This is a genomic window from Hyalangium ruber (assembly GCF_034259325.1).
Lineage (GTDB): Bacteria > Myxococcota > Myxococcia > Myxococcales > Myxococcaceae > Hyalangium_A > Hyalangium_A rubrum.
Window position 1 is genome coordinate 575,455 of the sequence record NZ_JAXIVS010000003.1, and the last position, 57,671, is coordinate 633,125.

General features: G+C 69.1%; 42 protein-coding genes and 1 pseudogene (1 of these 43 running past the window's edge). 27 read left to right on the forward strand and 16 right to left on the reverse strand.

Annotated features, from left to right (window positions below; translation table 11 throughout):
• The 3 genes from SYV04_RS11325 to SYV04_RS11335 form a co-directional block, all read left to right on the forward strand.
• Window positions 1-1,304 carry the 3' portion of a HEPN domain-containing protein gene (locus SYV04_RS11325; RefSeq protein WP_321545706.1) on the forward strand. It extends 88 nt beyond the left edge of the window, so 1,304 of the gene's 1,392 nt are visible here — the last part of the coding sequence; its start codon lies beyond the left edge, outside the window; it ends in the stop codon at window positions 1,302-1,304.
• A 774-nt stretch (window positions 1,305-2,078) separates the two neighbouring features.
• The gene (gene sitA5, locus SYV04_RS11330) at window positions 2,079-3,518 is read left to right on the forward strand and encodes a SitA5 family polymorphic toxin (protein WP_479691438.1); all 1,440 of its coding nucleotides are present in this window, start codon (window positions 2,079-2,081) and stop codon (window positions 3,516-3,518) included.
• Window positions 3,519-3,532: 14 nt separating this feature from the next.
• Entirely contained in the window at window positions 3,533-4,252 is a 720-nt protein-coding gene (locus tag SYV04_RS11335; protein WP_321545708.1) for an immunity 52 family protein, read from the forward strand.
• 418 nt (window positions 4,253-4,670) lie between these two features.
• Here the strand turns inward: SYV04_RS11335 and SYV04_RS11340 are convergent, their stop codons facing one another.
• Both SYV04_RS11340 and SYV04_RS11345 read right to left on the reverse strand, forming a co-directional pair.
• A complete protein-coding gene (locus SYV04_RS11340) occupies window positions 4,671-5,723 on the reverse strand; it encodes a nucleotidyltransferase family protein (RefSeq protein ID WP_321545709.1) in 1,053 nt (350 codons plus the stop codon).
• A complete protein-coding gene (locus SYV04_RS11345; RefSeq protein WP_321545710.1) occupies window positions 5,720-7,204 on the reverse strand; it encodes an MraY family glycosyltransferase in 1,485 nt (494 codons plus the stop codon). Before SYV04_RS11345 ends, SYV04_RS11340 begins: the two co-directional genes overlap by 4 nt.
• A gap of 285 nt (window positions 7,205-7,489) precedes the next feature.
• Here SYV04_RS11345 and SYV04_RS11350 point away from each other — a divergent pair, with 285 nt between their 5' ends.
• Both SYV04_RS11350 and SYV04_RS11355 read left to right on the forward strand, forming a co-directional pair.
• Window positions 7,490-8,374 (forward strand): oxidoreductase, encoded by an 885-nt coding sequence (locus SYV04_RS11350; RefSeq protein ID WP_321545711.1) that lies wholly within the window; start codon window positions 7,490-7,492, stop codon window positions 8,372-8,374.
• A 1-nt stretch (window position 8,375) separates the two neighbouring features.
• Complete coding sequence (locus SYV04_RS11355; RefSeq protein WP_321545712.1) at window positions 8,376-9,383, forward strand: AraC family transcriptional regulator; 1,008 nt, start codon at window positions 8,376-8,378, stop codon at window positions 9,381-9,383.
• Here the strand turns inward: SYV04_RS11355 and SYV04_RS11360 are convergent.
• A complete protein-coding gene (locus SYV04_RS11360) occupies window positions 9,356-10,498 on the reverse strand; it encodes a glycosyltransferase family 4 protein (RefSeq protein ID WP_321545713.1) in 1,143 nt (380 codons plus the stop codon). The genes SYV04_RS11355 and SYV04_RS11360 overlap by 28 nt on opposite strands.
• Before the next feature lie 150 nt (window positions 10,499-10,648).
• Here SYV04_RS11360 and SYV04_RS11365 point away from each other — a divergent pair, with 150 nt between their 5' ends.
• Window positions 10,649-11,242 carry a class I SAM-dependent methyltransferase gene (locus tag SYV04_RS11365; protein WP_321545714.1) on the forward strand — a complete coding sequence of 198 codons (594 nt, stop codon included), beginning with the start codon at window positions 10,649-10,651 and terminating at the stop codon, window positions 11,240-11,242.
• A 4-nt stretch (window positions 11,243-11,246) separates the two neighbouring features.
• On the opposite strand, the gene SYV04_RS11370 is transcribed toward SYV04_RS11365, so the two are convergent.
• From SYV04_RS11370 to SYV04_RS11380, 3 genes are read right to left on the reverse strand one after another with little or no spacing between them, the layout of a single operon-like run.
• The gene (locus SYV04_RS11370) at window positions 11,247-12,158 is read right to left on the reverse strand and encodes a glycosyltransferase family 2 protein (protein WP_321545715.1); all 912 of its coding nucleotides are present in this window, start codon (window positions 12,156-12,158) and stop codon (window positions 11,247-11,249) included.
• Between the two features lie 12 nt (window positions 12,159-12,170).
• The gene (locus SYV04_RS11375; RefSeq protein ID WP_321545716.1) at window positions 12,171-13,124 is read right to left on the reverse strand and encodes a glycosyltransferase family 2 protein; all 954 of its coding nucleotides are present in this window, start codon (window positions 13,122-13,124) and stop codon (window positions 12,171-12,173) included.
• Window positions 13,121-14,638 carry an oligosaccharide flippase family protein gene (locus tag SYV04_RS11380; RefSeq protein ID WP_321545717.1) on the reverse strand — a complete coding sequence of 506 codons (1,518 nt, stop codon included), beginning with the start codon at window positions 14,636-14,638 and terminating at the stop codon, window positions 13,121-13,123. The genes SYV04_RS11375 and SYV04_RS11380 overlap by 4 nt, the downstream gene beginning before the upstream one ends.
• A gap of 292 nt (window positions 14,639-14,930) precedes the next feature.
• Between SYV04_RS11380 and SYV04_RS11385 the strand changes: the two genes are divergently transcribed.
• The 9 genes and pseudogenes from SYV04_RS11385 to SYV04_RS11420 all read left to right on the forward strand — a co-directional run bounded on the left by SYV04_RS11385 (window position 14,931) and on the right by SYV04_RS11420 (window position 23,810).
• Window positions 14,931-16,034 (forward strand): acyltransferase family protein, encoded by a 1,104-nt coding sequence (locus tag SYV04_RS11385; protein WP_321545718.1) that lies wholly within the window; start codon window positions 14,931-14,933, stop codon window positions 16,032-16,034.
• 119 nt (window positions 16,035-16,153) lie between these two features.
• A complete protein-coding gene (locus tag SYV04_RS11390; protein ID WP_321545719.1) occupies window positions 16,154-17,230 on the forward strand; it encodes a glycosyltransferase family protein in 1,077 nt (358 codons plus the stop codon).
• Window positions 17,227-18,360, forward strand: coding sequence for a glycosyltransferase family 4 protein (locus SYV04_RS11395; protein WP_321545720.1), 1,134 nt, complete (start codon window positions 17,227-17,229; stop codon window positions 18,358-18,360). The genes SYV04_RS11390 and SYV04_RS11395 overlap by 4 nt, the downstream gene beginning before the upstream one ends.
• 12 nt (window positions 18,361-18,372) lie before the next feature.
• On the forward strand, window positions 18,373-19,569 hold the full coding sequence (locus tag SYV04_RS11400) for an acyltransferase family protein (protein WP_321545721.1): 1,197 nt from the start codon (window positions 18,373-18,375) through the stop codon (window positions 19,567-19,569).
• Window positions 19,570-19,977: 408 nt separating this feature from the next.
• Window positions 19,978-20,068, forward strand: a pseudogene (locus tag SYV04_RS43705) (pilin); the annotation flags it as partial.
• Window positions 20,069-20,076: 8 nt separating this feature from the next.
• On the forward strand, window positions 20,077-20,613 hold the full coding sequence (locus SYV04_RS11405) for a pilin (RefSeq protein ID WP_422723929.1): 537 nt from the start codon (window positions 20,077-20,079) through the stop codon (window positions 20,611-20,613).
• A gap of 140 nt (window positions 20,614-20,753) precedes the next feature.
• A complete protein-coding gene (locus tag SYV04_RS11410) occupies window positions 20,754-21,989 on the forward strand; it encodes a glycosyltransferase family 4 protein (protein ID WP_321545892.1) in 1,236 nt (411 codons plus the stop codon).
• Window positions 21,986-23,128, forward strand: coding sequence for a glycosyltransferase family 4 protein (locus SYV04_RS11415; protein ID WP_321545723.1), 1,143 nt, complete (start codon window positions 21,986-21,988; stop codon window positions 23,126-23,128). The genes SYV04_RS11410 and SYV04_RS11415 overlap by 4 nt, the downstream gene beginning before the upstream one ends.
• A 10-nt stretch (window positions 23,129-23,138) precedes the next feature.
• On the forward strand, window positions 23,139-23,810 hold the full coding sequence (locus SYV04_RS11420; protein ID WP_321545724.1) for a class I SAM-dependent methyltransferase: 672 nt from the start codon (window positions 23,139-23,141) through the stop codon (window positions 23,808-23,810).
• 15 nt (window positions 23,811-23,825) lie between these two features.
• Here SYV04_RS11420 and SYV04_RS11425 read toward each other — a convergent pair whose 3' ends face one another.
• From SYV04_RS11425 to SYV04_RS11445, 5 genes are all read right to left on the reverse strand, one after another.
• Window positions 23,826-24,971 (reverse strand): glycosyltransferase family 4 protein, encoded by a 1,146-nt coding sequence (locus tag SYV04_RS11425; protein WP_321545725.1) that lies wholly within the window; start codon window positions 24,969-24,971, stop codon window positions 23,826-23,828.
• Window positions 24,943-26,460, reverse strand: coding sequence for a hypothetical protein (locus SYV04_RS11430; protein ID WP_321545726.1), 1,518 nt, complete (start codon window positions 26,458-26,460; stop codon window positions 24,943-24,945). Before SYV04_RS11430 ends, SYV04_RS11425 begins: the two co-directional genes overlap by 29 nt.
• Window positions 26,457-27,581: a glycosyltransferase gene (locus tag SYV04_RS11435; RefSeq protein ID WP_321545727.1), complete on the reverse strand. Its 1,125-nt coding sequence runs from the start codon at window positions 27,579-27,581 to the stop codon at window positions 26,457-26,459. Before SYV04_RS11435 ends, SYV04_RS11430 begins: the two co-directional genes overlap by 4 nt.
• Window positions 27,559-28,734 carry a glycosyltransferase gene (locus SYV04_RS11440; RefSeq protein WP_321545893.1) on the reverse strand — a complete coding sequence of 392 codons (1,176 nt, stop codon included), beginning with the start codon at window positions 28,732-28,734 and terminating at the stop codon, window positions 27,559-27,561. The genes SYV04_RS11435 and SYV04_RS11440 overlap by 23 nt, the downstream gene beginning before the upstream one ends.
• 65 nt (window positions 28,735-28,799) lie before the next feature.
• A complete protein-coding gene (locus SYV04_RS11445; RefSeq protein ID WP_422723926.1) occupies window positions 28,800-30,989 on the reverse strand; it encodes a GumC family protein in 2,190 nt (729 codons plus the stop codon).
• A gap of 210 nt (window positions 30,990-31,199) precedes the next feature.
• Here SYV04_RS11445 and SYV04_RS11450 point away from each other — a divergent pair, with 210 nt between their 5' ends.
• The 5 genes from SYV04_RS11450 (at window position 31,200) to SYV04_RS11470 (ending at window position 41,314) form a co-directional block, all read left to right on the forward strand.
• Window positions 31,200-32,543 carry a bifunctional glycosyltransferase/class I SAM-dependent methyltransferase gene (locus SYV04_RS11450; protein WP_321545728.1) on the forward strand — a complete coding sequence of 448 codons (1,344 nt, stop codon included), beginning with the start codon at window positions 31,200-31,202 and terminating at the stop codon, window positions 32,541-32,543.
• On the forward strand, window positions 32,540-34,168 hold the full coding sequence (locus tag SYV04_RS11455) for a hypothetical protein (RefSeq protein WP_321545729.1): 1,629 nt from the start codon (window positions 32,540-32,542) through the stop codon (window positions 34,166-34,168). The genes SYV04_RS11450 and SYV04_RS11455 overlap by 4 nt, the downstream gene beginning before the upstream one ends.
• Window positions 34,169-34,289: 121 nt before the next feature.
• Window positions 34,290-35,627, forward strand: coding sequence for an omega-aminotransferase AptA (gene aptA / locus SYV04_RS11460; protein ID WP_321545730.1), 1,338 nt, complete (start codon window positions 34,290-34,292; stop codon window positions 35,625-35,627).
• A 93-nt stretch (window positions 35,628-35,720) separates the two neighbouring features.
• Entirely contained in the window at window positions 35,721-36,980 is a 1,260-nt protein-coding gene (locus tag SYV04_RS11465; RefSeq protein WP_321545731.1) for a hypothetical protein, read from the forward strand.
• A 167-nt stretch (window positions 36,981-37,147) separates the two neighbouring features.
• Window positions 37,148-41,314 (forward strand): MG2 domain-containing protein, encoded by a 4,167-nt coding sequence (locus tag SYV04_RS11470; RefSeq protein ID WP_321545732.1) that lies wholly within the window; start codon window positions 37,148-37,150, stop codon window positions 41,312-41,314.
• 3 nt (window positions 41,315-41,317) lie between these two features.
• On the opposite strand, the gene SYV04_RS11475 is transcribed toward SYV04_RS11470, so the two are convergent.
• Window positions 41,318-42,307 carry a cysteine synthase A gene (locus SYV04_RS11475; RefSeq protein ID WP_321545733.1) on the reverse strand — a complete coding sequence of 330 codons (990 nt, stop codon included), beginning with the start codon at window positions 42,305-42,307 and terminating at the stop codon, window positions 41,318-41,320.
• Between the two features lie 173 nt (window positions 42,308-42,480).
• On the opposite strand from SYV04_RS11475, the gene SYV04_RS11480 reads away from it, so the two are divergent.
• The 4 genes from SYV04_RS11480 to SYV04_RS11495 all read left to right on the forward strand — a co-directional run bounded on the left by SYV04_RS11480 (window position 42,481) and on the right by SYV04_RS11495 (window position 46,506).
• Window positions 42,481-44,094: a sensor histidine kinase gene (locus SYV04_RS11480; RefSeq protein WP_321545734.1), complete on the forward strand. Its 1,614-nt coding sequence runs from the start codon at window positions 42,481-42,483 to the stop codon at window positions 44,092-44,094.
• A gap of 3 nt (window positions 44,095-44,097) precedes the next feature.
• Window positions 44,098-44,562 carry a response regulator gene (locus SYV04_RS11485; RefSeq protein WP_321545735.1) on the forward strand — a complete coding sequence of 155 codons (465 nt, stop codon included), beginning with the start codon at window positions 44,098-44,100 and terminating at the stop codon, window positions 44,560-44,562.
• Window positions 44,559-46,130: a response regulator gene (locus SYV04_RS11490; protein ID WP_321545736.1), complete on the forward strand. Its 1,572-nt coding sequence runs from the start codon at window positions 44,559-44,561 to the stop codon at window positions 46,128-46,130. Before SYV04_RS11485 ends, SYV04_RS11490 begins: the two co-directional genes overlap by 4 nt.
• Window positions 46,131-46,302: 172 nt before the next feature.
• Complete coding sequence (locus SYV04_RS11495) at window positions 46,303-46,506, forward strand: cold-shock protein (protein ID WP_321545737.1); 204 nt, start codon at window positions 46,303-46,305, stop codon at window positions 46,504-46,506.
• A 50-nt stretch (window positions 46,507-46,556) separates the two neighbouring features.
• Here the strand turns inward: SYV04_RS11495 and SYV04_RS11500 are convergent, their stop codons facing one another.
• On the reverse strand, window positions 46,557-47,240 hold the full coding sequence (locus tag SYV04_RS11500) for a lysophospholipid acyltransferase family protein (protein WP_321545738.1): 684 nt from the start codon (window positions 47,238-47,240) through the stop codon (window positions 46,557-46,559).
• 93 nt (window positions 47,241-47,333) lie between these two features.
• The gene (locus SYV04_RS11505; protein WP_321545739.1) at window positions 47,334-48,134 is read right to left on the reverse strand and encodes a class I SAM-dependent methyltransferase; all 801 of its coding nucleotides are present in this window, start codon (window positions 48,132-48,134) and stop codon (window positions 47,334-47,336) included.
• Between the two features lie 255 nt (window positions 48,135-48,389).
• Between SYV04_RS11505 and SYV04_RS11510 the strand changes: the two genes are divergently transcribed.
• Complete coding sequence (locus tag SYV04_RS11510) at window positions 48,390-50,243, forward strand: TonB family protein (RefSeq protein ID WP_321545740.1); 1,854 nt, start codon at window positions 48,390-48,392, stop codon at window positions 50,241-50,243.
• Window positions 50,244-50,254: 11 nt separating this feature from the next.
• Window positions 50,255-51,370, forward strand: a complete 1,116-nt coding sequence (locus SYV04_RS11515; protein ID WP_321545741.1) for a GTP pyrophosphokinase — start codon at window positions 50,255-50,257, stop codon at window positions 51,368-51,370.
• Window positions 51,371-51,405: 35 nt separating this feature from the next.
• On the opposite strand, the gene cglD is transcribed toward SYV04_RS11515, so the two are convergent.
• Entirely contained in the window at window positions 51,406-54,150 is a 2,745-nt protein-coding gene (cglD, locus tag SYV04_RS11520; RefSeq protein ID WP_321545742.1) for an adventurous gliding motility lipoprotein CglD, read from the reverse strand.
• Window positions 54,151-54,480: 330 nt separating this feature from the next.
• On the opposite strand from cglD, the gene SYV04_RS11525 reads away from it, so the two are divergent.
• Window positions 54,481-55,536, forward strand: coding sequence for an alpha/beta fold hydrolase (locus tag SYV04_RS11525; RefSeq protein WP_321545743.1), 1,056 nt, complete (start codon window positions 54,481-54,483; stop codon window positions 55,534-55,536).
• On the opposite strand, the gene SYV04_RS11530 is transcribed toward SYV04_RS11525, so the two are convergent.
• Complete coding sequence (locus SYV04_RS11530; protein ID WP_321545744.1) at window positions 55,487-57,592, reverse strand: sensor histidine kinase; 2,106 nt, start codon at window positions 57,590-57,592, stop codon at window positions 55,487-55,489. The genes SYV04_RS11525 and SYV04_RS11530 overlap by 50 nt on opposite strands.
• Window positions 57,593-57,671: the final 79 nt, after the last annotated feature.

Consider the following 57,671-nt stretch of genomic DNA (forward strand, 5'->3'; position numbering starts at 1 on the left):
CAGCGTACTTCACCGAGCCCGGGAATGGATTTTCCATATCGGCTCGTCATAAACAGATAGCGTTTGACGCGACGGCTGAGTCGGATCTGGAATCTGTCGTATCCGCCTTACTGCAACGCAAACCGATTTCGTCGCGCATGGACGACGATGTGGTCCGACAGGTCGTGTTTCGTAGTGCCGCCGAAGCCGCCGACGATAGATTGGCCAACCGTGAAAGCCGTGCGGAAGAAACTCTCAAGCGTATCGAGAGAACTCTCGCGGAGACACGTCCAACGCTCATTGTCTTCCCTGTGAAGGGACTCGCTTGGAAGAAGCGGGTTCTCAGGCTTGGTCCAGTAGTCATTGGGCGTGTGGGACAAAGGATGGAAGAAGAAATCGATAGTCTGCTAAGAGAGAAACATGAACGCGGGTTCTCCTTCTCCGACGAGGTTCCATGGGCTGAAGAATACGTCTCCCAAGAAACCAATAAGGAGGGTTATCAGGGGGCCCTTTGTGTAGCGGTTCTCAGTGAATTCCGTGGCTCGTTGGGTGTGGCAGACTGTTTCGCCAAACTTGATGTGTTCTTTGCGGTGCTCGTGTACCTCGCGGAGCTTTCTCGGCTAGACCACTTTCAGATGCCCGAGATTGGCCGTGAAAAGAAAGGCGCGATTCGTATCGCCGGGCGCGACGATCTTGATTTCAACGAGGAGGATCTGTTCCATGTGAGTTCTGAAAGTGGTGTCGACACAATAACGACGGCCACTCCGACGCTTGTCCTGGACGCCGACAGTTTACTGCGTAAGAAATCCGCAAGGGACCTTTGTGCGCGATTAGTGCCTGTCGTATCGGAGGCGCGCCCAAGCGAAAGTGACGCGCGGATGGTGCGCTTCATGCAATGGTTTCTGCGCGCTCGCCAGTCATTTGATGGTATAACATCCGTTGCGTATTATGTCTTTGCTCTAGAGGCGATCCTGGGGAGCAGCGACCAGCACGAGAGGATTGCAGCATTGCTGGCCGAGCGAGTCGCGTTCTTGATGCCGAACGGCAGCGGTGTAGCCCGAGCGAACCTCGCCAAAAAAGTAAAGCAACTTTATGCAACCCGAAGCAAGCTGGCTCATGGTGCAGTGATTCTTGGGGCGCGAGTGATTGGCGGCTTCGCAGTCAGTGACGAGGCCCGGAGCCTTTGTGTCTCAGTTGCGCAACAGTTTCAACGGGTTGCAGCGCGACAACGCTGGTCTTCTGAGCAGGATATGGCGCAATGGTTTGAACGAATGAAATATTCTGGTGGAACTCGCCAGGCTGCCCATACGCGAAAGCATGACTAAGAGCTCCTAACAAAAATAAGGTTTGAGGGGTCTCTCCCCTCGGGGCCGTGGCTCCAGCCCTGATTTTTGTTAGGAGCTCTAAGACGTCTGCACCGGGTCGAATAGGCGGCGTCCGATGCGGATGCTCCATCGACCCGAGAGAGCGGGCCTTGGCGATGTTTGCTGCCCGGGCGCACTCCAACGGGCCGAGAGGGAGGTGTCCGTGCTGTTAGTAGGACAAGGAGGGAATCACATGTGCCCCCAGTGTGCCCCTCCAGCGGGGATAAGAACGGGACGAGACGGGACGAGACGGGATGGAGCGGGGAACGATCCGGTGTGAGTTCAAGGCGTTAGCCGGTAACAGCGCGACCTGCTTGGGGTTTTGCTTCCGCCTTGATGCGGGTTCGATTCCCGCCGCCTCCACTGTTTTACTCCGCAACTACGGATGGTTAGACGCTGGCTCCATCCTTGTTGCACCTATGTCGCACGCTGGCGCAGAGGGCTCTGGCGGACGTGAGCTGCCCGTGCTGCCGGTGTGGCAGGAGGCCCCCTCCCCTGGGGGAGGAGGGAGCGCGTCTCGTCATGGTGGAGGCCGAGACGTTGCCCGGCGAGGCGGAGGGACATTCACGCTCAAACTCTGGGACAGAGGCGGCATGCGCACTGTGACCCTCGGCAGGATGACGTTCCCTCCGCTCCAGGTATCCGCGGCCTCCGTGATTGACGGGCATCTCATGGCTCCCCTGTAATCTCGGGTGGTGCTCCCGGCGCGCGGGGGCCATGGCCAGGAGGCTCCCTATGCCGCGCTCGGCGGTCCTGCTGCTGTTCGTGTGCCTCTCCGGGTGCAGCGTCTCAACGAGGGGCGTCGTCCGCTTGGACACAGGCCAGGGCGAGCCCATCGTCCACACTCCGCGCCGCGACGTGGAGCCTGTGCAACTGAGCCAAAAGGAGTTCAAGAAGGCCGTTGCGCAACATGCCCCCGCTGTGCCTCTCGTGGAGCGGCCTCTGGAGCACGCCCGGAAGCTGTTCGGAGTACCGGAGCGAAGCGGCTGGTACCGGTACGAGGGCCGCAGCCAGCGCCTCCTGGCCTCGGAGCCGGGGAGCACCCGGAACCTGCGCCTGTTGCCCGAGGACGAGGAGCTCAAGCGCTGCTACCTGTTGTGGTGCGAGCGGACCTGGGGTCCCGGGGATTGCTTGCGCCTGCTGGTGGACAAGCCCTTCCTGGATGGGGATGCCAAGTATGCGCTGGCCATGGCGATTGCCCAGAGCAAGGTGCTGGGGGCCATGAAGGAGGAACTCGCCCGGATGGTGAGCCCCCAGGCGGTCGTGGCCACAGTCGTGGGCGGCCTGACCATGTACGCGATCTTGCTCGCACTGCCCGAGCCGGTGAGTAAGGGCATCGCCGCGCTGATGACGCTGGGGGCCATGGCCTACCTGGGCTGGGACACGGTATGGCGGCTCATTGATGGGTGGCTGGTGCTGATGAAGGAAGTGGATCAGGCCAGCACATTCGACGGCATCTACGCCTCCGGAGAGAAGTTTGGGGACACGATGGGGGAGAAGGCGGCCCGAGCCTTCGTCATGCTGGGCACCGTAGCCCTGGGGAACACGGCTTCGGGCATGGCGGCGACGCTGCCGAAGTTGCCGGGAGCCGGGCAGGCCGCAGTGGTGGCTGAGACGCAGCTGAACATCCGCTTCACGGCCCCATCACTGGCTCAGGTTGAGTCGGTCGCCATCACTGCCGAGGGCATCACCCTCGCGTTGGCCCCCAACGCAGTCGCCATGGCGGCGCGCGATAGCTCAGGCGGCAAGGCTGGCGCGAAGGCTGCGCCGCCCAGCTCTGGTGGGCCGGGTGAATGGGTACAGGCGGATGAGTACATGTCCGAGAGCGCCCGGATCTATCAGGCAGAGAGGACGGGGGCACCCAAGGGTTACGCCTACCGCGTGAAACGGGGCAACGATGAGGTGGACTTCGATGGCTTCGACCAGGGGGTGCTGCTCGAGGTCAAGGCCACCGGATACGCGCAGTGGATCACCAAGAAGCTGGACTTCCTGCCGAACTTCAAGGGTGCCCGCAAGCTGCTTGATCAGGCGAGGCGCCAGGACAAGGTCGCCAACGGAACGCCCATCCGGTGGATAGTCGCCGAAGAGACACTCGCGGGTGCACTCAGGAAACTGTTCGCGTTCAACAAACTCAGGATCGACGTCATACATGCTCCCCCGACCCCGACCCCGTGAGGACTAGCCGTCCGATGATAGAAACCTATTACGCTGGCTCCTACTGGCTCGCCCGGCCTGAATCCGCCCAGGCTTGCGCACGACGCGCGGAGCGTTTCTTCCACCTCCTGGGGCACTGCGACCCGGCGTGGACCCGCTGGTATCAGACGGCGGACTCCTTCGAGGAGGCGCGCAAACTCCAGTTCGCGACAGACGCGGCGAGTTTCCAGAAGCTGTTTAGCGAGAAGGAAAACCGGATCGGTGACGGCTTCACTTTCTGGCTGTGGACGGGCGACAACCTTCAGGAGACGTCCAGCGTTAACGGGGCGTGCGGTTCAGCTGACCCCCGACCTCCTTCTACCTGCGTGCTCAAGCCTTACGATGAGGGGCTCATCGGACAGCGGGTACTGACCGCTCCCGTCATGACCGAGGTGTTGCGTGCCATGGCCCTGGCGTGGGACCCGGAGTGGGGAGTGGCCACCTCCTATGAGCATCAGGAAATGATAACGAAGGGGGACTCCCCGGATACCTTCGTAGGTTGGGTGATGTACTTCTCACGGCTGCGAGGCAAGGTGCCCCCACTGCCTGCCCCCGTGCGCATCGAGCCGGTGGAGGACAAGGGAACCCTCGTCACCCTCACCCCCGAGCGGTTCACCGCTTCCAACCCGGAGCACGTCGCGCTGGCCGCACGTGTCCACGAACTGCTGGACCGAGCTGGGCTGCTGCGGCCGTTGCAGCCCTGGCCGGCAGGTTGAGCATGGCCGTAGGTTGCTCCCTCGCACGACGCGGGCTCGGGCGGGCTGGCGCAAAGGCCCGCGCAAGGATCCGAGGTACGCGCCTTCAGGTCGTTGCCAAAAGCCGCAGGACGGAGGGCAGCATGTGCAGCGTGGGCGTGAGGGTTCGGCCTCCGCCATGTTGCACGTATGTCGCAGGAGCCTGCGGAACGGGATGGGACAGGACGGGACGAGACGGGACGCGGCGGGATATCGACTCCGAAGCATTCCGGGCGGTTACGAGGTAAGGGCGCGATTCTGCTAGAGGTTTCGCACCGCCCGGCGCGGCTTCGATTCCCGCCGCCTCCGCGTGGTAGCGACGATGGCGCTCGATGTGCTGGTCAGGGTGGGCAGCTTGCTCAAGCGAGCAATGGAGACATCCCTCTCGGTGAGGGCGCTCTCACGGCACGTCTCTTCGCCCCGCTCCTGACAGCCGGGCCCGCGCGGCCTCTCGCAGCCGCCACAGCCCGTAGCGCGCCATCGGACCCGCGCGCGGCGCGAGCAGCACCTTGGCGGCAGCCCACTCGGCGCGGTGCTTGACGAGGCGGGTCTCCAGCAGCCGCTCCTCGGAGAAGAACCTCGAGGCGAGCAGGCGCTGCCAGCGCGGTGGCGCCAGCTCCGCGAGCACCTCCGGCGGTACGGGCGCTCCCAGCAGCCGGTGCGCTGCCTCCAGCGCGTACCACGCCAGGTGCGGGAAGGCCGTGTCGCGCGCCACCTCCACTACCCGAGACCCGCTCAGCTGGGGACGCGCGAGCACCAGCAGCTTCAAGTCGAACAGCCACGAGAGGCGTTGCAGCAGGTGGTTGCTCGCATGGAGCGACAGGTACACCAGCTCGTCCTCCGCGCGCAGATAGCGCACTCGCCGGCCCTCCAGCTCGGCCTCCTCCGCGTGGGCCAACAGCGCATCGGCCTCCAGCGCCTGCCCGTAGCCTGCCAGGGCACGGAAGTGCAGCTCCACCAGCCCCGCGGCGCCCTGGAACTCGAGGTGGTGCGAGTGCTCTCCGCCGTGTCCGGGCCGCTCCGGCGCCCGCGCCAACCCCAGCCCCTCCAGCGCGCGCGCGGATGCCTCCACCTGCTCGTGGGCGACGAGCAGATCCACGTCCGTGGTGGCCCGGTGGAAGGGCTCCGGGTAGAAGCGCCGGGCCAGCGCGGTGCCCTTGAGCACCACCGGCACCACCCCCACCGCGGCGAGCGCGTCCAGGGAGCGCATCAGCAGCGCGTTGACGCGGATGGCTCGCGCCGCGCTGCTCAGGGACTCGCGGCGCAGGACCTCTCGTGCGCCCTCGGGCAACGTCCACCCTGCCCGCTCCAGCGCGTGCGCGGCAAACCCCGCGAGCCCGTGCCGGGAGGCGGCACGCACAAGAGCCTCTGCCTGCGCGGGGGGAGCACCCCCGGGCGACTCCGGCCAGGAGCGGAGCAGCGCCAGGAACGCCCGCGCCCCCACGCGCGTCACCGCCTCAGCGAAACGACTCGGCCAGGCTCGGCCTCGGCGCGGGCCATGAAGCTGGCGGCACGCTCGGCCACGGTGTCGGCGACGAGCTCCAGCGCCAGCTCCTCGTCCCGGTTGATCTCCGCGCGCCCGTCACGCCAGGACAGCTGCAGCCAGCCCAGCGGCACCTCGTCGTCCTTCACCTCGATGCGCACCTCCAGCGGCAGCGCCGAGCCGGCGGGGCGCTGCGTCTCGAAGACGACGCCGTCGGTGAGCCCTTCATGCTGGTGCTGAAGGCGCAGCTCCAACCGCGCCACATCGAGCGTCTCGGCCAGGGGACGAACGGCCGCCCACAGCTCCTGGAGCGAGCCCGTCTGGCGAACGGCGCGGTTGAGGTCCTTCACCACCGAGCGCAGACGGATGTTCTTGCGCCGCACCTCACCCACCGCTCCCGCGCGGCGCAGATCCAGATAGCCCAGCTTGCGCATGAGCACGCCGATGACGACCGCCATGCCGATGAGCAGCATGGCGCTCTGGACGCTGTTGGCGAAGTTGAGGCCTAGGGCGGTCAGGGTGAACAGGCCGCACAGCCCGTAGAGCACCAGCACGGCGGAGCGGTGGCTGAGCACCAGCCGGCTCATGAGCCGGTGGTGGATGTGCTCCTTGTCGGCGCTGAACATGGGCCGGCCCAATATCGACCGGCGGATCATCGCCAGCAGGGTGTCCATGATGGGCAGGCCCAGCGCCATCACCGGCACGAGCATCGCCACGGCGGTGCCGCTCTTGGTGGACGTCTTGAGCGAGACGGCGGCCAGCACGAAGCCCAGGAACATGCTGCCGGTGTCCCCCATGAAGATGGAGGCCGGGTTGAAGTTGAAGATCAGGAAGCCGAGGATGGCTCCAGCCAGCGCGGCCATGAGCAGGCACATGACGACATCCCCCCGCGCCAGCGAGAGGATGAAGTTGGTGCCCACGCCGAAGAAGGCGACTCCGCCGGCCAGGCCATCCAGCCCATCGATGAGGTTGAGCGCGTTGACGACGCCCACCATCCACAAGAGCGTGAAGGGCAGGCTCAGGACGCCCAGGGGAATCGCGGGGCCGAAGGGGTTGGCGATCAACTCGACGCGGAAGCCGAACAGATAGAGGGCGATGGCGACGGCGATCTGGACGGAGAACTTGAGCCGAGCGCCCGTGCCGTGCAGGTCGTCATAGAGCCCGAGCACGGCGATGGTGGCGCCGCCGCCGAACAGCCCCCAGACGAGCTGGTCATGGGAACGAAATAGCGAGCCCACGCCCGAGTCGACGAGGAACAGGGCGCACAGGGGCGCGAAGAAGCCCGCGACGATCGCCACGCCCCCCAGACGCGGGATGGGGCGGACATGCACCTTGCGGCTGGAGTTCGCCTGGTCCACCCAGCCCCAGGCCAGGGCGCGGTTGCGCACCACGAGCGTGAGCCCGAGGGAAACCATGAGTGAAACGAGGAAGGTGACGAGGAAGGTAATCATCCGAAATCGGACGCATGGTGGCCGTTCATGGTGTGGTGCGTCAATCTTGCGATCTGAGTGAGCCCTCCCTCGCCCGCCTGGCTGCCTCTGTGCCGCCAGGAGGGGCAATGCGCACTTCCCAGGCAATATCCCACACGCGCATAAGCTCTCGGAACTACTCGGATTTCCCCTCTGATTCACGCTGGCGCGATCCGATGATTCTTTGGCGCGATCCGATTCGAGGGACTCGAGGCGTTGGCGCATCTTGCGTGGGCCGAATCCCCGGCTCCACGAAGGATGGTTCCGATGTCCAAGGTGTGGCTCATCACTGGAAGCTCGCGCGGCCTCGGCCGCTCTCTGGCCAAGGCCGTCCTGGAGGCCGGCCATCGCCTGGTGGCTACCGCGCGCAAGCCCGAGGAGCTTCGTGACCTCGTGGCCCCCTATGGCGAGCGGGCGCGCGCGGTCGCACTCGATGTGACCGATCCCGCAGCGGCGCGTTCGGCCGTGGCCGAGGCCATGGCCGCGTTCGGCCGGCTCGACGTCGTCGTCAACAACGCCGGCTATGCCAATGTCGGTTCGATCGAACACGTCGCGGAGGACGACTTCCGCGCGCAGGTCGAGACGAACTTCTTCGGGGTCGTCAACGTGACGCGCGCCGCGCTCCCGGTGCTTCGCGCGCAATGTGACGGACACATCATCCAGATCTCGTCCATCGGCGGGCGGGGCGCGTCTCCCGGACTCGCGGCCTACCAGGCCTCCAAGTGGGCTGTCGGTGGCTTCTCCGAGGTCCTCGCGAAGGAGGTAGGCCCGCTGGGCATTCGCGTGACCGTGGTGGAACCCGGGGGCATGCGCACCGACTGGGCGGGCGCATCAATGCGGATCGACCCGGTCCCGAGCGAGTACGCGCAGACGGTGGGCGCGTTCAACCAACACGTCCGCGGCAGCGCCGATGTCATGCGGGGCGACCCGGCGAAGGTCGCGCAGGCCATCTTGCGGCTCACGTCGCAGCCGCAGCCGCCGCTGCGGCTCCTGATGGGCACCGACGCGGTGTTCCTGGCGGGGGTAATCGCGGAGACGCGGGCCCTCGAGGACGCGCAGTGGCGAGCGGTGAGCGCCTCGACGGACTTCGACGGGTTGGTAGACTTCGCCGAAACGCCCGTCGCCCAGATGCTCAGACCGAAGCGGAGCTGACTTGCCTACCGAGCTCGTCCCCGTCCCCAGCGTCCTCCTCGACCGCCTGCTCACGCTGGGCGTCGACGCGGCGCAGGTGCTGCGCCATGCGGGCATCGTCCCCTCTCGGTTCCAGCCGCCGAGGGCACGGCTCACGGTGGCCGAGTTCTTCGCGTTCTGGCGCGCCCTCGAGCAGGTCGGGGCACGGCGAGACCTCGGCGTGCGGCTCGGAGGCGAGGCCCCCCCGCATCAATTCGATGTCGCGTCGCTCGCCGCGCTGCACGCACCGACCCTCGGGGAGGCCTTCCAGAAGTTCGCGCGCTACAAGCGGGTCGTCTGCGGGGAGCAAGTGACGATCGACCGCGGCGACGGGGAGGCCCGCGTGGGCTTCCACTGGCTGCACATCGAGGAGGCGCTCCCGCTGCTGCTCGTCGATGCGACGTTCTCCTCGCTCGTCGCCCTCGGGCGTCGTGGCACCGGGCAGCCCCTGACGCCCCTGCGGATCGAGTTGGCACGGAGCCGCTCGGACGAGGCGATGTTTCGCCAGCATTTCGGGTGTGAGATCCGCTTCGACGCGCCGCTCGACTTCCTCGTGTTCGAGGAGAGCGCGCTCGCTCGGCCCTTCATCACGCACAACGCCGATCTCCTGGCGTTGATGGTGCCGGGACTGGAAGCGGCGCTGACCGAGAGCCTGAGCTCGGCATCCGTAGCGGATGACGTGCGGTCGATTCTCGGCCGTCGCATGTGCGGCGAACGGCCCAGTGTCGACAAGGTCGCCCGGGAGATGCGGATGAGCTCACGCACCCTTCAGCGCCGCCTCGAGCAGCTGGGCACCTCCTACCAGGGGCTGCTGGACCAGGTGCGCCGCGACACCTCGCGCCGCTTGCTGGAGAACACGCACCTCGAGCTCGGCGAGGTCGCGTTCCTGCTGGGCTTCGAGGAGCTGAACTCCTTCAGCCGCGCGTTCCACACGTGGGAGGGGGTCACGCCCAACTCGTGGCGTCAGCGCGTTCGGAGCACGTCCTCGTAGAGCCGAAGCGTGCGCAGAGCCACCTCCCGCCAGGTCAACCCCTGGACGGCCTTCTGTGCCGCGCGCCGCACCTCGAGGAGGCGCTCCCGGTCCTCGGCGAAGCCGCGCACGGCGGCGGTGAGGCCGGGCACGTCCCCGATGGGCCGCAGCCGCCCGGTCTCTCCCTCGCGCACCACCTCGGGGGCCACTCCGACGGGAGTCGTCACGGGCGCGAGCCCGCAGGCCATGGCCTCCACGAGCGCCATGCCATAGCCCTCGGCGTGGCTGGGGAAGAGCAACACCTCGTGGCCCGCCAGCAGACCGGGCAGCTCCTCATGGCGGTAGCGCGGCACCACGCGCACGCGCTCTCGCACGGCCGGGGGAAAATCGCCGAGCACCTCGGCCTCGCCGATGCCCGTGCCCAGCAGGGAGAGCGAGAAGGCCCCCCCCTGCTCGAGCAGCGCGCGCGCCACGGCGACGATGTCCTCCCGCCCCTTGCGCTGGATCCACGTCCCCACGAAGGCAAGGCGCAGGGGCCCCTCGGCGAGGCGCTCGGGAGGGGGCAGTCCTTGGAAGGGCTCGGGCAGTCCGTGGGGGATGAGGGAGATGCGGTCCGCGGGGATGCCCAGGCGGTCCCTCGCGTAGTCGCGGTCCATCGGGTTGAGGAGCACCACGTGGTCGGAGACCCGAAGGGACTCGCGCACCTCCCAGAGCCGGAAGCCTCCATGGTAGAGCGGGTACTTCCAGCTCAGGTGCGCCACCCCGGCGCGGACGTCGGCGCGGAGCTGCTCGGAGACGACGTGCTCCAGGCCATGGCTGCGGGTGAGCAGGGCCTGACGGCGCGGGGCTCCCGGGCGACCGAGCCGGGCCCAGGGCCAGCAGTCTCCGGTGGTGATGTCGAGCACATCGAAGCGCCCGGCGTTGCGGGCCAGCCACGCGGACAGGGCCCAGGGAAAGCGCACCGAGTGCCAGGCGGAGTACTCGGTGGTCCCCGGGAAGGCCTCGCCGAACCCGTAATAGGAGACCTCGCAGCCCAGCGCGACGAGGGCGCGGCCCAGGGTGAGGGTGACCCCAGGCGCGCCGAGGTTCGGGTCGAGCGGGTGGTGGATGCCGAGGAGGACTCGTGGGGCGGGCACCTGGCCTCCAGGGAGCGGAAAGAGGGAGCGCTGGATAACACGGAGCGTGGGAGACAGGGAGAAGGGCCCACCGCGAGGATCCGTGTTAGGGATACCGGTGCTTGCACCCCAGCCGTGACAGTCGTGTCACGACTCCGAGGAGTCCTCTTCATGCGCGTCATCACCCACTTCGGCCTCTGGTTCGTCGGACTGGAGCAGGCCCAGACCCAGACGAGCCCCGGGGAGCGCGCCTGTCTGGCCAAGCACGCCGCGGGTAAGCGGCGGCTGGTGGAGATCGGCGTGTGGCACGGGGTGACGACGCGGGTGCTGCGCAGCGTGATGGACCCGAGCGCGACGCTGTACGCGGTGGACCCGTTCCCTCCGGGGCGGCTGGGCTTCAGCTTCCAGTACCGCATCGCCCACCGGGAGGTGGGAGCGGTGCGCAACGGCAAGGTGGTCTGGGTGCGGTCCACGGGCGAGGAGGCCGCGCGCAAGCACCGGCTGCAGGGCCTGCCGCCGCTGGACTTCATCTTCATCGACGGCGACCACACCTACGAGGGGCTGAAGGCGGACTGGACGGGGTGGAGCCCGCTGCTGGCGCCCGGGGGCGTGGTGGCGCTGCACGACAGCCGCGACACGAAGGAGAGCCCTCGACCGGGCGCGGGCAGCGTGCAGTACACGAGCGAGATCATCGTGAAGCACCCGGCCTTCGAGGTCATCGACGAGTTCGAGTCGCTGACCGTGCTGCGCCGTCGCGCCTCGTGAGCCCTCACCGCGCCAACTGGCGCAGCGTGGCGGCGACCATCCACGGTGGGAAGCCCAACACGTAGCGCCAGCGCGGCACCACGAGGTGTCCCATCAGGCCGCGCCGGTACAGGTCCAACGCCAGGTCCGGGCGCTTGTGCTCCACCAGCCAGCGCGTCACGTGCCGCACGCCGTGCAGGATCAGCGTGAGCCGGTCGCGCTTCCGGGCCTCGCCTCCGGGGTAACGGCCGAGCCGCTCCTGCTCCAACTGGTAGCACAGCCCCTGGTAGCCCCGCTCCAGCTCCCGAGACGAGGAGCCCCCATGCTGGCGGTAGCCCGCCACGAGCGGCGCCTCCACCCAGACGAAGCCGCGCTCGGTGCCCAGGCGGTAGAGCAGGTCATGGTCCTCCGAGATGATGCGCTCGGAGGTGAAGCCACCCACGCGGCGCAGCGCCTCGGTGCTGGCGGCGATGATGCAGGCGGTGCGCGCGAACGACTCCTCCGCGCTGGCGAAGTAGTCGCCGAAGGCATGGGCCCGCAGGGGCTGGCGCCGCACGCCGGTCAGCTCCTCCGGGCGGTGGAAGTTCGCCGGAGTCCCCATCACCACCGCGGGCCGGCCGTACATGTCCAAGGCGTGGCGGTACGTGGCCAGCGTCCACGGGAACCACAGGTCGTCACTGTCCAGGAAGACGACGTACTCGCCCGTGGCGTGCTGGATGCCCAGGTTTCGCGCGACGCCCTGCCCCTGGTTCCGCTGGCTCAGCACGCGCACGCGCTCGCCGTAGCGGGCCAGCACCGTCTGCGTGTCGTCCGTGGAGCCGTCATCGACGACGAGCACCTCGAAGTCGGTGAACTCCTGGGCGAAGACGGAGGCCAGCGTCTCCGGCAGCAGCCGGGCCCGGTTGTAGGTGGGGATGACGACGGAGAAGAACGCCATACCCTCGGGCCTCTACCCCACGCGCGCGCGCAGGCCCATCTCGGAGATGCGCAGGAAGGTGGAGAGCTGCCGCTTGTACTCGGCCGCGCTCAGGCGCCGCCGCAGCAGGGACTGGGTGAGCACGAACGAGTTCCACGGCAGCGTGCCCACGAGGATGAGGCGCATGAGCTGCTCGTGGAGCCGGCCGTGGTGCTTGCGGAAGTAGGCCAGGCGCGTGCGCCACAGCTCCACCCGCACCTTGTCCGGGCCCGAGGCCGACGGCCGGAACGAGCGGCTGGTGAGATGGGTGATGACGGCCTCGGGGCAGAAGGCCACCTCCCAGCCCGCCTTGCCCGCGCGCACGCACCAGTCCGTATCCTCGGTGTTGCCCCACGGCGAGAGCTGCTCGTCCAGGAGCCCCACGTCGCGCAGGCACTCCTCGCGCACGACGATGCAGGCACCCAGCACCCAGTTCACCCGGGCCTGCTCGTAGCCGTACTGCGCCGGGTCGATGTGCAGCTCCTTGAGGAAGTGCAGCGGGCGCGGCAGGAAGCAGATGTCGAACAGCGCCGAGGCGAGCGTCATCTCCCGGAAGGCGCTGTTCTGCACGGTGCCGTCCGCGTTGAGCAACCGGGAGCCGGCCATGCCCACCTGGGGGTGCTCGTCCATGAAGCGCACCAACGCGTCGAACGCCCCCTCGTGGACGATGGTGTCGTCATTGAAGACGCAGATGTGACGCGCCTGGGCCTGGGAGAGGACCTGATTGTGGTTGGCCGAGAAGCCCTTGCGCTCGGTGTTGAAGAGCCAGCGCACCTGGGGGAAGTCGCGCCGCATGGCCTCCACGCCGCGCCCATCGGTGGCGTTGTCCACCACCCACACCTCGAAGGTGCATTCCTTCGTGGTCTGGAACAGCGTGCGCAGGCAGTCGTGCAGCAACTCGGGGTTGCTGTGGTTGACGATGGAGATGGCCAGATCGGGCTTCTTCATGTCGAGGCAGACACCCGCGGGGCCGCCCTCCTCAGCCGGGCTTGGATGAGGGCGGCGATGGTGCGCAGCTCGGTCACCAGGGGCAGCACTCCCGGGACACGCTCACGCACGAGGAACACACCCAGGAACAGCGCCACACCGAGGAACCCCTGCCCCCAGAGCCCCTCGGGGAGGAGGAGCGGGACGGCGAGGTAGATGCCCAGCAGCGCGAAGCTCACGGAGAGGAACGGCTCCACCACCTCGAATACCAGCCCCTTGAGCGCGGGGTTGAGACGGGTGACGAGCCACACGGTGACCCACATCTCCCCGAGGCTCGCGAGCAGGCCCACGGGCCCGACGCCCGCGTAGCCGAACTGGCTGACGAGCCACAGGCCCAGCGACCACCGCACGACGCCAAAGCCCGAGGCGACGGCGAACCGCTGCCACGGGCGCCCACCCGCGTTCTGCGCGGTGCCCAGCAGTCCGACGAGCGTGTTGAGGATGGCCTCCATGCTGAACCACTGGACGAACGGCACCGCGGGCACCCAGCGCTCGCCGAAGAACAGCGGCACGGCCACCGGCACCGCGAGCACCAGCAGGGGGACGAACAGGCAGAGCGCGGCGGTCAGGCGCCGCAGCGAGGTGCGCAGGTACTCGGCGAACCCGGCGGGGTCATCCTGCATGCGGCAGTAGGCGGGGAAGGCCACCCGGTTGAGGATGGTGCTAAACATCATCGGCGTGGCGGCCAGCGCCGCGGCCCAGTTGAAGTAGCCCACCGCCTCCTTGCCCAGCATCTGCCCCACCACGAGCGGGCCCCAGCCCACGGCGAGGGTACCCACCAGGGGCGGGAGCTGGAACGCCAGCCCGAAGCCCAGCAACCTTCGGACGACGTCGAGGCGGAAGCTGCCCTGGGGCCGCCAAGGCGAGGCGCGCCAGATAAAGAACAGGCCCGAGACGCCGCGCACCAGGCCTCCGCCGACCAGGGACCAGGCGCCGCAGCCCAGCGCCGCGAGGCCGATGGTGGCGGCCACCTGGGCCACGTTCTCGATGAGCTCGGCGCGAGCGATCTCGGGGAAGGCGAGCTTGCGCTCCAACGCCATCAGGGGCAGCACGCGCAGGGAGGACAGGAACAGGCCCAGCGCCATGACGTAGATCATCGGCAGGGCCTGGGCGCCCAGGGCGTACCCTTCGACGAGCGAGGGAGCCAGGGCGATGATGGCGAGGACGATGAGGGCGGTGAGGGCCTGGTGACACCAGAAGACGGTGGAGGCCTCGTCCTTGCTGGGCTCACGCGCCTGATGCACGAGGGCGGCGCTGAGTCCCAGGTCTCCCAGGAAGACGCCCAGGGAGGTGGCGTAGGAGACGATGCCGAAGAGGCCATAGTCGCCGGGGAACAGCAGGCGCGAGAGGCACAGGGCGCTGACGACGCGCAGTCCTTGGGAGACGGCGGTGCGGGCCGCGAGGACGAAGACGCCCTTCTGGGCTCGGTCCTTGACCTCGGCGGTGGTGACTTCTGGGGCGGCGGTGGCGTTCATCCAGGGTGAGCCCGCGCCTGTCGAGGCGCTAAGCGCGCGCGAGGCCTCGGATGCTAACGGTGGCCACCTGCGCCCACAAGCACGGTAGAACCTGCTCCCCTGCTCCCCAGGAAGGTACTGGTAGGCCGGCCCCCTGGATGCTTTGCGCCTCCCGGGGCTCGGACCACAATGCGCCGCCCGCATCCTCTATATGTCCTCGACTCCCTCCCCCAGGCCAAATGAAGGCTCGGCTCCGGCGCTGGACGCCTCCCCGCCGCATGCCGTCTCCTTGCCGCCGCCAACCTCTGGGGTGGTGAGAGCGGCGGCCGAGGCGCGCCAGGACGGGCTGGATGTGCTGCGCGCGGTGGCCATCCTCCTGGTGCTGTGCTTCCACTCTCCCGAGGCCGTGCGGAACGTGCTGCCCCCGGTGCTCGTCCCCGCCTTCACGCTGGGGTGGATGGGGGTGGATCTGTTCTTCGTACTCTCCGGCTACCTCATCGGGCGGCAGGTGTTCGCCACCCGGGAGGACCTGCCCCTGGGCGCGCGGCTGCGCACCTTCTGGGTGAAGCGCTGGACGCGCACTCTGCCGCTGTACCTCGTGGTGCTGGGGACGTACGCCGTCCTCAAGCCGCTCGTTTTCAAGGCGCCCTTCCTGGGCGGAGGCTGGCACTTCGCGCTTTTCCTTCAGAACTACAGCGCGCTGCGGGACTTCGTGCAGAGCTGGTCGCTGTGCGTGGAGGAGCACTTCTACCTGGTGCTGCCGCTGCTGGCGTTCGGGCTGCGGGGCCAGCGCTGGCCGGCGTGGGTGTGGCTGATGCCCATGGCCGTGAGCGTCCTGGGACGAGCGCTCCTCGTCGGAGTGATTCCGTCGAGCCCTCCCGTCCGGGAGTGGCTGGCCGCGTACCCGTGGGGCACGCACCTGCACCTGGATGGGCTGAGCGTGGGCGTGTTCCTCGCGCGCACGGCGCCGCGCTGGCGCACCTGGCCGGCGCGGTGGAAGGCGGCGAGCACGGTGCTGGGGTTGGGGGTGCTGGCGGTGACGCTGGGGCTCTACGGTGCCACGGTGCTGGGACATACCTACCTGGGGCTCTATCCAGGGCTGAGCGCGGGCTTCGGGCTGCTGCTGGTGGGGATGGAGTCCTGGCGGCTGCCCACCGGGCCACGGCGGGCGGTGTACGCGGTGGCGGTGACCTCCTATGGGGCGTACCTCTGGCACGGGCTGCTGGTGCGAGTCTTCGAACGGAGCCACTTCACGTTGGGCATCTGGGCGCTGGATCTGCTGGTCTTCTTCGCGGCGACGCTGCTGGTGTCGTGGGTGACGTACGTGGCGATCGAAAAACCGGGCCTGCGGCTGAGGAACTGGCTGCTGGCGCGCGAGGAACCTGGACAGGTGCCGGGCAAGCCGGGTTACTCGTAAGGCATGGAGGCCTTCTGAGCCCGTCTCGTTCCGCAGCCCCCGCTTCCGCCGTCGCCTGGCACCTGCTCACGGGCGAGTACCCGCCCCAGCCGGGCGGCGTCAGCGACTACACGCGGCTGGTGGCGACGGAGCTGGCGCGCACGGGCGCGGAGGTACACGTGTGGGCGCCCGGAGCGGCGGGAGTGGCCCAGGAAGAAGGCGTCACGGTCCACCGCGAGCCGGGCCTCTTCACCCCCACGGGGCTGGTGAAGCTGACCCGAGGGCTGGATGCGTGCCCGGGGCCGAGGCGACTGCTGCTCCAGTACGTGCCGCACGCGTTCGGACTGAAGGCGATGAACGTGCCCTTCTGCGCGTGGTTCGCCGCGCGGCGGCACGAGGAGCGCTGGGTCTTCTTCCATGAGGTGGTGTACCCGTGGAGCCCCCGCGCGCCGCTGCGCCACCAGGTGCTCGCGGGCACCACGCGGGTGATGCTGCGGCTGGTAGCGGGCGTCGCGGACCGCGCGTTCGTCTCCATTCCGACGTGGGCCGAGCACCTGCCCGCGTCGCTGCGCGCCCGGGCCGAGTGGCGCCCCGTGCCCAGCAACCTGCCCACGCAGGTGCCCTCCACCGCCGTCGCCCGCGTGCGCGAGGAGCTCGGAGAGGGCCCGCTGCTCGGACACTTCGGCACGTACGGCCACGCCACGGCGGGGCTCCTGGAGCGCGCGCTGGTGCCCCTGCTGCGCGCCGATGCCACCCGCCGGGTGCTGCTGCTAGGCCGGGGCAGTCATGCGTGGCGCGAGGGACTGGCTCGACGCTCCCCGGAGCTGGCCGGGCAGCTCCTCTCCCGGGACTCGCTGGAGCCCGGGGCGCTGGCGGCCCACCTCCGGGCCTGCGAGCTGCTCCTGCAACCTTATATAGACGGGGTGAGCGCGCGGAGAGGCAGCACCATGGCCAGCCTGGCGCTGGGCCGGCCGCTGGTCACCAACACCGGGCACCTCACCGAGCCGCTGTGGCGCACACTGGGCGCGGTGGCGCTGGCGGAGGGACCGGATCCGGTGGCCCTGTCCCGAGCGGCGGAGCGACTCCTGTCCCATCCCGAGGAGCGCGCGGCCCTGGGCGCTCGGGCGGCCGAGGTGTACCGGGAGCGCTTCTCCCTGGAGCGCACCGTAGAGTCGCTGCTGCGCCCCGCGCCGTGCGAGGAGAGAAACCCCTCATGACCTTGCGGCTGGCGCTGCTGATGGATCCGCGCGAGGAGGGCTGGCCCAGCATGGACCTCGTGGGCGAAGCCCTGCTGGAGGGCCTGTCCGAGTTCCCCTCGGAGGTGACGGCCACGGAAGTGCGCCCCGCCATCCGGCGCCTCGTGCGGCGGCTGCCCCGCGTGGGTGAGCGGGCGGCCTTCAACGCGGATCGCATCCTCACCCGCTTCGGGGCGTACCCGGCGCGCGCCCTGCTCTCTCGCGGCCGGTTCGATGCCTTCCACGTGGTGGACCACTCCTACGCGCAGCTCGTCCACGCGCTGCCGGCGGAGCGCACCGGCGTCTACTGCCACGACCTGGACACCTTCCGCTCGGTGCTGGAGCCGCACCGCGAGCCGCGCCCGGCATGGTTCCGGCTGATGGCGCGCGCGACGCTCCGGGGCCTGGAGCGCGCGGCCGTCGTCTTCCACGGCACGCAGGCAGTGCGCGCCGAGCTGCTGGCCCACAGCGTGGTGCCTCCGGAGCGGCTCGTCTGGGCGCCTCCGGGCGTCTCGCCGGAGTACCAGCCGGAGCCCTCCCCCGCGGACCGGAGCGAGGCCCTGCTGGCGCCATTGGAAGGTCGCCCCTTCATTCTGCACGTGGGCAGCTCCATCCCCCGCAAGCGCCTGGACGTGCTCTTCGACGTGTTCGCGGCGCTCCGGGAGCGGCACCCGGAGCTGCGGCTCGTCCAGCAGGGCGGCGCGCTCACGCCGGCCCAGCGCGAGCAGGTGGCGCGACGGGGCCTGGGCAACGTGCTGCTCCAACCGCCCAAGCTGGAACGAGCGACGCTGGCGGGGCTCTACCGCCGAGCCCGCGTGGTGCTCGTGCCAAGCGAGGCGGAAGGCTTCGGGTTGCCCGTCATCGAAGCGCTCGCATGCGGGGCGCCCGTGGTGGCCAGCGACATCCCCGTGCTGCGCGAGGTGGGCGGCGACGCCTGTTCCTACTGCCCGGTGGGCCAGGTGGAGGCGTGGGTAGAGACAGTGGACGCGCTGCTCTCGGGACAGCGGCCCGCGCCGGCCCGCGAGGCGCGGCTCGAGCGCGCTCGGCGCTTCACCTGGCAGGCACACGCGCGGACGGTGCTCGATGCCTACCGGAGGCTCGTCCCGCGCTGAGGCGCTGGTACGATGCCGCGCCCCTCGCCCATGAACCTCTCGCCCCTGCCCGCCCTGCGCCGCCCTCCGCTCCACGCGTGTACGGGCCTGCGCTTCTTCGCCGCGCTGGGCGTGGTCGCCTACCACTTCTACTGTCCACCGTGTGAGCCGAGCGGGCCGTCGTTCCTCGCCAACCTGTTCCAGGCGGGCTTCACCACGGTGAGCCTGTTCTTCATCCTCTCGGGCTTCATCCTCGCCTACAACTACCTGGGCGAGCGGGGCGGCTTCGTGGGGACGCTCGGAGACTTCTACCGGGCCCGCTTCGCGCGCATCTACCCCATCTACCTGTTGGCGCTCGTGGTGGACCTGCCCCTCTTCGTCCACTGGATCCGCCAGGCCAACCCCGCCGCCACGCCGGGCGAGGTGGCCCACATCTCTGTCACCACGCTCACCCTGACCCAGTCCTGGCTGGAGCTGGGCCGGCCCACGTGGAACAACATGGCGTGGACGCTGTCGGCCGAGGCGTTCTTCTACGCGCTGTTCCCGTTCCTCGGCCTGTGGCTCTCGCGGCAGCGCTCGGGGCGGCTGGTGTTCATCGCCGTGGGCGCCTGGCTGTTGGGAGCCTCGTTCGCCGTCGCCGCGGAACTCGTCCCCACGTTGGCGGCGGACGCCTCCCTCGTGGAGCGCGGCCTGTACACCTGGAGCCAGCTGCCCCTGCAGCTCATTCCCCCTACCCGCCTGCCCGAGTTCGTCCTCGGCATGTGCCTGGGCCTGCTCTTCTGTCGCCGCACGACTCCCGGCAGCGAGTCCCGGCGAACGGTGGCGCTGTTCGGAACGTTCGGCGTGCTCATCGCGCTGCTGCTGTGGCTGCCTCCCAAGCCCTCCCCGCTGGTGCAGATGGGCGTGCTCGTCCCGCTGTTCGCGCTGATCATCTGGCTGCTCGCCGGAGGCGTGGCGTGGCAGGGCCTGAAACTGGGCTCGCGGCCGCTCGTGCTGCTGGGCGGCGCCAGCTACGCGCTCTACCTGCTGCACGGCTCGATGATGAACTACGCGCTCGCCCTCAACACCCGCTCGCTGTCGCTGCCACACAACGCCGTGGCGCTGCTGCTGGTGCCCGTCGCGGTGGCCGTGTCGATCCTCCTCTTCCATCGCCTCGAGGAGCCCGCACGTGGGTGGCTTCGCCACATGGGTCGCTCAAGGAGACTTGCGAAAACCGAGGGAGTCAGGTAATACAGTTCTCTCGCCGCCGCGTGGGTCCTACCGTGGCTGTGGAAGGCGTACGCCCGGGTGGAGCCAAGCTCCCGGGGCTCCCGACAAAAATTGTCACCTGCTGACAATTTTGGGCACCCCACCGTCTGGCGCCGATGAAGGCACGCCGCGGGTGTGCGTCCACAAGGAACGTACAGCGCCTCCACCCCGCCGTGCAGGGGTACTTGATCGCAACAGCCGGCCTGGATCCGAACCCCTGTTGTCTTTGCGCCGGTGCAAGCGGAGTGGATCTCTCGAATTTCTCTGCACGTAAGAAGGCTGCCCCTTTTCGTCGCTCCACGCGCCCGTGACGGGCAAAGCCGCTGGCTCGGCGCTTGCTCTCTTGGCCAGCACGGCGTTTTTTGTCCCTCTCAAGGAGCAACGAAGATGATGCGGCGCCAGCAGAAGGGCTTCACCCTCATCGAGCTCATGATTGTCGTGGCGATCATCGGAATCCTGGCGAGCATCGCAATTCCGAGCTTCCTTCGCATGAAGGCGCGGGCACGGCAGTCCGAAGTGAGCACGAACCTCAAGAGCCTCTTCACGGCCCTGCGCACCCAGCACCGGCTGCCCCCGCGGGATATCCACTCCACGGGCTTCGCGCCGGATCGCGGCAATCGCTACAGCTATCACCTGCAGGATGACTGCCCCGCCTTCGAGAACCGCAGCGCGGTGAACGCGGTGTCCAACAACCCGGACCAGTGCGTGGGCGCGGACACCTTCCGGTACGCGGGCTTCCCGGACGTGTTCCCGGTGGTGCCGATGTCAGCCGTGACCTGGGACGATGGGGCCGTGTCCAACGGCCTGAGCACCCAGTCGGGCATCTTCGGCACCCCCGGCACCTGGGACTTCATGGCGTACGGCGCGGGGGATGTGGATGACGAGATCCTGGACGGCGCGGACACCTGGCTCATCGCGTCGGCCGACGGCGAGCTGACGCCCGCCTGCCCGACGACGGGCGGTGTGGCGGGGCGCGTTGCGGCGGGCGAGCCGTTCAACACCAACAACGACGTGAACTGCCGCTAGGAAACGGGGCGAGGGCTCGCCTCGCCTCGTTCTCGAGTGTCGCCCTCTTTGGTCGGGAGAGGGCGATCGCCTTTCGGGCGCCCACGCCTCGCGCGCCTCCTGCTTGACGGTGCGGAGTGGGTCTGCTTCGGTCGCGGGCCTTGCGCATCCTCTTCCTCAATCCCGTGGGAGTGCTGGGCGGGGCCGAGCGGGCGCTGCTGGATCTGCTCGCGTGCCTGCGCCAGTTGGACCCTGCGCTCTCGCTGCACCTGCTGGCCGGCACCGAAGGGCCGCTGCTGCAGGAGGCACGGGCGCTCGGCGTGGATGCCCGGCTGCTGCCGCTGCCCGAGCGACTCTCCGCCCTGGGTGACAGCGGACTGCGCGAGCGGGCACCTCGAGCACTGTGGGGACTGGCCCGTGGCCTCGCGCCCGCACCGGGACTCCTGGCGGGCTACCTGCGCCAGCTGCGCCGAGAGGTGCGCGCGCTGCGGCCGCATCTGATCCACTCCAATGGCATCAAGACGCACCTGCTGAGCCCCGCCACCGTGGGTCTCTCGACACCCTGCGTGTGGCACATCCACGACTTCATCGGAGAGCGGCCACTGGTGCGCCGGGCGCTCCAGGCGCTGCGTCCGCTGGCCACGGCGGCCATCGCCAACTCGCGCGCGGTGGGGCTGGATGCCCGCGAGGTGCTGGGCCAGGTGCCGGTCCATGTCGTCTACAACGGGGTGGACGCGGAGCGCTTCGCGCCGGGCCCCGGAGAGGGTGTGCGCCTGGATGGGCTGGCGGGGCTCTCTGCCGCACCCGAGGGGACGCTGCGCATCGGACTGGTGGCCACCTACGCGCGGTGGAAGGGCCAGGAGGTCTTCCTCCAAGCGGCGGCGGAGCTGCTGCGCGAACACCCGATCCTGCCCGTGCGCTTCTACCTCGTGGGCGCGCCGCTCTACCGCACGCCGGACTCCCAGTTCTCGGAGGAGGAGCTGCGCGGCCGGGTGCAGCAACTGGGGCTGAGCGGGCACGTGGGGTTGGTGCCGTTCCAGCAGGAGCCCGCGGCCATCTACCGAGCCCTGGACATCTTCGTACACGCGAGCACCCGCCGTGAGCCCTTCGGCCTCACCATCGCGGAGGCCATGGCGTGCGGGCGGCCGGCCATCATCTCCCGCGCGAGCGGTGCGGCGGAGCAGCTCACCGACGGAGAGGATGCGCTGACGCTGCCCTCGGGGGACGTGGAGGCGCTGAAGGAAGCGCTGCGGACGCTGGTGGAGGACGCAGGGCTGCGCGAGCGGCTCGGACAGGCCGCGCGGCGGACGGCGGTGGCGCGCTTCTCCCGCGAGCGCTACGCCCGAGAGATCCTGGCGGTCTACCAAGGGCTCCTGCGCGCGGAGGGCACTCCGTGAGGCGCACGCGCCGGCTCGTCACCGTCTCCCACTCTTATGTGGTGGCCCTCAACCGGCGCCTGGCCAACGAGATGGCGCGCGTGGGAGCTGGCCGTTGGGAGGTGACGGCGGTGGCGCCGCGCTTCTTCCATGGCGACCTGAGCCCCATCACGCTCCAGCGCGAGCCGGAGGAGGCAAGCCAGCTGGCGGCGGTGCGCGCGCACTTCAGTCGCTCGGCGCACATGTTCGTCTACGGGCCGGAGTTGCGCGCGAGGCTGGCGGGCGGCGTGGACCTGGTACACGCGTGGGAAGAGCCCTACGTCTTCGCGGGAGCGGAGGTCGCGCTGCTCACGCCGCGAAAGGTGCCACTCGTCTTCTCCACGGCCCAGAACCTCTCTAAGCGCTACCCGCCGCCGTTCGCCCAGCTCGAGCGACTCGTGGTGGCCCGCTCGGCGGGCTGGGTCGCCTTCGGAGAGACGGTGAAGCAGAACCTGCTCACCCGCCCCGGCTATGCCCAGCGCCCGGCGCGCTACATCCCCATGGGCGTGGACGTGGAGCTGTTCCGGCCGGACCGGGCGCTGGGTGCGGACTTCCTGCGCGAGCTCGGGTGGGAGGCCGAGGGTCCTCCGGTGGTGGGCTACCTCGGGCGTTTCGTGCCAGAGAAGGGCGTGGAGCTGCTGCGGGGCGTCCTGGAGCGCCTCACCACGCCCTGGCGTGCGCTCTTCGTGGGCGGAGGCCCGATGGAGGCGAGCCTGCGCGCGTGGGGCGAGCGGCAGGGAGGCCGGGTCCGGGTCGTCACGGGCGTGACGCACGCCCGCGTCCCGAGCGCGCTCAACGCGATGGATGTGCTGTGCGCGCCGAGCCAGACGACGCTCAAGTGGAAGGAGCAGTTCGGCCGGATGCTGGCGGAGGGGTTCGCGTGCGGCGTCCCCGTGCTCACGAGCGACTCCGGAGAGATTCCCCACACCGCGGGGGACGCGGGCCGGGTGCTCCCCGAGGCGGATACGGCCGCCTGGACCGCGGCGTTGTCCGAGGTGCTGGAGAGCCCCGAGCGCCGGCGTGAGCTCTCTGCCCGGGGGCGCGAGCGCGCCGTGACGCGGTTCTCCTGGCCCGTGGTGGCGCGCGAACATCTCGACTTTTTCGAGTCCGTGCTCGGCTGACCGTGGTTTCATGCTGGGCATGGAGATGCCCTCGGAGCTCCAAGCCCGCACCATCCCCGGGCTGCATGACGAAGTGGTCGCCGTGCTCCAGCGACACTTGCCCGCTCCGGCGCGCCTCGTGGACCTTGGCGCGGGCTCTGGCGCCTGGGCCGCGCGCCTCGTCTCCCACGGCTACGCCCTCACCGCCATCGAGCGCGACGCCGCCTTCTACCGCTTCACCGGCGCGCCCCTCATCGTCGCGGACCTCAATGAGCCCTTCAGCGCCCGGCTCCCAGGAACCTTCGACGGGCTCACGGCCATCGAGGTCATCGAGCACCTGGAGAACCCTCGCGCCTTCCTGCGCGAGTGCCACAAGCTGCTCGCGCCTTCAGGGCTGTTGGTGCTCACCACGCCCAACATCGAGAACGTGCCCGCGCGCCTGCAGTTCCTCGCCACCGGCGGCCTGCGCATGTTCGGCCGGGACACGCGCTACAACGACCCGACGCACATCACGCCGATCCACACCTATATGCTCGAGCGGATGATGCGCGACACGGGCTTCAGCCTCGTCGAGCACACCTTCAACAAGCCGCGCCCCACGGTGACCAAGCTGGCGAACCGGATCCTCTCCCGCGCCGTGGCCCCGCTGCTCCGGGGCCTCAAGGGCGGGGACTGCCACATCTTCGTGATGCGAAAGCAGTAGCGCCGCGCGAGGCGCTCACCGCGCGGCCTGGCGCTCCAGGAGCTCGACGATGGCGGCGGACATGCCGTCCCACGTCTGAGAGCGCAGCTCCTCGGCGAGCCGGGAGACATGGGGCGAGAACTCCGCCTCCCGGGCCCGCCATCCTTCCAGGCGCCGCACCAGCTCCTCCACATCGTTCGGATCATCGATCAGCAACGTCTTCAGCGCGTCGGGGTAGCGCTCGGCCACGCCCGCCGTCCGGCTCACCAGCGCTGGGAGCCCGGTACACAGCGCCTCGTGGACTCCCAGCCCGTAGGCCTCGTAGCGCGTGGGCGCGATGAGCAGATCCGCGGCGGCCATGAGCACGGGCACGTCCTTGCGGAAGCCGAGGAACTGGATGCGCTCGCCCAGCCCGCGCGCCTGAGCCTCCCGCTCCCACAGCTCGCGCTGAGCGCCCACGCCCACGACCTTCAAGTCCACGTTCCACTCGCCGCGCGCGCACAGCCGTGCCCAGGCCGGGAAGACCGTGTCGAACCCCTTGCGTCGGTCCCCCAGCGCGCCGACGAAGAGCGCCACCCGCCGCCCCTCGGGCCACCCCAACGATGCCCGCGCCTCGAGCCGCTCCTGCGCGCTCCGGGGACGAAACCGCTCCGCTTCGATGCCGTAGTACACGACATGGATGCGCTCGGGCGAAGCGCCCGTGGCCTGCACGATGTCCGCCTTCGTCCGCTCGGAGTTGGCGATGATGACCCGCGCGCGCCGCAGCGCCTTGCGCTCGCCGCGCAGGTACAGCCGGTGGCTCACCCGCCCCTTGAGACGGCGGAGCATGGAGCCGGTGCCCTCGGAGACATAGGCCCCGTGGACATAATGGACCCAGTTGGCCGCGGGTACCTGGCAGTTGCCGCCGTTGGCCAGCACCTGCCCGCCCTCGGCCAGCGTTCGCCACGCCCAGAGCCGCCCGACCCTGTCCAGCAGGGGTTCGCCCAGCATGTACGCGTTGGCGGGCTTGGGAACGCGGATGAAGCGCACGTTGGGGAAGCCGAGCAGCTCCTCGGCCACCCGGTGCGCCACGAGGCGGACCGGACCGCCCTGGCGCGCCAGATAGCTGGCCAGGGCGAGGTTGGCGCGATCCATTCCGCCGGTCGAGACGAAGTCACCGGCGATGAGGGTGTAGGGTCGCATTCGGTGTGGGGCGCGGCGTCTGCCGGGCCGCGTGGAAGAAGGCTCCGAAGAGGGCAGCGTTGAGCAACCAGAACTCCATGCCGGCCTGGCTCATGAAGAACGGGTAGCTGAAGGTGAGCGCGATGGCCCCCAGGTCATACGCGAAGATGACGCTGCCCCACAGCCAGAACTCACCTTGCTCCCCACGCTGAAGCGCGAGCCGGAACACCCAGAGGGCGGTGGCCAGCAGCGCCAACGGGTAGAGCAGCAGCACCAGCACGCCGCCATCGAAGATCCACGCCGTCCACTGGATCTCCACCCAGAGCGGAGGCCGGGACGGATCGCTGTTGTCTCCGAAGTAGGCGTTCGCCATCCCGTAGCGCCCCAGCCCGGCGCCCAACGGATACGCGGGGACGACATCGTTGAAGGTGCCCTCCAGGAAGTGGCCGCGGTTGCTGTAGTAGACCTGCCCGGCGTCCGCCTCGAAGAGGCGGTTCCAACGAGCGGTGGCGGCCTCGCCTCCCATGGTGACGGCCCAGCCCACGGCCACCACGGCCAGCCCGCCCACCACCGCCAGCAGCTTGGTCAGCCGCAGGATTCGGCCCGAGAGCATGAGCACCCCCGCCATGGCCATGAGGCACACCACCAGCATGAGGGCCAGGGCCCGCACCTGACAGAGGTAGAGGCTGACGATGCCCACGAAGATTCCACCCACGCTCAGCAGCCGGACCGGACCGCGCCGCGAGCTGATCAGGAACCCCGAGCCGAGCAACACCGCGTAGAAGGCGCCCGTGGCGGCGCCCCCTGGCACGTCCGTGAGGCCAAAGGGACGGAAGACGAGCGCACCGCTGCCCGACTCGAATTGAAGGCTGCGGATATAGGTCTCGCCCATCCCCGCGATGGCCGAGGACATGCTGGGCTGGAAGCGCCCGGGGAAGTAGACCTGGAGCACGCCCATCGCGGCGCTCGCGGCGTTGAAGAGGAACAGCAGCGCCAACGTGCGACGGAACGTCACCGCGTCGATGCGCAGCCGCGTCACCCAGAAGAGCGGCGCGAGGACGGAGATCTGGATGCCAAGCTGCGTCGCGCCCGCCAGGAAGCTGCTCGTCTGCGGGTGGAACATGTTCAACGCGGTGATGGCCGTGGAGGCCAGCAGGAACGGCACCGCCGGATGCCGCAGGCGCGGACCCCGCACGAACGCGAGCAGCGCCAGGCTGCACCCAAACGCGAGGATGCGAATGAGCACCCGCAGCGGGGAGATAGCCTCCACCAGCAACGAGAGCTGGCAGCCGATCTGCATGGAGATGAAGGCGGTGACCACGCGCCCCGAGGCCCAGAACGCGGGCGGTGCCTCGGCGGCAGCGGGCGTGGCCTCGCCACTCGCGGCGGCGCCCTCCGCCGGGGCCACAGGAGGCGGAGCGGGACGCACATAGCGCCGACGAAGCACCCCCGGTCCACGGAGCTGCGGGCGCCCCGACGGAGCGGACGGCTTGAGCGGCGTCTCACTCACGCGGCACGCCCCTTCGCGGTGAGCTCCTGGAGATCCTCCTGGAGCCCGCGCAGGAAGGCTCCCGGCTCACACAGCGCCGCGGCCCGGGCAGGCCCACCCGCGCCCAGCTTCCGTCGCAGCTCCGGCGTCTCCACCCACTCTCGGAGCACCTCGGCGAGCGGCTCGGGACGCGGCTGAACAAGCCGACCGCACGAGTCGTCGACGATCTCCAGCGGCCCGCCCATGGCGGTGGTGAGGACCGGCAGCCCTGCCTGCAGCGCCTCGATGAAGGCGATCCCGAAGGGCTCCGCGCTCAAGTTGGGCTGGCAGTGGATGTCCGCGGCGCGCAGCAGTTGGGGCACGTCCGTGCGCTGGCCGAGGAACCGCACGCGCTCACGGATACCGAGCTCCGTCGCCAGCGCCTCCAGGCTCTCCAGGTAGCGCGCCTCCTGGGGACGTTGCACGCCACCGGCCACCCAGAGCGCCCAGCCCGGCAGGGTCCGCAGCCGCCCCAGCGCCTCCAGCAGCAGGCGATGCCCCTTCCACTCCTCCATGCGGCACGCCTGGATGATGACGGCCTGATGCTCGCTCGCGCCCAGCTCGGCGCGCACCCGGGCGCGCTCCACGGGCCCAGGCAGGAGCTCCGGCAGAGGGACCGGCAGGTAGCGCACCTTCCACGGGACGCGCGGATACACGTTGGCCAGCGACTGCGCGGAGAAGCGGCTGTTGGACAGCGCCAGCGCCGGCTCGGTGACGCGGGCCCAGCGCTCCAGCCAGTGCCGTCCGTTCAGCCCATCGTGCTGGTAGAAGATGAGCGGCACCCCGGCGGCGCGCACCACCGGCCCGAAGAGCGCCTGGGGCCACGCCGCGTGACACACCACCGCAGTATACCGCTCGCGGCGCAGCAGCTCCGCCAGCACGCTCCGCGCGCGCCACACCGTCCACGGCCGGCTCACCTTCACCGCGCCCAGCAGGTGCGTGACCGCGCCCGCCTCGCGCAGCTCCTGACTCAGCCGGCCCTCGAAGCAAAGGGCGAACTCGTGCGTCAGCTCCGGAGCGCTCGGCGCCAGGCGGGCCAGCGTCCGCAGGAACACCTCGATGCCCCCGTAGAGGTTGCCGCTATAGACGTGGAGAAGCCGCATCAGCCTGGGAAGTTCCGCGAGGGGAGACCTGCCGAGGTGCGCGCAAGGCCTCCGCGTACAGCGCAAGGCTGCGCTCGGCCATCACGTCATGCCGGAACTCGGCCTGGGCGCGAGCCCGAGCCGCCTGGCCCAACCGCTCGGCCAGCCCTGGCTCCTCCGCCAGCCGCCGAGCCGCCCGCGCGAGCGCCCCCGCATCGCCCACCGGCACGGTGAGCCCCGTCTGCTCATGGAGGCTCACCCACGGCACGCCCGAGTGGGCGATGGCGGTGTTGATCACGGGCAGCCCGCTGGCCATCGCCTCCACCTGCGAGAGCCCATAGGCCTCGCTGCGCGCATTGCTGGGGAACCACAGGGCCGTGGCGGCGCGGTACGCCCCGGTGAGGGCCTCCGGAGACAGGTAGCCCGCCCACGTCACCCGGCCTTCCACCCCAAGCGCCCGCGCCCGCTCCCGGCCTTCCTTCTCCAGGGGCCCCACGCCCACCACCAACAGTCGGCCGGGCGCGCGCACCAGCGCCTCGAGCGCGGTGAAGAGCCCCTTGTAGTAGACGAGCCGCCCCACCATCAGCCACAGGGGCCCATCGCCCTCCGCGCGCAAACGGGCCTCGGCCTCCAGCACCGCCGGCGAGGGAGACAGGAAGGGCGCCAGGTCGATGCCCAGCGGCAGCGCGCGCACCTTGTTGCGGAAGCCGCGCAGCAACGGCGAGCCGGCCACGTAGGCGGAGCTGGTAGCGAGCAGCAGGCGGGCCCGCGCGTACAGCAGCGCCTCGAAGGGGCGGAACAGCGTACCCGCCACCCGCTGGCGGATGACGTCACTGTGGTGGGTGACGACAACAGGCGGCAGCCACGGCATCGAATCCAGCGCCAAGACCAGCGTGGGGTTGGGCGTGTGCAGATGCAGCACGTCCACGCCGCGTGTCAGCGCGCGCAGCAGCTCACGCGGCAGCTCCGGCATGACATCCATGCGCAGCACCGAGGCCCACCGGCCCACGCGCACCACTCGGATCGGCCCGTCCCACTCCTCGCGGGTAGCGCTGCGGCCCTCGAACTCGTGGCTGAAGCCCTCTCCGCCCGCCGCGTGGTTGATGCAGAGCACCTCCACGCGAGCCCCCAGCTCGGCCTGGGCGCGCGCCAGCGTCTGCACGTGCCCCTCCATGCCACCGGAGGCCGGCGGGTAGAACTTCCCCAGGTGCAGCACGCGAAGCGAGGTTCCCGGCAGGCTCACGAGGAAGCCACCCCGTCCTTCGACTCCTCGGGGTGCCCGTAGTAGCGATAGCCCAGGTACGAGTCGCGGTAGGGCCCGTCCGTCAGGTCCAGGTCATTGAGGATGGCGCCGTACATCGTGGCCTGCACGTCCGCCAGCGAGCGCAGCGCGCGCCGCGCCGACTCGCGATTGGTCTTGCCCGCGCGCAGCACCAGCACCACGCCATCGCACCTCGTGGCCAGCACCGCCGAGTCCGACACCGCGTTGAGCGGCGGGCTGTCGAGGATGACGCGATCGAACTTCTCGCTGGCCGCCTTGAGCAGATCCGCGAAGGCCTGGGTGTGCAGCAGCTCGGCGGGGTTGGGAGGAATGGGGCCGCACGGCAGCACGAAGAGGTTGGGCACCTCGGTGCTCTTCACCGCCTTGTCCAGCGTGCCCTCGCCCACCACCAGCGAGCTGATGCCCACGTCATTGGGCACGCCGAAGGACTTGTGCAGCCGCGGCCGGCGCATGTCCGTATCCAGCAGCAGCACGCGGTTGCCACTCTGCGCCATGGCCACGCCCAGGAAGATGCAGTTGGTGGACTTGCCCTCCTGGGGGCCGCTGCTCGTCACCACCAGCGTCTTGAAGGGCTTGTCGGGCGACATGAACAGCAGGTTCGTCCGGATGGCCCGACAGCACTCCGCCACGGAGGACTTGGGCTGATTGTGGACGTACAGGTCCCGCTCGCGCCCGTTCTCGGCCTTCCCCTCCACGCTCGGCAGGAAGCCCAGGAAGGCCAGCCCCAGCTGCTCCTCCACGTCCGCCTGCGAGCGCACGGTGTTCTCGAGGAACTCCAGCAGCACCACCACGCCACAGCCGATGACCAGCCCGAAGATGAGCGCCATCATCACCGAGCGGCGCACGTTGGGCTGGATGGGCATGAAGTTGGGCCGCGCCGGATCCAACACGCGCACGTTGGTGGTGCGCAGCAGGCCCGACAGCTCGATGTCCTTGAGCCGCCGCAGCACCAGCTCGTACAGGCGCCGGTTGTTCTCCGCCTCGCGGTGCAGGTTCTCGAATTCGATCTGCTTCTTGCCCAGCTGGAACGCCTCGTCCCGGGCCACGGCCAGCACGCGCAGCAGGTGCTTCTCCTCGGCCACCCCCTGCGCCAGCTCCGTCTCCGCCTTGCGCACCACGTTGTTGAGGCTGCGCACGAAGTCCTCGCGCACCACCCCCAGCTTGCTGTTGCACTCGAGCATCTTCGGGTGCTCGGGCAGGTAGCGCTCGCTCAGCTCCACGCACACCGCGCGCTGCTCGATATAGCGGCGCTTGAACTCCTGGATGGCCGAGTCGCCCGCGCCGGGCACCGCCTCCGCCCAAGTCTCATCCCCCGTCGGAGAGCTCTTCTGGAGCTGGCGGATGGCATCCACGCGGCCCTGCAGCGCCGCGAGCTTCATGCGCACCTGGGTGAGGTTCTGCTCGTAGGTGTTGATGCGGTCGTTGACGCTGCTCTTGCGGCTCTCGGGCGAGACGGAGAGCATGTCCTCGCGCTTCTTGAAGTCGTAGAGCGTCAGCTCGCTGGACTTGGAGGCCTTCTCCAGTTCCACCTTGCGCTCCTCCAACCACTGGGTGGCGCTCTCGGTGGTGCGCAGCCGCAGCGCGAGGTTCTCGGCCATGTAGGCCTCGGCCACCTCGTTGGCCAGCAGCGCGGCGCGCTGGGGGTCCAGGTCCTCCACGCCGATGTTCACCACGCGCGAGTCCTTCACCGGCATGACGCGGATGCGCGACTGGAGCAGGCCCGCCGCGTCTCCGCCCTGCGCGGCCTGCATCCGCTCCTTCTCGTCCTGGATGTGGGACAGGCCCAGGAAAGCCGCGTCGTGCTGCAGGCCCAGCTTCTCCACCACGCGGGTGGACACCGCGCGCGAGGTGATGACCTCGTTCTGCGTGGCGTAGTACTCCTTGTTGAACCAGTAGTTGCTGCGCTCCTCGCCCATCACCTCCTTCACCTCGGAGTCGAGCACGCGCGGAGCGGTGACATCGATGATGAGCGAGGTGCTGGCGGCGTACACCTTGGGCTTACGAAGGGTGTGGAGCGCGGCCAGGCCGGTGATGAGCACGGCCACCCCGAGGACGATCCACTTGCGACGCCAGAACGCGCGCACGAAGCGCATCACGTTCAATGGCGTCATGCCGGCGTTGACCGGATCGTTCCCGGAACCTTCCAAAATGCATCTCCTGGGGACTTCGCGCGCGGAGCTGGCCCGACTCGACTCCCTTGCCCCGACCTGCACCCACAGCCTCGACCGAGCGTGCACTTTCCGGAGCGAGGGGTCAATCTTCCAGGCCGCGCTCACCAACGGCTGGACGCCTGGCATCCATTCCCTTGGCCACGGGGCGCGAGCACGCCCCCGGCGCGTGTGCTAGTCACGCGCCCCATGGGTCACCGTCTGTCCGTCGTCGTCCCCTATTCTCCCACCACGGCCGCCACCGCGGCCCACTTCGCTCGGAGCCTCGCCGACCAGGCGGAAGTCATCCTGGCCGGAGAGGGACAGATTGAGGTGGCTCCCGGACCCAACCTCCATGTGCTCTCTGGCATGGCCGGCAAGGGAGCGGCCATCCGGGCGGCGCTGGGTAAGGTGACGGGGGCGGTGACGGTGCTCCAGGACCCGGACGAGGCCTACACGCCCGGGGACTACGAGGCGTTGTGCCGGCCCATCCAGGAGGACACGGCGGACGCGGTCTTCGGCCGTCGCGAGGCGCAGGGACTGCGGCCAGAGCTGCTGGCGGAGCGCGCGCTGGGAGGCTTCACCCGCCTCGTCACGGACGTGGCGCTGGAGGATCCGCTCACGGGTGTGCGCGCCTTCCGCACCGAGGCGCTGCGCTCGGTGACGTTGACCAGCGAGGACGACGCGGTGGACGCGGAGCTGGTGGTGAAGCTGGCCGCACAGCTCTTCCGGCTGACGGAGGTGCCGCTGCCGCTGCAGGCGGTGCCGAAGCGCCCGCTGGCCTCGCACCTGTCGAAGCTGCGGACGCTGATGCGCTACGCCACGGTGCAGGACGACGCGGACAACCGACACGAGGGCTACAGCTCGCTGGAGCGGATGGACGGCGCCAACAACTACAACGCGTGGCTGGGCCGCCGCTTCCGCGAGCACCTGGGCAAGCGGGTGCTGGAGATCGGCGCGGGCATCGGCACCATCACCCGCGAGCTGGAGGCGGGGCGCGAGCTGTTGATCGCCCTGGAGGTGGACCGCTTCTATGTGGACCGGCTGAAGAACAAGTTCCGGGGCAAGCCGCACGTGCGGCCGTACCTGTCGGACGTGGCGCTGGCGGACTGGGAGGCGCTCAAGGCCGAGCGCATCGACACCATCGTGCTCTCCAACGTGCTGGAGCACATCCCGGATGACGCGGCGGCGGTGCGGCGCTTCCGGCAGATCCTCCCGGTGGGCGGCAAGGTGGTCATCCTGGTGCCGGCGCTGCAGCAGTTGTTCGGGGCGATGGACGAGGCGGTGGGCCACCACCGGCGCTACCACCCGGACACGCTGCGCAGGGTGCTGGAGGAGAACGGCTTCGCGGTGGACACGCTGGAGTGGATGAACCTGGTGGGCATTCCGGGCTGGTTCATGAACAGCCGGGTGATGCGCCGCCGGACGATGCCCAAGCTGCAGCTCAAGCTGTACGACCGGCTGGCGCCGCTGCTGGCGCAGGCCGAGAGCCACGTGAACCTGCCGGTGGGGCTGAGCCTGTTCGCGGTGGGCCGCGTCACGGGAGAGGTGTGAGCGCGGAGTCCAAGCCGAGGGCCACGCCGCGCGCGGTGTGGGCGGTGCTGGTGGCGCTGTACGTGCTGGCGTTTCCGTACCACCCGGGGCTGCGCTCGCCCAACGAGCTGTGCCGGCTGTGGCAGACGCGGGCGCTGGTGGAGTACGGGACGCTCGACATCAACCAGGCGCTGCAGGACTACGGCTACGTGGGAGACCTGTCGGTGAAGGACGGCAGGTACTACCCGTCCAAGGCGCCGCTGCTGTCCTTCGCGGCGGTGCCGGTGTACGCGGCGCTACGGGTGGTGGGCGGAGGCTTCCGGTACGCGGTGCCGGAGGTGCCGCTGGTGTTCTTCAGCCGGCTGCTGCTCACGGTGCTGCCCACGCTGGTGATGCTGTGGGGCGTGCGCCGCTTCCTGCGCGCGTACGTGTCGGAGGCGGTGGCGGACGCGGTGACGGTGACGTACGGGCTGGGCTCGCTGGCGTACAGCTACTCGCTGCTCTTCATGAGCCACCAGACGACAGCGGTGCTGCTCTTCGGGAGCTTCTACGCGCTGTGGCGGTGCGCGAGGGGCGAGTGGCGGGAGCGCGGCTACGTGGTGGCGGGGGCGTACGCGGGGGCCACGGTGGCGGCCGAGTACACGGGCGCGATGGCGGTGCTGGGGCTGGTGCTGTACGCGGTGCTGACGCTGCTGTGGCGACAGGAGCCGATGCGCGCGCGACTCGTCCGGCTGGGGCGCGCGGCGGGACTGGCCACGGTGGGGGCGCTGCCCTTTGTCGTCGGGCTGATGCTCTACCACCAGGCGGCGTTCGGACACCCGCTGGAGAGCGGCTACAAGTACCTCAACGACGCGGCGTACCAGCCGTGGCACCTGGGCGGCTTCCTGGGCATCCGGTATCCGGATCCGCGCGCGTTCGTCCTCTCGTACTTCTCGCCGCTGCGAGGGCTCTTCACGCTGTCGCCGTTCCTGCTGCTAGCGCTGCCGGGGTTGGTGCTGCTGCGAAGGCAGGGCCGGGCATCGGCGGAGTTCCGAACGCTCTTCTGGCTCTCGGTGGTGGTGCTGGCGGGGTACACGTACTTCACCTCGTCCTTCTCCTATGAGTCGTGGGGATGGACGACGGGCCCCCGGCACCTGACGGGGCTGGTGCCCTTCCTGCTACTGCCGGCGGGGCTGGTACTGGAGCGGCTCCGGGCCGGGGGCGCGCGGTGGCTGCTGGGCGCGGCGGCGGCGGCGTGTACGGCGTCCATCGTCATCACCGGCACGGCTACCTTCATCAACTACGTGCCCGACGACGTCTCCACCGCCTTCTTCGGGCTGGCGGTGCCACTGTTGAAGGCGGGCTACCTGCCGCCCACGGTGCTGAACTTCTGGGGCATGACGCAGCCGCTGGCGGGACTGCCACTGCTGCTGGGGCTGCTAGGGGTGGCGAGCTGGGTCTTCGTGCGACTGGGCGCGAGCCAGAGCTACAAGCCCTCGCTGGACACGCTGCTGGGAGGGGTGGCGGCGTGCGCGCTGCTCTTTGGCGCTCAGGGGCTGACCCCGAAGCACCCCGCGCAGGACCATGGCGCGGTGCGCCATCTCCAGTCCGTGTGGCTCACGCCTCCGCACCGGCCCCTGTCCTTCTGGCCGGACCCGCGCGGCTGACGCCGTTGAAACAGATGTCTCGTATCGGGAGGCGCGTCCCCGCGCCCCCATCAATAAGGCAGACCCGAACCTCGGCTTTGGCGGATACTCAGGCCCCAACAGACCGACAGAGAGAGCGCCCATGGGATCCCCCCTCGAACCGAACGATCGTGAGCTGGCCGCCTATTGGATGCCGTTCACGCACAACCGCTACTTCAAGCAGCACCACGCCCGCCGCATGCTCGCCAAGGCGGAGGGCGCGTACTACTGGACCACGGAGGGCGACAAGCTCTTCGACGCGCTCTCGGGCCTGTGGTGCAGTGGCCTGGGCCACCGCCACCCGAAGATCGTCGAAGCGGTGAAGCAGCAGCTCGACTCGGTGGACTACAGCCCCGCCTTCCAGATGGGCTACGGCCCCACCTTCAAGCTGGCCGAGCGCATCATCGGCATGTCACCTGCGGGCATGGGCCAGGTGTTCTTCGTCAACTCGGGCTCCGAGGCGGTGGACACGTCGATGAAGATGGCGCTGGCCTACCACCGGGTGAAGGGCGAGGCCCACCGCACCCGCTTCATCGGCCGCGAGAAGGGCTACCACGGCGTGGGCTTCGGCGGCATCTCCGTGGGCGGCATGGTGGCCAACCGGAAGATGTACGCGTCGGCCATGCTGACCGGCGTCGACCACCTGCCCCACACGCACAGCCTCAAGGACATGGCCTTCAGCCGAGGCGAGCCCACCTGGGGCGCGCACCTGGCCAATGACCTGGAGCGGCTGATCGCCCTCCATGACGCCTCGACCATCGCGGCCGTCATCGTCGAGCCGATGCAGGGCTCGGCCGGCGTGATTGTCCCGCCCAAGGGCTACCTGCAGCGCCTGCGGGAGATCTGCACCAAGCACGGCATCCTGCTCATCTTCGACGAGGTCATCTGCGGCTTCGGCCGCATGGGAGCCAACTTCGGCGCCCACCACTTCGGCGTGGTGCCGGACATGATCACCTTCGCCAAGGGCGTCAACAACGGCACGGTGCCCATGGGCGGCGTCATCGTCCGCAAGGACCTCTACGAGGCCTTCATGACGGGCCCGGACCACGCGGTGGAGTTCTTCCACGGCTACACCTACTCGGGTCACCCGCTGGCGGTGGCCGCCGCGCACGCCACGCTGGATGTGCTGGCCACCGAGGGCATCAACGAGCGCGTGAAGTCGCTGGTGCCGGTGCTGGAGGAGGCGGTTCACGCCCTCAAGGGCGAGCCCAACGTCATCGACATCCGCAACTGCCAGCTGGCCGCCGCGGTGGAGCTCACGCCCATCGAGGGCAAGCCCGGCCTGCGCGCGGTGCGGGTGTTCGAGGAGGCGCTCAAGCGCGGGGTGCTCTTCCGCTTCACCGGCGACATCCTCGCCATGGGGCCGCCCTTCACCTCCACGCCGGAGGAGCTGGGCCGCATGGCCGAGGTGCTGCGCGAGTCGATTCGTGCTGCAGGCTAGTTTTACAGCTTATTCCTGTAACACAGGCTTGACTTGATTGCCCTTGGGGGCTGTGACAGAGCCGGACTCTTCCTCAGCTCCCGAGGCAGTCACATGCGTCGCCACCTGAAATCCCTCTGGCTCGTGCCCGCGCTGCTGGCGAGCGCCTGCGGCCCCACCGACCTTCCGGTCAACGAGGAGCAGGCCTCCCTGGACGTCACCACCCAGGAGGTGCTCTACGCGCCGCCTCCGCCGGCCAGCGGCAACATCCTCGACAGCACCACGTACATGGGCGCGGTCGCGGTTCCGGGCGCGGTGCAAACGCGCTTCACGACCAACCCCCAGTACTTCTCCTTCAACTTCCAGGTGCGTGCGGGCGCGCAGGTCAAGCTCGAGGTGACGCACCTGGGCAGCAGCATGGGGCTGGACACGGGCCTCTTCGTCTACGGCCCCAAGGGCTCCGATGGCCGCTACAGCAGCGCGATCCTCGCCCTGGACGATGACGACGGCTATGGGCAGCTCAGCAAGATCGACTCCGTCACCCTGGCCACGCAGGGCGACTACCTGGCGGTGGTGAGCGCGGGCGCTGGCTCGGGCAAGCAGTTCCGCCTGCAGCTCAGCTGTCTCAGCGGCAACTGCGCCCCGGTATTGGATCCATCGTTGTATGACGCGTGCGAGCTCAACGTCGCCACCCGCATCGAGATCTGCGTCCAGGCGCGCGTGGAGGAAGTGGATCCGGTGCTCGGCCGGCGCATGACGGCGCAGGAGGCGTATGACGCCTGCACGGGCTCGGACGACGCGCACGCCAACTATCTGTACGTGTGCAACGGTGGCAGCGAGCAGCCGGAGTTCTGCGCGGGCGGCGAGCCGACCTACACCGAGCTGATGTGGCCGGTGTGCAAGGACTTCTACAAGCACTACTACGGCCTCTACACGCTGACGCTCGCGCCCGAGCCGATCAGCGCCAACCTCCAGTCCAAGGTGAGCGCGGGCAACGCCTGGTGCCAGACGCAGAACTGGTCCACCTGCCATGGTGCGCTGGAGTCCTACAGCTTCCCGTGGAGCACGACGGCGACGCCGTGGCTCCAGCGAGCGGCGGAGGCGGTGGCCAACGAGCGTGGCGGTATTCCCTACTGGGGTGAGGAGGTGCTCACCTACGCGCAGTTCGTGGCGCAGGCGAACCCGAACTTCCAGCTCGACCCGGCGCTGCTCAACGACGTGGGCAACGGCACCGAGGCGGTGCAGGTACACCACTATTACGACCAGGCCATGACGGCACCGGACTACTGCGAGTGGTTCGACACCTACGTGCTGCTCTTCCCCGAGTCGCACAAGGTCGCGGTGTTCGACTACGTCTACGGCCGCGACTGCTAACGCGGTCGGACCCGCGACCTGCGTCCCCAGAGCGTGCCCCCATACCTTCTCCCCAGCGTCACTCGGGAATCAAAGCCCGTGTCGGCCGGGGTATGTTCCCCTCGGAGAGAACTTCTGGCGCGCCCGTTCGTTACCTCGCGACGCCTTACCTCTCACGGGGGCAACTCATGCTCACATACCTCGCGCCACGTGCCGTCGTGGCCGTCTTCGCCGTGGGGCTGGCCGTGCCAGTCTCCTTCCATCAACAAGTCCTGGGCGCACGCGCGGACACGAACTCCCTGGGCGGCGAAAACCGCTACCTGACCTTCGTCAGCACCGACAAACCGCTCTATCGCCCAGGCGAGCAGGTGATGGCCCGAGGCCTGGTGCTCGAGAGCTACAGCCGCAAGCCCTACCCGGGCGGGCTCCAGGCGCAGGTCGAGATTCGCGGCCCCAAGGGCGACGTGGTCACCACGGCGATGGTGAACATCCAGGAAGCGGTCTGGGGCTACTCGTGGGCCATCCCCCAGGAGCTGGCGGGAGGTGAGTACACGCTCAGGGCCTTCTACCCCTGGACAGGGGAAACCCCCGCCGAGCGGAAGTTCGACGTGCGGGCCTACCGCGCGCCCCGCCTCAAGTCGCAGATCGAGTTTCTCCGTGACGGCTACGGCCCAGGCGACACGGTCACCGCGACACTCGACGTGAAGCGTGCCGAGGGCGGAATCCCCGCAGGTGCGAAGGTGACCGCCACCGCCGTGGTCGATGGCGCCACCGCGGCGCAGGTCTCGGGCACGGTCGACGAGAAGGGCCTGTGTACCGTCAGCTTCAAGCTCCCGACGCGCATCGAGCGCGGCGAGGGCTCGCTCGCCTTCGCCATCGAGGACGGTGGCGTCGTCGAGACCGCGGCCAAGACCCTCCCCATCCTGTTGCAGACGCTGGACCTCGCCTTCTACCCCGAGGGTGGAGACCTGGTCGCGGGGCTCTCCTCGCGCGTCTACTTCGAGGCCAAGACGCCCGCGCAAAAGCCCGCGGACCTGATGGGCGCCATCATCGACCAAGCCACCGGCCAGACGGTGGCGACCGTGCGCTCCGAGCACGAGGGCCGTGGCCGCTTCGAGCTGACCCCCAAGGCCGGCGCGAAGTACGCGCTGCGCATCGACCAGCCCTCGGGCATCCAGAAGACCTTCCCTCTGCCCGAGGTGAAGGCCAAGGGCGCCACCCTCCGCACGGGTGACGAGGTGGTGGCCGCCGGCAAGCCGGTCACGCTCTCCGTCGCCCTCTCCGGTGTGAGCAAGGCCAAGTTGACGCTGAGCAAACGCGAGGTGGAGGTCGCCTCGGCCCAGGTGGGCGCGAACCAGACGGTGACCCTCGACGCGAAGGATGCCGATGGAGTGCTCGTCGCCACGGTGTGGGACCACGATGGCCGCCCGCTCGCCGAGCGGCTCGTGTTCCGCCAGCCGGCGAAGGCCCTGCAGGTCGAGGTGCGCGCGGACAAGGAGAGCTACGTCCCGGGCGACACGGTGCAGCTCACCGCTCGGACGACGCGAGATGGCAAGCCGGTCTCGGCGGTGGTGATGCTCACCGTCACGGACGACGCCGTGCTCGAGCTCATCGAGAAGCGCGACCAGGCGCCGCAGCTCCCGGTGATGGTGCTGCTGGAGCCCGAGGTGAAGGAGCTCGCCGACGCGCACGTGTACCTCGATGAGAAGAACCCCAAGGCGCCGCAAGCGCTCGACCTGCTGCTGGGCACGCAGGGCTGGCGGCGGTTCGCGCTCGCCGACGCGGTGAACTTCGTCTCCCTGCATGGGGACCTGGCCCGACGCGCCCTCGCGGTCCGCGTGCCCCGCCTCCAGCGCCCCGTGGACGACTTCGAGGACGTCCTGGGCGGGGCACTCGTGGAGGAGGTGGCCAAGGGAGGGCCGCCGCCCAAGCCGATGAAGGCACCTCCTCGCGGAGGCGCGCCCGTTCCAGCCGCCGCGCCCGTGGCCGCCGCGCCCCCGCCGCAGCCCGCGCCGCCGGCACCTGCCCCCGTGCAGGTCGCTCCTCAGCAGGACATCGCGGGCAAGGTGGCCGCGGCCAAGCCGAAGCCTGCCCCCAACCAGGACATGGTCGCCGCGGAGCGCAAGGCGGAGCGGGCCAAGCGAGACATGGCCCTCTTCGCCGATGAGCGGGAGATGGCTCCGGAGCCCCCGTACGAGCCGCATCCCGTCGTCTACTTCCGCGAGTACGCGCACACGGTCCGGCCGGGCCGCAAGGCGGGTGATCGCCTCGACTTCTCCGAGACGCTCTACTGGAACGCGGGCGTGCGCACCAACGCCAAGACGGGCGAGGCCAAGGTCTCCTTCGGCCTGAACGACTCGGTCACCACCTTCAAGGCCTTCGCCGGAGCGGTGGGCGCGGATGGCGCGCTCGGCTCGGCGGTGGCGACCCTCGAGTCGGTGCAGCCGTTCTACGTCGAGCCCAAGATTCCCCTCGAGGTCACCTCGGGCGATGTCATCCAGCTCCCGGTGGCGCTGGTGAACGGCACGGCCTCGGCGCTCAAGGGCGCGGGGGTGAAGATCGACCTGAAGGGTGACGTGCGCGTCGCTTCCCTGGGCGCGGTGGACCTGGCCGCCAAGGAGCGCGCCCGCCGGCTCGTCGAGCTGAAGATCGGCCAGGAGTCGAAGCCGGTCGACCTGAAGCTCGCGGCGACCGCGGGCAACTATTCGGACACCGTCACCCGCACGCTGACCATCAAGCCCAACGGCTTCCCCATCCGCGCCTCGTTCGGCGGGCTCGTCTCGGCCCAGAAGCCGGCGGTGCATACGGTGACGCTGCCGGCCAACCTGGTGCGCGGCAGCGTGAAGACCTCGGTCATCGTGTACCCGAGCCCGCTGGCCAACATGACCCAGTCGCTGGCCCGGCTCATCCAGGACCCGTACGGCTGCTTCGAGCAGACCAGCTCGACGACGTACCCGATGACGATGGCCCAGCAGTACTTCCAGACGCACAGCGGCGTGGACCCCAAGCTGGTGGCCACCGCGCGAGAGAAGCTGGAGGCCGGCTACAAGCGGCTGATCGGCTTCGAGACGCCGGAGAAGGGCTACGAGTGGTTCGGCGAGAAGCCCGGCCACGAGGCACTCACGGCGTTCGGCCTTCTGCACTTCGCCGACATGAAGGAGGTGCGCGAGGTGGACGCGGCGATGCTGGCGCGCACCCGCACGTGGCTCCTGCAGCAGCGCGATGGCAAGGGCGGCTTCGAGCGCAAGCGCCGCGCGCTGCACGAGTGGGTCGAGGACCGTGACACCTCGAACGCCTACATCACCTGGGCGCTGCTGGAGAGCGCGGACCGCCCGGTCGAGGTGGCGCGCGAGATGGCCAAGGAGATCGCCTCCGTGAAGCAGTCGGCGCTCAAGAGCCAGAACAGCTACGTGCTGGCGCTCGCCGCCAACGTGCTGGCGCTGGCGGGCGAGGGCGCCGAGGCCCGGAAGCTGATGGAGCGGCTCGCCGCGAAGCAGGGCAAGGAGGGCGTGGTGGACGGCGGCACGCAGTCCATCGTCGGCAGCTCGGGCGAGACGCTTCAAATCGAGACCACCTCGCTGGCGGTGCTGGCGTGGCTCAAGGAGCCCGCCCACGCGGGCAACGTGGAGCGCTCGATGAAGTTCCTGGCCAACTCGTGCGAGGGCGGCCGCTACGGCTCGACGCAGAGCACGGTGCTCGCGCTGCGCGCCATCGTCTCCTACGACAAGGCGCGGGCGGCCAAGCGGGCCCCGGGCGCGGTGCGCGTCTACGTCAACGGCCAGCCGGTGGGCAGCGCGGTGAAGTACGCGGCGTCCTCCCAGGAGGCCATTGTCCTGCCTGACGTGTCCGAGCTGCTCGCCCCGGGCGAGCGGAAGATCGAGCTGCGCATGGAGGGCGGCACCGAGCTGCCCTACTCCATCGAGGTCGTCTACAACGCGCTGATCCCCGACAGCTCCAAGGAGACGAAGGTCGCGCTGGAGGTGGCGCTGGCGAAGACGGCGCTCACCGAGGGCGAGCCGACCGAGGCGCGCGTGTTCGTGTCCAACAAGACCGACGAGAAGCTGCCCACGGCGGTGGCCATCTTCGGCGTGCCGGGCGGGCTCGAGGTTCGCCACGACCAGCTCAAGGAGCTGGTGAAGAAGAAGACGGTGGACGCCTACGAAGTCATCGGCCGCGACGTGGTCCTCTACTGGCGCGGAATGGAGCCGCGCAAGCGCATCGACGTGCCGCTGTCGCTCATCGCCGCCGTGCCCGGCACGTACACCGGGCCCGCCAGCCGCGCGTACCTGTACTACTCCGACGAGCACAAGACGTGGCTCGACGGCGTGAAGGTGTCCATCGCGCCGAAGCGGTAGGGCTCAGGCTGGAAGGGGCTTCACCGTAAGCCCCTTCCCGGCCAGAAAGTCTGAGTTGAACACCTTCGAGGCGTAGCGGCTGCCGTGGTCACACAGGAAGGTGACGATGCGCAGCCCTTCGCCCTGGTGGCGGCGGGCCACCTCGTAGGCGGCGCGCACGTTGATGGCCGCCGAGGTGCCCACCACCAGCGCGTCCTCGCGCGACAGGTGGTAGAGCATCTCCAGCATGTCCTGATCCGTCAGGCGCATCGCCTCGTCCACGCGCGCGTTCCGGAAGTTCTCCGTCAGGCGCATGATGCCGATGCCCTCGGTGATGGAGCTGCCCGTGCCCTCCACCTTCCCCTCGCGCACGTAGCAGTAGAGGCCCGAGCCCGGCGGATCCACCAGCACCACGCGCAGCGCCGGGTTCTTCTCCTTGAGGTAGCGGCTGACGCCCGACAGCGTCCCACCGCTGCCCACCGAGCAGACCAGGATGTCCACCCGGCCCTCGCACTGCTCCCAGATCTCCGGGCCTGTCGTCTCGTAGTGGTACTCGCCGTTGGCCGTGTTCTCGAACTGGTTGGCCCAGAACCACCCGTGCTGCTCGGCCAGCACGCGCGCCGAGTGGTAGAAGTGCGCCGGGTTGGAAAAGGGGACTGTAGGAACCTTGCGCACCTCGACACCCATGGCCTCGAGGTACTCGAACTTCTCGCGGGCCTGGCTGTCGGGCATGGTGACGACGACGCGGTAGCCACGCTCGCGCCCCAGCATGCCCAGGCCGATGCCGGTGTTGCCCGCCGTCCCCTCGATGATGGTGCCTCCGGGGGGCAGCTTCCCTTCGGCCTCCGCGCGGCGGATCATCCCCTTCGCGGCGCGATCCTTGATGCTGCCGCCGGGGTTCATGAACTCCGCCTTGCCCAGGATTTCACACCCCGTGAGCCTCGAGACCGAGCCGATGCGCAGCAGTGGGGTGTTCCCCACCGCGTCCCAGAGGGTGCCGATGCGTGGTGCCATGAATGCACTGTCCGTTTCTGAGCAAAATAATCCCAGGCCGTCCAAAGGCCTCGCGGGACGGTGCCAGTTACACCGTTCGCTAGCGGATGCATACCTGAGCGGCTCAAAGGTTAAGCCGAAAACCCCTGCCCGGCGGGACTCTCCTCGTTATCTGCTTCTTCATCCCTGAAGCCATGAGCGCTCCTCCCTTGCCCTCCGCACCGCCGGCTACGCTGAGCGAGGAGCTCTTCTCCTCTCAGCACCACGCGCTCATCCGCGCCATCCTCGACAACATCTCCGAGGGGGTGTCCGTCGCCGACCCTCAGGGCAGGTTCATCTACGTCAGCGCCTTCGCCCGGCGGCTGTACAACTCCACGGCGCCCTACGCCGAGCCCGAGCAGTGGTCCCAGCAGTACGGCATCTTCCGGCCGGACGAGCAGACGCCCTATCCCAGCGAGGAGATGCCCATCTGGACCGCCCTCAAGGGCATCCCCGCCCGGGATGTGGACATGTTCATCCGCAACCCGAGCATCCCCCAGGGGCTCCACGTCCGTACCACCTCCCTGCCCATGCGCGACGAACAGGGCCAGCTGCTGGGCGCCCTGGTGCTCACCCAGAACATCGACAGCCAGCGCCGCGCCGAGGCCGATAAGCGCCGCACCGAGCGGCACTTCCAGCTGCTCGTCGAAACCGCTCAGGAGGGCATCTGGACGATCGACCCGAGCTGGCGCACCACCTACATCAACCGCTACATGGCGGAGCTGCTCGGCTACCGCGTGGAAGAGGTGGTGGGCCAGCACCTCTTCAACTTCCTGGGCCCGGAAGCCCGGAAGAACGCCGAGGAGAACCTGCGGCGGGCGGGCGACGCCCCCCGGGCCCGGGTCCGGGACTTTCCGTTCCTGCGCAGGGATGGGGTGACGGTGTGGACGCGTATGTCCACCACGCCCACCTTCGACGAGCACGGCCAGTACAGCGGCTCGCTGGCGATGATCACCGACATCACCGAGCGCCGCGCCGCCGAGGAGCAGGTGCGCCAGCTCAACGAGCAACTGGAGCGCCGCATCACCGAGCGCACCACGGAGCTCGAGTTCTCCAACCGCGAGCTGGAGGCCTTCGCCTACTCGGTGGCCCATGACCTGCGCGCCCCGCTGCGCAGCATCGCCAGCTTCAGCCAGGCGCTGGAGGAGGACTGCAAGGAGCGCCTGGACGACACGGGCCGGGACTACCTGCGGCGTATCGTCGGCGGCGCGCGGCGCATGGCCGAGCTCATCGATGGAATCCTCGCCCTGTCGCGCGTCAACCGCACCGCGCTCGCCAACCGGGAGTGCGACCTGACTGCCATGGCGCACTCCATCCTCGAGCAGCTCAAGACCCTCAACCCCGAGCGCGAGGTGCGGATCCGCGTCGAGGAGCGGATGGTGGAGCGGGGAGACCCCTCCCTGCTGCGTAACGTGCTGGAGAACCTGCTGGGCAACGCGTGGAAGTTCACCCGCGAGCGCCCGGTGGCGGAGATCGACTTCGGCTTCACCCAGGAGCCTGGGGGGGTGCGCACCTACTTCGTGCGCGACAATGGGGCCGGCTTCAACATGGCCTACCACGAGAAGCTCTTCGGTGTCTTCCAGCGGCTCCACACCCAGCGTGAATTCGAGGGCACTGGGGTGGGCCTGGCCACCGTTCAGCGTATCATCCGCCGCCATGGCGGCCGTATCTGGGGCGAGGGCCAACCTGGCCACGGCGCCTGCTTCTTCTTCACCCTCAACGAGTTCCCCCTGCCACAGGGAACAGCGGCCCGCACGAGCGGCACCTGAGCCATGAACGAATTCGAACGGCGCGTCATCCTCCTGGTCGAAGACAACCCGGACGACGAACTGCTGACCCTGCGCGCCTTCCACAAGAGCAACATCCGCAACCCGGTCATCGTCGTGCGCGACGGGGCCGAGGCGCTCGACTACCTGTTCGCGCGCGGCGCCTACGAAGGCCGGGACGCCAGCCTGCTGCCCCAGGTCGTCCTGCTGGACCTGCACCTGCCCAAGCTGGACGGGCTGGCGGTGCTGCGGCAGATCCGTGAGAACGAGCGCACGCGGACCTTGCCCGTGGTGATGCTCACCTCCTCCAACGAGGAGCGCGACCTGACGGGCAGCTACCAGCTGGGCGTCAACAGCTACGTGCGCAAGCCCGTGGACGTCACCTCCTTCTTCGAGGCGGTGCGTCAGCTGGGCATGTATTGGCTCGTACTCAACGAGCCCTCGCCTACCCCTGCAGAGGTAACCGCATGAACCCCACGCCGCTGCGCCTGCTCCTCATCGAGGACTCCGAGGATGATGCCCTGCTGGTGTTGCGCGAGCTGCGGCGCGGCGGCTACGACGTCTCCTCCACCCGCGTCGAGACGCTCGAGGCGCTCGAGCGCGCGCTGGACGCGGGGCCCTGGGACGCCATCATCACCGACTACTCGCTGCCGGGCTTCACCGGCCTGGATTCCTTCACCCGGGTGCGCCAGCGGGGCCTGGACGTGCCCTTCTTCATCGTCTCGGGAGCCATCGGCGAGGACATCGCCGTGGCGGCGATGAAGGCCGGTGTCCACGACTTCCTGCTCAAGGATCGGCTGGCGCGGCTGGCGCCGGCGGTGGCGCGCGAGCTGCGCGAGGCGGCGGTGCGCGCCGAGCGCCTGAAGATGCAGGAGCAGCTGCTGCTGTCGGACCGGCTCGCCTCGCTGGGAATGCTGGCGGCCAGCGTGGCCCATGAAATCAACAACCCGCTCGCCTCGCTGATGATGAACCTGCACTTCGCGCAGCGCGCCCAGCCGACCGAGGAGCTCGACGGCACGCAGGCCCTGCGCGAGGCGCTGGAGTGCGCCGAGCGCATCCGGGACATCATCCGCGACATCAAGATCTTCTCCCGGCCGGACGACCGGCGCGCCGAGCCGGTGGAGCTGCACCGGGTGCTGGACTCGTCGCTGCGCATGGCATGGAACCACCTCTTCCACCGCGCCCGCGTCAGCAAGGAGTACGCGGAGGTGCCCTGCGTGGAGGGCAGCGAGGCACGGCTGGGGCAGGTGTTCCTCAACCTGCTCATCAACGCGGCCCAGGCCATCCCCGAGGGACAGCCGGACGCGCACCAGGTGCGCGTGGTGACGCGGCGCGAGCCCGACGGCACGGTGCGCGTGGAGATCCACGACACGGGGGCGGGCATCCCCACGGAGATGCACGAGCGCATCTTCGAGCCGTTCTTCACCACCAAGCCGGTGGGGGTGGGCACGGGGCTGGGGCTGCCCATCTGCCGCCGGCTGGTGAGCGAGATGGGGGGCGGCATGGGCGTGGAGAGCGCGCCGGGCCGGGGCAGCATCTTCTGGGTCCGCCTGCGCCCCGCCCAGGACAAGGTCTCGTCTCCCAAGCCCCGCTCGGCGGTAGCCATGCGGGGCGGCTTGCGCGTGCTCATCATCGACGACGAGGTGGCGCTGACGCGCTCGCTCAAGCGGCTGCTGGGGGACAAGTACGACGTCACCGCGCTCAGCCGGGCGCAGGAGGCGCTGGCGCTGATCGCCTCGGGCCGCCGCTTCGACGCCATCCTCTGCGATTTGACGATGCCGGAGATGAGCGGCGCTCAGTTCCACGAGTCGCTGTCCCTGCTGGTACCGGAGCAGGCCCGCGCCATCATCTTCATGACGGGCGGCGCGTTCTCGGAGGAGACCCGGGCCTTCCTGGCCAGGCTGCGCCCCCCGTGCCTGGAGAAGCCCATCGACTTCGAGCGCTTGCACTCCCTGCTGGGCAGCATGCCCAAGGGGGGCTCCGAGGTGCGTGCGCCCCCCGCCCCCGGGGTGGAGGCCAAGCACCGGGCCAGCGCCTGAGGGAATCGCCTTTCCCCCCCAGGGGTTGCCCCTTCAAATGTCACTCAGGAGACTTCGATGGGGTCCCCTCTAGGCAGAAGCCCGGAAACGTGACACATGGGGGGCAGGCTGTGCCCCTGAATGCATGGCCGCCGGCTCAATCCATGAAGCCGGGTAAGAAAGAAGAAGAGCAATGGCAACTGGTACCGTGAAGTGGTTCAACGACGCGAAGGGCTTTGGGTTCATCACGCAGGACGGCGGGGGCGAGGACCTCTTCTGCCACCACACTGCGATTCAGACCCAGGGCTTCCGCACCCTGCAGGAGGGCCAGAAGGTGGAGTTCGACATGGCCCGCGGCCCCAAGGGCCTGCAGGCCCAGAACGTCCGCCCGATCTAATCGCGCGCCGGCCGTTTGAAAGGCTCGGTCCCATGGGGGCCGGGCCTTTTTCATTTCTGGGCTTCGATGCGGGCCTTCTCGGCGAGCATGAGGCCGCGCACGTGCTCCAGCAGGGCCTGCACGTCATTGCCGCAAGAGGCCGGCGTCACCGGCGGCAGCACCTGGACATGGCAGTTGGCCTGGGTCTCCAGCACGAGCCCATGCTTGGGCAGCGTGCGAGCGGTGCCCGTGAGCACCACGGGGATGACGGGGCACCCCATCTTCACGGCGAGCTGGAAGGCCCCGTCCTTGAAGGCCTTCATCTGCCCGTCCGGCGAGCGGGTACCCTCGGGGAACAGCAGCACGGGTACCTCCCGAGCGAGCCAGCGCTCGCACGCCACCATCATCCGCCCCACGCTCTCGCGGTCCCCGCGCACCAGCGGCACGTAGCGGTTGAGCCACATGTTCCAGCCGATGAAGGGCAGCTTGAAGTTGGACGCCTTGGACACCCATTTGAAGGGCCGGTAGAGGCCGAACAGCACGAGGATGTCGCCCAGCGACTCGTGGTTGGCCACCAGCACCGCGGGGCCCCTCCAGGGCAGGTGCTCCCGTCCGTCCACCCGCAGGTGCCACAGCGGGTTCACATACATGTACAGCTGGGCCCAGAAGCACGAGTACAGGTGCAGCACCTTCCCGTTCCTGTCGAACGGGAACGTGAGGGCCCACACCACGAGCGCCCCCACGAAGAGCACCACGCTCGACAGCGCCAGGAACGACCAGAAGACGATGGAGAACAGGAGTCGAATGGCGGGCGCAGTGTGCCATAGCCACGCGCCCGTGGGGGAAGTTCATCCTCCCAGGGTGGGCTTCGAGAGCGTCGCCGTGAGCACCACCATGCTTCCCATCTTCCGCACTCCGGGCAGCGACAGCAGCGCGTAGTCCAGCGCGTGCAGGGCCTGCACCGCCAGCTGCCTCACCGGCGAGGCCTTCTCGTAGGCGCCCCCGCTGAGCAGGAAGCGGTTGAACCAGCTCAGGAGCGCGAAGTGGCGCAGCTTCAAGCCCGGCAGGCGGCTCATGAGCAGCTCCAGCTCACCCTCCTGCAGGGGGCGCTCGTCCGGCGTGGCGCCCTCGTGGATGGGGATATGCGCGCGCAGCTTTCGCAGCAGCGGGTTGAGGCTCAGCGGCTCGGAGAAGACGAGCTGGGCCCCGGGCTTCGCCCAGTGCTCCAGCTGATCCAGCACCAGCCCCAGCTCGGAGATGAGGTGGTGGAGGATGCCGTCTCCCCAGATGACGTCGAAGTGGTTGTCGGGGAACTTGGCCAGCTCCAGCGGCGAGCAGAGGAAGCTCACCCGGTCCTCCACTCCGGACAGCCGCGCACGCTCCGTCGCCAGGCGGATCGACTGGGGCGAGATGTCGATCCCCGTCACCCGCGCGCCCCGGCTGGCGAGGAGGATGGCGTTGATGCCATCGCCGCAGCCCACGTCCAGCACGTGCTTTCCGCGCAGGTCCCCCATCTGCTGGAACCGGAACTCCTTGTGGAACCACGGCTGCAGCTTCCCCGCGTACCGCCGCAGCACCGCCGGATCCATCGCGCGGACCGCCCGCAGCTGAGCTTCCGCAACCCGATCAAAGAACGACGCCTCAGACACCCACCGTTCCGCTCGCATGCCCCACCCGTTCGTCGAGGTTTACAGTGGGGGGAATGTGCGTACGGGGGACTTTGGACGAAACTTCCGAACGGCTCGAAGTGTGGCCTCGCTATCTCCTGGTGAACGTCCGGCGGGCGCCTCCCGTGCTCTACCCCACACGAGCCGACACCCAGCGAGAGAACGCGATTCTTCACGCGCGGGAACCTTCCGCCCTCCAGGGTGTCCGTATGCCCAACAAGCAAGCTGGGAGGCGTCATGGCCATTCCTCTGACACTCAAGGTTTTCCAGGGCGGGACCCTCATCACCTCGAAGGACTTCGAGCGGGACATCATCAAGATCGGCCGGCTGTCCTCGGCGCACCTGCGCCTGGAGGACGAGAAGGTCAGCCGGGTGCATTCGGTGCTCGAGGTGTCGGCCGATGGCGCGCTGTCCATCATCGACATGGGCAGCGTCGAGGGCACCTACGTCAACGGCAAGCGCGTCAACAAGGGCCGCGTCAGCTTCGGCGATGAGATTCGCGTGGGAGAGACCACGCTGCGCCTGGAGAACCCGGCCGCGGTGGCCGCGACGAACCTGGCCGCCGCCGTGGCGAGCACCGAGGTGACGGAGCCCGTGGCGCCGGTGGTGGAGGTGGCACCGGCCTCGAGCCTCACGCAGGCGGTCGCCGAGCCCGTGCCCGAGCCCGTGCCCGAGCTTGTAGCGGAGAGCCCGCGGCCGGTGCGCTCCGCGCGCTCGGGAAAGAAGCGTGGGCCGCTCGGTGTGTCCCTGTGCTTCCGCTGGGGTGAGCAGCGGGTGGGCGAGTTCTTCCTGCCTCCGGGCCAGAAGCGCTCGTTCAGCGTGGGCAACGCCGCGGGCGTGGACTTCATCATGGGCGATGCCCGCCTGGGGCGCCCGCGCCTGGAGGTGGTGCGCACCGACGGGCAGACGCCCACCGTCTTCTTCACCGGGAAGATGAAGGGCGAGCTCGTGCGCCAAGGCGAGGCGCTGGACGTGCAGGCCCTCATCGAGTCCGGCAAGGCCTCGCACGAGGAGGAGGCGTACGCGCTGGCGCTCCAGGCGGACGACAGCTTCCGCGTGGACCTGGGCGGAATCCACCTGGAGGTGAGCCTCCAGCCGGCACCTCGCCGGGTACACGTCCCGTGGGCGGACTCGGTGGACTACCGAGCGCTGAACATCTTCCTGCTGATGCTCTTCGCCGGGGCCATGTTCATCATCGGCGCGACGAACCGGGGGGGAGGCGACGAGGCTTTCGCCGACGAGCTCAACAGCGACACCACGCGTCTGGCCAAGCTCATCATCAAGCCGCCGGAGCCGCAAAAGAACCCGTTCATCGCCAAGCTCACCGAGAAGAAGGCCGTGGAGGCGAAGCGGACCCAGCAGACCCAGCGGACGCGCGACGAGGTGAAGCAGCCACGCAGGGATCCGGAGCGACAGGTGCGCCGCGCTCCTCCCCCGCCGGTGCGGGACGCGCAGAGCGAGGCGAAGGAGCTCGCGCGCAGCCTGTTCAAGCCGGGCAAGAGCGGCGCCTCCGTCTTCAGCAGCAAGGACCTGGGCAGCGAGCTCAAGAGCGCCACGGGCAACATCTTCAGCGCGGTGGGCAGCACCGGCGGCTTCGGCAGCCTGGGCCCGAAGGTGGGCCCGGGGGGGCCCGGCGGTGTCGGCGGCACGGGTGACAGCGTGCGCATCGGCGGCGTGGGCACCGTGGGCCGCAGCAGCGGCAACGTCAGCTACGGCAACAACGTGGGAGCGCTCACCGGCAAGCAGATCGTGGACGTGGGCATCACCAGCTCCGAGCCCGTGGTCAACACGGGCTCGCTGGACAAGGAGCTGGTGCGCCGGGTCATCCAGGACAACCGCTCGCAGATTCGCTCCTGCTACGAGCGGCTGCTCAACCAGTACCCGAACCTGGGCGGCAAGGTGCAGGCGCAGTTCACCATCGGTCCGGATGGCCGGGTGCTCAGCGCGAAGGTGACCCAGTCCAGCGCGAACAACGAGCAGCTGGAGACGTGCGTGGCCAGCCGCGTGCGCCTCTGGCAGTTCCCCAAGCCCAAGGGTGGCGGCACGGTGATGGTCAGCTACCCGTTCATCTTCAAGCAGGCGGGCCAGTAACATGGCCGGGAATGCTCAAGTCGGAACTGCTGGAGGCGTACCTTAACCGCCACACCTCCTTCCAGGCCCTGGGCCGGGCGCTGCACACCCGGCTCCAGGAGGTGCTGGAGCGCGGGGGCGTGGCGGTACACGGCATCAGCTATCGCGTGAAGGCGCCCGACAGCCTGGCGCAGAAGCTGGCCCGGCCCGACAAGATCTACCAGCGGCTGGACGACATCACCGATCTGGTGGGCCTGCGGGTCATCACCTTCTTCGAGGACTCCATCGAGCAGGTGGCGCGGCTCATCGAAGAGAACTTCCGCGTCGACATCGACCGCTCGGTGGACAAGCGGCTGCGCCAGGACCCGGACAGCTTCGGCTATCGCTCGCTGCACTACATCTGCCATCCGCCCCGGGAGCTGGTGGAGCAGCACGGCGATTGGGACTGGCCCTTCGAGATCCAGATCCGCACCATCCTCCAGCACGCCTGGGCCGAGATCGAACATGACCTCGGCTACAAGTCTCCCGAGTCGGTGCCACTGCCCATCCGGCGGCGCTTCTCGCGGCTGGCGGGCCTGCTGGAGATCGCCGACAGCGAGTTCGTCGAGCTGCGGCGCTTCATGGAGGACTACGCCCGGGACGTGCGCCAGCCGGTGCAGCTCGTGCGCGACACGCTGGAGCTCGACACGGTGTCGCTACAGTCCCTGGTGGAGGTGGGCCCCGTGGCCGAGCTGGACCTGGCCCTGGCGGGTCGACTGGGCAGGCCGCTGGCCACCACGCACTTCTTCCCGGACTACGTGACGCGCATGCTGCGCAGCGTGCAGCTCGGCCGCCCCGCCCGCATCCTCAAGTGTCTGGAGGCCTTCAGCCCGGGGATGCTGACGTTCGCCGAGCGCTACTTCCGCTTCACCACCGAGGCCTGGGGGTTTGGCGGCGAGCAGCTCGACAGCGTGCAGCGGGGCTACAGCCTGGTGCTGCTCTCTCACTGGCAGGCCCTGCGCCAGGCCCAGCTGGAGTTGCACCGCGTGGAGTGGATGAAGGGCTTCTACCAGCAGGTCGACTACCCGGACGATGAGGCGGAGGCCCGCCGCATCGCCCGGTTGTTCGTCAAGTGCTTCGCCGACTGGAAGGAGCCCTCCCCCCTGTAAGGCCGGGGGGAGCGGCGCCCTCTTCCATCAGCACGTCAACCGATGATGCCCACGCAGGCGCAGAGCGTCTGGTCGCACCGCTCGCCAGAGCCGCAGGTGCCGCCGCAGTCCGGCTTGCAGATGCACTGGTCGCCCGCCTCGTTGCAGCCCCACGTCGGGCCGGTGCAGTGGTCAGGCTCGGTCGGGGTGTACTTCGGGTCGTCCTCGCAGGGCAGGCCGCCGTCGGGGTCCGAGATCGTGTTCACCCAGTACCGGTAGGACACGGCCGCCTCGGCGCTCCCATCCAAGGGGCGGCACGCGCCGAAGAGCGAGAGCGTGCGCGCGCTGCCGTCGAAGTCGAAGCCGTTGACGGTGCTGCGCGGAATGTCATTGGCATTGCAGGAACCGGCGTTGCGCACCGCGCTCACGGCCACCTTGATGGAGGCGCCGATCGGCGGCTTGAGCGTCTTGTAGCCCGCGTTGCCGATGGCGTCGGCGATGATCGCGTCCATCGAAGCGTCGATGGAGTTGGTGTCGAGGATGGAGCCGAGCACGCCGCCGCTGGCGTTGACCACCTGCGCGTGGCGCTGCTGCGTGCCGCTGTTCGGCTGCGGGTTGAACTCACGGCCGTTGTTGTTGAAATCGCACGTGCCCGAGGTGCAACCGCAGGCGCTGCCCGACGGGCAGACGATGCCGTGGACGGTGATGAGCTTGCCCGTCTCGTTGGTGGGAGTCGCTCCGGAGCCCACGCTGCCGAAGTAGTTGATGAAGTTCTGCACGTTCTCGCACTGGGTGCCGGCCTTGTCGATGGTGCCGCCGCTGCCGCAGTTGAGCACCGTGGAGGTGGCACCGGAGGTCTGGTCATCCGCGTCACCCAGCAGCACCACCACGACGGTGGCGTCCTGGCGAACCAGGACCCCGGACTCGGTGGCGCCCGGCGCGGTGCCAGGGGTCATGTCATCGATGGCCCTGCGGGCCGCGCCCAGCACGCCCTCGGCACCGTTACCGGCCAGGCCCACCCAGCAGCCGCCGTTGGCGCCCTGAGAGCCGTCGCCGGGGCAGCTCGGTGCCTCGGGGGCCGCGGGAGTCGTGGTCACCTGGGTGCAGACATTGTTGGTGCACGCGCTGTTCTCGGTGAGCCACGCCTTCATCTTGTTCACGTTGCGCGTGAACTGACGAATCCTGCCCGAGTTCGCCTTGCTCGCATCGAAGTGGTAGTTGGACGTCACCATCGCCATGCGCCAGTCCAGCGACGAGGCGTTGAGCGCGTCGGCGGCCGACTGCGCCGCGGCGGCCAGCGACAGCTGCGAGCTGCGCATCGAGCCGCTGTCGTCCACGACGAACAGGAAGTCCACCTTCGCCGACGGAATCTGGAAGCGCTCGCACTGCACCGCCGTGGGCTCGCCGAACTGGGCCAGCGCGGAGCCGTTCGAGAGGTCCTTGGAGGAGAAGACCGCCGGGGTGCTGCGGTTCTCGCCCGTCACGCCCGACAGCTGCGTCAGGGCGATGAGCACCACCACGCTCTGCTGCGAGCGATGCACGAACAGCGCCTGCATGCGGAAGGGGCCGCTCACGCCCGCCGCCGCGGCGCTGAGCCGTCCCGTGCTGCCCGGCACCAGCGCGTCCACCAGCGCGTCCGTGCGGCGCTTGAGGTCCACGGAGCCGGCCTGGTCATAGAAGGCCTGCAAGGCGCTGTTGCCATCCCACGTCTGGAACACCTGCGCGGTGCGGTTGCTCAGGGCGCCCTGGGCATGCATGGTCGGGCGCAGCGCCTCCTCGTCACCCAGCGGCTCCGTGGCCTGAGCGGGCGCGGCGCGGCGGAAGACCAGGAAGGAGACCTTGGCGGTGCTGTCGTAGCCCACCAGGCCATGCACATCGTTGCCCACCTTGATCTGCGTCACCTCGGAGAAGCTGGGCGGCAGCGCCAGCCGGATGTCCGGCCCGTCCTCGGACTGGAAGGTCACCTGGCGCAGGTTCGCTTCCGTACACACCTGGCCCGCGGGGCCGTTCGCGTCGCCCGTCTGGGGATCCAGCTCACCGGAGTCCACGTTGCCGTTCTGGTTGGTGTCCTCGGCGCCATCGCTCACCCCGTCGCCGTCCGTGTCCGGGTTCAGCGGATCCGTGGTGGTGCCCGTGTTCGTGTCCGGGATGAAGTTGGTGCAGTTGTCCGGATCCAGGTTCGCGTTGACGCCCGACTCCACGCCGTCCGTGATGCCATCCCCGTCCGTGTCCGGGTTGCGCGGATCCGTCTCGTTCGCATCCTTGACGCCGTTGGCGTTCTGGTCCTCGCCCTTCGTGGACCCGGTGGTCGGCCCGTCACGCAGGCCGTCGCAGTCGCTGTCCTTGAGCAGCGGGTGGGTCTCGGTGTCGTCCACCTTGCCGTTCTTGTTGGTGTCCTCGGCACCGTCGCTTACGCCATCGCCATCCGTATCCGCCTTGATCGGGCTCGTCTTCAGCGTGGTGTCGACGTCCTGCGGCAGGGTGCAGTTGGTGCCGACGACCTTGTCGTTGATGCCCAGCTCGAAGCCATCCTGCAGACCGTCCCCGTCGGTGTCCGCCAGGCCCGCATTGGTCTTACCGCCGCCCCGGTCCGTGTTGTACTCGACCGAGTCGCTCAGGCCGTCGCAGTCGGTGTCCTTGGTGGCGTTGGCCGGATCATTGGGATCCGTGGGAATGGGCGTCGGACCCGCGTCCGGCGTGCCCCCGTCCGGCGTCTCGCCGGGATCAGAACCTCCGCACGCGACCGCGGTCACCAACAGTGACGCGAGCAATGCGGCTTGCAGCAGTCTTTGGATCTTCATTGAGAAGAGGCCTCCTTGAGAGGTACGCGCGCTCGGAGCCAGCCCTCCCACGCACGCATCGGCACGCAGGATACGCGCCGGGGTTGATGCTTCAATGTGCTCCTAAGGTGTTTCGCTGTGGCCGGGATTTTTCGGTCGTACCGGCCCTTGCTTTCCACCGCGAGCGAGAAATTTCGAGCCAGGAGTTCACGAGCGTTCGCCGGTAGACGACTCCCTGCCCCCTCGCCTGCCCTGCCACTCGGCCCTTCATGAGCGCCTTTCAGCGCCTGCTTCGGACCGCTCGACACCTCCTGGCCCTCCTCGTTCACCGCGCGTCGCATCCTGTGCGGCATGAAGCTCGTCGCCTTCCTCCTCGGTGTCGTCGCGGTCCCGCTCTCCGCCTTGCTGCTCGTGGCGGCGGTGGCCATTGGAGCCTCGGCCTCGGCCTGGGGGTATGCCCTCGGCCTGGCCGTGGCGTCGGCGGGACTGATCACGATGCCCTGGCGCCGTCGCCGAGGGCTGACTCGGGCAGGGCTCGGTCTCATGCTCCTCGTCGCCTGCGCGCGGTTGCTGCTCGTGAAGGGCCAGTACCTGGACACGCTCCGCCTGCCCGAGGGAGGACGAAGGCTCGCCAACCGCCTCCTCGAGGAGCGCGATGGCACCCTGTTCGTGGCGCGCCTGCTGCTGCTCAGCGGCCAGCTCCCCCGCTCGGACACCCGCGACTTCCTCCCCGCCCTGAACTCGGCCTTCGCGCGCATGGCCGCCGAGGAAGGACCGATCGCCACGCCCGCCATCGCGACCTGGCTCGGGCTCCAGTCCTCCAGCGACTTCGACGCCGTGGTGATTCCGCCCCAGGACCGCGAGCGGCCCGAGGTCGCGGTGGTGGCGCTCCACGGCTACGCGGGCAACTTCGCCGTGTACTGCTGGCAGTTGTCGCGCTCGGCCCGCGCCATCTCAGCGCTCACCGTCTGTCCCTCCGTGGGGCCCGCGGGTGACTGGTGGTCCCCGCAAGGAGAAGAGACCCTGAAGCACACCCTCGCGTGGCTCGAGGGCCGAGGCATCCGGCGGGTGTACCTCGCGGGCCTCTCCAATGGCGGATTGGGCGCGAGCCTGCTCGCCTCCCGAGTTTCGCGGCCTGGAGTCGAGCTCCGGGGGCTGGTGCTGATCTCCGGCGCCTCGAAGCGGGCGCCCACCCCTCGCGTCCCCACGCTCATCGTCCAGGGGAAGCACGACTCCATGATGCCCACGCCCCCCATCCGTGCTTTCGCCCAGCGCACCGGCCCGCTCGCCACCTACTTCGAGGTGAACAGCGGCCACTTCGCCTTCCTCGACCGCCATGAAGCGTGTGAGCGGGCCATCACCCAGTGGCTCCTGCAACGGGAGGCCCCAGCGGCAGCACGGCGGTGAACGTGGCGCCCTGGCCCAGAACGCTCTGGGCCTCCACGGTGCCGCCCATGGCCTGCACGAACTGCCGCGTCACGTACAGCCCCAGCCCCAAGCCGCCGTAGTGGCGCTCGGACACGGCCCGCTCGAAGCGGCCAAAGATGCGCTGGAGGTCATCCGGCGCGATGCCAATGCCTTCGTCTCGGACGATCAGCTGGGCGCGCGCTCCGTCGGCGTCCACCGTGATGTGGATGGGCCTGCCCGCCCCATACTTGAGCGCATTGGACAGAAGGTTGGTGACCACCTGCTCCAGGCGGAGCCGATCCCACCGGCCAACGAGGTTCGGGTGGGCGCGCAGCTCCAGCCGACAGCTGACTCGCTCCGCCTCGGGCTCGAAGCGGGAGACCACCTCGGACACCAAGGCGGAGAGGTCCACCGGCTCCAGCTCGAGCTTCATGCGCCCGGTGCTCAGGCGCGACACGTCGAGCAAGTCGCCCACCAGCTCGGCCAGCTTCTTCACCTGCCGCTCCGCCACCTCCAGGTGGCGCACCTCGCGCTCGCGGGGGAGCTGACCGGGCTGCGAGCCCTGTGCCTCTCGCTTCAGCATGGAGAGCCGTAGGGCGAGGGGCGTCAGCGGCGTCTTCAGCTCGTGGCTCGCCACGGAGAGGAATTCATCACGCAGGCGGACGCCTTCCTCCGCCTGGGCCTTCAAGCCCTCGACACGGCGCCGCGCCTGGACCTCCTGCGTCACGTCCGAGGCGACGACCAGGACTCCTTCGACCTGCCCGGCGGGGTTTCGCATCGGCTCGTAGACGAAGTTCAAGTACACCTCTTCCAGGGCGCCGCCTTCGAGCCGAGCGAGCTTCACCGGCAGCTCCGTGCCAACGTACGGCGCGCGGGTGGCGAGCACCCCGCTCAAGAGCGCCTCGACTCCTTGTCCCGCTGTCTCGGGAAGGGCCTCGAAGTGGGGCTTTCCCAGCACCTGTTCCGCGGTGCGACCCCAGACTCGGCACATGCGGGGGTTGGCCAGCTCGATGATGTGCTCCGGGCCGCGCAGAATGGTGATGGCCACGGGGGCCTGCATGAAGACGGTGTGCAGCCGCTGCTGCTCGGCCTCCAGCTCGGCACGTGCGGCCTGTTCACGCGCTTGCGACTCCCGCTCGGCCTTCTTCGCCTGCTCCGAGACCAGACTGGCGACGAGCTCGCGGGTGACGGCCTCGAAGAACTCGCGGTACTTGTCATCGAAGGCGAGGCGGGCGCTGATTCCAAAGACGACGACACCTTGGACTGCTTCCGCTGGCGAGCGCCTCAGCGGCAGGACGAAGGCGGCTCGGGTCGGCTCGTCCCACGGTCCGATGTGCCCGCGGCCCAACAGCTCCCGCACATCCTCCAGCTTTTCGGGCGTGCCGGATTGGAGGACGCGGTGGGCCACCGCCAGGACCCTCGACAGGCTCACGGCGGTGGCGTCGAGGCCCGCGCTCGCCGCCAGCGCCAGTTCCTGAGCCCCCTCCTCGGGACAGCGGAAGAGGAGGGCGAAGGGAAGGTCCTTCGGGTTGGAGGACAAGACGTCAAAGGCATCCTTCGCCGCGACCGAACCGCTCGCGAGTGCGGCGAGCGCACGGAGCGTCTCGGAGCGGCGCTCGCTCAGCACCGTCTGGGTCACCTCGACGACCGGCTGGAAGATTCCGGCGATGGCCCCGCTGTCGTCCCGCAGCGGGCTGAACGTGAACGTGAAGTACGCCTCCTCCGTGAAGCCGTGGCGAGTCAGCGTGAAGTACTCCTTCTCCACGTGGATGACTTCGCCCCGCTCCAGCACCTTCCGCATCCAGGGGTAGATGACGGGGTAGGTGTCGGGCCAGCACTCCCGGTAGGGCTCGGCGAAGTAGTTGGGGTGGCGTGGCCCCATGATGACCGCGTAGCCCTCATTGTAGAGCTGCGTCTGGTCCGGTCCCCAGAAGAGGATGGCGGGCGTCGGCATCTCGAGGACCATGGCGACGTAGCCCACCAGGGTGCGTGGCCAGGACTCGATGGGGCCGAGCTTCGTCCGCGACCAGTCCTTGGAGCGGATGAGTGCCCCCATCGGACCGCGAAAGGCAAAACCTTGGGAGCCGTGCTCGCTGCCGGCAGGTTCCGAAGCCGCATCCGGCTGTGGCCCCACT

Excerpts from the sequence above, each read along its gene's own strand:
- sitA5 (WP_479691438.1), top strand. The coding sequence starts at position 2,079 with ATGCCGCGCTCGGCGGTCCTGCTGCTGTTCGTGTGCCTCTCCGGGTGC.
- SYV04_RS11335 (WP_321545708.1), top strand. The coding sequence starts at position 3,533 with ATGATAGAAACCTATTACGCTGGCTCCTACTGGCTCGCCCGGCCTGAA.
- SYV04_RS11345 (WP_321545710.1), bottom strand. The coding sequence starts at position 7,204 with ATGATTACCTTCCTCGTCACCTTCCTCGTTTCACTCATGGTTTCCCTC.
- SYV04_RS11350 (WP_321545711.1), top strand. The coding sequence starts at position 7,490 with ATGTCCAAGGTGTGGCTCATCACTGGAAGCTCGCGCGGCCTCGGCCGC.
- SYV04_RS11365 (WP_321545714.1), top strand. The coding sequence starts at position 10,649 with ATGCGCGTCATCACCCACTTCGGCCTCTGGTTCGTCGGACTGGAGCAG.
- SYV04_RS11370 (WP_321545715.1), bottom strand. The coding sequence starts at position 12,158 with ATGGCGTTCTTCTCCGTCGTCATCCCCACCTACAACCGGGCCCGGCTG.
- SYV04_RS11375 (WP_321545716.1), bottom strand. The coding sequence starts at position 13,124 with ATGAAGAAGCCCGATCTGGCCATCTCCATCGTCAACCACAGCAACCCC.
- SYV04_RS11380 (WP_321545717.1), bottom strand. The coding sequence starts at position 14,638 with ATGAACGCCACCGCCGCCCCAGAAGTCACCACCGCCGAGGTCAAGGAC.
- SYV04_RS11395 (WP_321545720.1), top strand. The coding sequence starts at position 17,227 with ATGACCTTGCGGCTGGCGCTGCTGATGGATCCGCGCGAGGAGGGCTGG.
- SYV04_RS11400 (WP_321545721.1), top strand. The coding sequence starts at position 18,373 with ATGCCGCGCCCCTCGCCCATGAACCTCTCGCCCCTGCCCGCCCTGCGC.
- SYV04_RS11405 (WP_422723929.1), top strand. The coding sequence starts at position 20,077 with ATGAAGGCGCGGGCACGGCAGTCCGAAGTGAGCACGAACCTCAAGAGC.
- SYV04_RS11420 (WP_321545724.1), top strand. The coding sequence starts at position 23,139 with ATGCTGGGCATGGAGATGCCCTCGGAGCTCCAAGCCCGCACCATCCCC.
- SYV04_RS11425 (WP_321545725.1), bottom strand. The coding sequence starts at position 24,971 with ATGCGACCCTACACCCTCATCGCCGGTGACTTCGTCTCGACCGGCGGA.
- SYV04_RS11435 (WP_321545727.1), bottom strand. The coding sequence starts at position 27,581 with ATGCGGCTTCTCCACGTCTATAGCGGCAACCTCTACGGGGGCATCGAG.
- SYV04_RS11440 (WP_321545893.1), bottom strand. The coding sequence starts at position 28,734 with ATGGAGGGGCACGTGCAGACGCTGGCGCGCGCCCAGGCCGAGCTGGGG.
- SYV04_RS11450 (WP_321545728.1), top strand. The coding sequence starts at position 31,200 with ATGGGTCACCGTCTGTCCGTCGTCGTCCCCTATTCTCCCACCACGGCC.
- aptA (WP_321545730.1), top strand. The coding sequence starts at position 34,290 with ATGGGATCCCCCCTCGAACCGAACGATCGTGAGCTGGCCGCCTATTGG.
- SYV04_RS11465 (WP_321545731.1), top strand. The coding sequence starts at position 35,721 with ATGCGTCGCCACCTGAAATCCCTCTGGCTCGTGCCCGCGCTGCTGGCG.
- SYV04_RS11470 (WP_321545732.1), top strand. The coding sequence starts at position 37,148 with ATGCTCACATACCTCGCGCCACGTGCCGTCGTGGCCGTCTTCGCCGTG.
- SYV04_RS11475 (WP_321545733.1), bottom strand. The coding sequence starts at position 42,307 with ATGGCACCACGCATCGGCACCCTCTGGGACGCGGTGGGGAACACCCCA.
- SYV04_RS11480 (WP_321545734.1), top strand. The coding sequence starts at position 42,481 with ATGAGCGCTCCTCCCTTGCCCTCCGCACCGCCGGCTACGCTGAGCGAG.
- SYV04_RS11485 (WP_321545735.1), top strand. The coding sequence starts at position 44,098 with ATGAACGAATTCGAACGGCGCGTCATCCTCCTGGTCGAAGACAACCCG.
- SYV04_RS11490 (WP_321545736.1), top strand. The coding sequence starts at position 44,559 with ATGAACCCCACGCCGCTGCGCCTGCTCCTCATCGAGGACTCCGAGGAT.
- SYV04_RS11495 (WP_321545737.1), top strand. The coding sequence starts at position 46,303 with ATGGCAACTGGTACCGTGAAGTGGTTCAACGACGCGAAGGGCTTTGGG.
- SYV04_RS11510 (WP_321545740.1), top strand. The coding sequence starts at position 48,390 with ATGGCCATTCCTCTGACACTCAAGGTTTTCCAGGGCGGGACCCTCATC.
- SYV04_RS11515 (WP_321545741.1), top strand. The coding sequence starts at position 50,255 with ATGCTCAAGTCGGAACTGCTGGAGGCGTACCTTAACCGCCACACCTCC.
- cglD (WP_321545742.1), bottom strand. The coding sequence starts at position 54,150 with ATGAAGATCCAAAGACTGCTGCAAGCCGCATTGCTCGCGTCACTGTTG.
- SYV04_RS11525 (WP_321545743.1), top strand. The coding sequence starts at position 54,481 with ATGAAGCTCGTCGCCTTCCTCCTCGGTGTCGTCGCGGTCCCGCTCTCC.
- SYV04_RS11530 (WP_321545744.1), bottom strand. The coding sequence starts at position 57,592 with ATGGGGGCACTCATCCGCTCCAAGGACTGGTCGCGGACGAAGCTCGGC.